Genomic DNA, 56,980 nt, shown 5'->3' on the forward strand with positions numbered 1-56,980 from the left:
CGTAAGCCAGGCGCAGGGGATCATCGCGAAGAAGGCGACAATCACCACGAACGAGCTGCCCTGGAAGATGCCGAGGAACACCGGCAGCGGCTTGTCGAAGTAGCGGTTATGAATGGCGGTGACGAAGCCGGATATCACAATCGCGCCGATGATGCTGGTATCGAGCGTTTTGATACCGGCAATCATGGCCAGCCCCGTACCGGCTCCCGGCTCGACGCTGAAATCAACGCCGAAGTAGCTGCCCCAGGTCATCCCCATCGCGTTGATGAAGTAGTTCCAGGTCATAAAGCTCACCAGCACGGCAAGGCAGGCGCGGCCCTGGGCCTGCTTCGCCAGGCCAATCGGTAAGCCAACGGCAAAAATCAGCGGCATGTTGCGGAACACCGTCCAGCCGCCTTCTTCAATGATGTGGACGATTTGGGCAAAGAGATTATCAGGGGCGGTAAGCGCTTCGCCGACGAACATCGGGTTGCGCAGCATAATGGCGATGCCTACCACAATCCCGGCGAACGGAAACAGCAGTACCGGGGTAAACATTGCGCCACCAAAACGTTGTATTTGACTGAGCATTTTTAAATCCTCACGTAACAACCTGTAGGGTATGTGACCTTATTTTTTTAACGCTGGTCTGAGACTGAGAGTAGGGAGGCGAAGCGGACATATCTTTGCCCGCTGCGCCGATTCGTGATCGCATTCATGGTTTTTGTTTGGCCTAAGTTGTCTACTTTTTGAGGTAAACGTAGACACGGTGATTTCCCGACGGGCATTCAGTCGATGAATCAGATTTAAATACAATATTTATCAATTGATTAACTTATGAACCACGGGTTCATTAAGCGCAGCGGGAAACCGCTAAGAGGTCTGGCAGTGATCTACAAATCCATAGCCGACAGGCTGCGCATCCGGCTCAATTCTGCCGATTACAACATCGGTAGCCCGCTGCCTGCTGAAGTCCGCCTGGCGGAAGAGTTTGGCGTCTCACGCATGACGATCCGCAAAGCGGTGGATTTACTGGTGGGCTGGGGGCTGGTGCAGCGCCGCCACGGCAGTGGCACGTTTGTGGCGAAGAAAGACGTGCATCATGAAACCACCAACCTGACCGGATTTATCGAGGTGATGCGCAACCAGGGAAAAGAGGTTGTCAGCGAGGTGCTGGAATTCAATATCATGCCCGCACCGCCCGCCATCGCCAGCCAGCTGCGCATTAAAATTGATGAACGGATCTACTACTCGCGCCGGGTGCGCTCGGTGGACGGCAAGCCGCTGATGGTGGAGGACAGCTATATGCCGGTGAAGCTGTTTCGCAATCTTTCGGTGGCGCATCTGGAAGGGTCAAAGTTCAGCTACATCGAAGATGAGTGCCATATCGTGGTCTGCGGCAACTACGAAAGCCTGACGCCCGTGCTGGCGGACAGAAAAATGGCGAAGCTGATGAACATTGCCGAGCTGACGCCCATCCTGCGTATAACCTCCCTTTCCTACAGCGACAGCGGCGATTTTGTGAATTATTCGGTGATGTTCAGAAACGCCAGCGAATACCAGGTGGATTACCATTTACGGCGGGAGCATGTGAAGATGTAGCGGCTACAACGAATCATTCATCCGTTAATGTGATCCCTAAGCGCCGGGCCATTGTCTTTATTTCATGACAGATTTCAGCGCTGGCAAAAAGCCCGGCCGTTGCCGTTAGCACGCTGAGATCCTTTGTTGTTATCCGACTACCAAACAAGATGTATGCGTCGCTGTCATCATGCTGGCGGGATTTCCAGACGTAACCATCAACGTCTTTATTCTGATCGTACATCGCTTTGGCCCACTGCCGGGTCTGCGCATAAATAAGCCTGTCGCCAAGAATAAACGTTTCTTTGCTCAGGCCCATTCGGTAAAGGTCTGCCGTTTTTAACGTGACCAGCGTTAATTCCCGCTCTGTTTTCAGCCGTGTCAGACCCCATTCGCGCCAGGGCGTAATGTTTAAAAATCCGCGGCGTTCATGCTGCGCCATGGGCCAGCCTCCTGACCTCATATTCTGCAGCCTGAATGACGTTAGCCGGATGTGTCAGCAACATAGTCTGCGGCGCGCTTCCTGCCAGCAGGGCATTAGGCGTTGCAAACCATTCTGCCAGCCCCCAGGGTGTCTTATGGCTGGCAAAAATATCCAGAATGACTTTCATCACGCGCAGTGGCCGGTAGCTTTCATCGAATCCGTAGCGAGGGTAGACGTGCCCCGTACCGCGCTTGATGACCGAGAAAATTTTCCCGGCTGACTTCCACTTTGTTGGCTGCGCAGAGACATTTTTTGCCGAATATCCCCCCAGCGTCGCTATCTGCGCTGACGTTAACCACCCCTCATCCGTTAGCTTATCCCTTGCGTCAGCACGCGCTTCTTCATCAACGAGGTATGCCTCAACGTTGTTTGTTTTGGCAAAGCTGCCCGGGCGGGTTACCTCATAATGGGCAACGGGTTCCTCGCATCCCTGTGCCTGAGGCAGTTGAGTGTCGTTCTGGAAATAGGCTTCACGGTAGAGTTTTAAAAAGGCTTCAAAACCGTCTTCCGATGCGATTGAATTCTGCTGCTTTTTTAGCTCTTCTGTGGCCTGAAGCAAATTCAGCAGCTGTGTGTGGAAGTCTTCCAGATCGGTAGCTGCACCCCGCATTTCAAGCTGCATAGTGATGCCTTTCTCTTTCCTGCGTGGGCTTCCGGCCACGCCTTTTTCCAGCGTGAGTTTTACGCTTTCGCCGTCAAAGAAATGGCTATCTTTAACTTTTTCTATTCTACCGGTATGTTTATCCATGCTGGCTCCACACTAACCAATATAACTAAAATAACTCCATTAACCTTATAGCATGGTGTACAAATATTATCCAGCGTCAACTGGTGACTCACATCCAGAAAATCACCGCCAGCAGCTGGGGCGTGATGATGCGCAGGAACATCACCAGCGGGTAGACGGTAGCGTAGGAGAGGGCCGCAGCGCCGCTTGTAGCGTGCAGGCCGTTGGCGAAGGCCAGCGCCGGGGGATCGGTCATGGAGCCCGCCAGCATGCCGCACAGCGTCAGGTAGTTCATCTTCGCCAACAGGCGCGCCAGCAGCCCGGTGGTGATAAGCGGAATCGCGGTGATCAGGATGCCGTAGCCAATCCAGCTCACGCCGTCGCCCTGCACCAGGGTATCGATAAAATCGCCGCCGGACTTCAGGCCGACGACCGCCAGGAACAGCACGATGCCCAGCTCGCGCAGCGCGAGGTTGGCGCTCGGCGGCATAAACCAGTACAGCTTGCCGATGCTGCCGATGCGCCCGAGGATAATTGCCATTATCAGCGGGCCGCCTGCCAGACCCAGCCGCAGCGCCACCGGAAAGCCCGGCACATACAGCGGAATCGACCCGAGCAGCACCCCAAGCCCAATGCCGATGAACACCGGCAGCATCTGCACCTGCTGAAGCTTCTGCTGGGCGTTGCCCACTTCATTGGCCACGGCCTCGATGGAGCCGGGACGGCCCACCAGATTGAGGATGTCACCAAACTGCAGGCTGGCGTTGCTGCTGGCAACCAGCTCGACGCCCGCACGGTTAAGGCGTGAGATCGCCACGTCATACTTTTGCTTAAAGTGCAGGTCGCGAATTTTTTTGCCCAGCACCTTCTCGTTGGTCACCACTACCCGCTCAACGCGCAGGTCCGTGCCGCGCGTGGAAAGTGAGGTATCAACCTCCTGCCCGATGACCAGCAGCGCCTTGTGCAGGTCTTTCTCCGCGCCGACCAGGTGGAGTAAATCTCCGGCCTCAATCACCGTGCCGGGGGACGGCACCATCAGCAGCTCGCCGCGCTTCAGGCGCGAGCAAATTATTTCGTCGCTGTTCAGAATGGGCACGTCCTGAATCGGCAGGCCGTTGAGGTTCGGGTTGGCAACGCAGATGTTCATGGTGTGCAGCTGGCTGTGGCTGTGCCCGTTGCTGGCGTCAAACTGCTGCGCTTCACGGTCGACGTTAACGCGAAACGCCAGGCGAATGAGCCACATGCTGAGCAATATCCCGCAGATACCAAACGGATAGGCCATCGCGTAGCTCATCCCCATCTGGTCAACGAGGGTCGCAGGCGTGCCGAGATCGGTGAGAATTTGCTGTCCGGCCCCCAGCGCCGGAGTGTTGGTGACCGCGCCGGAGAATATTCCCAGCACCACGGGCAACGGCACGTCAAAGAGCTTGTAGATAAGCGCCGTTACCAGCGCGCCGATAACAACAATGAGGATCGCAAAGAGGTTTAACCGCAGGCCGGAGACGCGAAGAGAGGAGAAAAACCCCGGCCCGACCTGAATGCCGATGGTGTAAACAAAGAGGATGAGGCCGAACTCCTGGATGAAGTGCAGCATGTCGCCGTTGAGGTTAATCCCCGCCTGATTCACGAAGTGGCCGACGATGATGCCGCCGAACAGCACGCCCCCGATGCCAAACCCGACGTCGCGAATTTTGATGCCGCCAATCCACAGGCCAACGACGGCAACCAGCGCCAGCATGCTGACGGTTAACGCTATTCCACTCATCTACGGCTCCTTGCGAATAACATTACTGTTCACAAGGATTCTCGCAGAGCGGCTGCCGCCTTAATGGGGCGTGGAGCACAAAAGGCTCCAAATTTTAAGGATTTGGCTCCGCCAGGTTAAAGCGGTTACGGCCCTGCTCTTTAGAAAGATAGAGCGCTTTATCGGCGCGGTTCAGCAGGCTTTCTACCGACTCGTTTTTCTCCCACTGGGCGATGCCCTGGCTTATGGTGACGTGGTCGGCAATATCCGAAGCCGCGTGGGGAATAGCCAGCCGGTTGATTTCATTCTGGATGCGGGCGGCAACATCCTGCGCCACGGCGAGGCTGACGTCCGACAGCACCACCACAAACTCCTCGCCGCCGTAGCGAGCCACCAGGTCCCCGCTGGCGTTGCGCACCGCCCGGGTCAGCGCCGTGGCAACGTTAATCAGGCACTCATCGCCGACCAGGTGCCCGTAGTGGTCGTTATATTTCTTAAAGTAATCAACGTCGATCAGGATAACCGTCGGCGGCGTGTTCGCCAGCGGCGCAAGGGCGATAAGCTTGTTGATGCGCTCATCAAACTGGCGGCGGTTAGGGATATGCGTCAGCGAGTCGCTGTGGGCGATTTCATCCAGCGCGGCGGCATAGGTCTGATTGGTGTACTCCTGGCGGATCGCCTGAATAAACCAGTGCTTGAGCATGCGGCGGCCCGTTTCTACCAGGAAGAGGGTCATCAGCACGCCCATCAGGATCAGCATCTGGAAAGGCTCAAAGAAGAGGTTTTTTACAACCAGCGGCAGCAGGGTGAGCGGAATGACAAAGCTGTAAAGGCACAGCGTAGAGACATACAGGCCCGCCAGAGAAGAGAAAGTCAGCATTAAGAACAGCGACATGCCGAAGAGTATCTGCCCGTTTCCTTCAATCATCGTCAGCATCAGTGCCCAGTAGCAGCCAAGCAGGAAAAAGCCGACCGCAAGGACCTTGATGTGCAGCGTCGCGAGTATTCGATGCGGCCAGTCGAAACGGGAGACGAGCGCACAGACCACTAAAAAAGCGAGGAAGAAGCCAACGGTGTAGTCGATGCTGGTATTGAACAGATTTGTCGGGGTTTCAAAATGCTCAAGCTTAAGCATCTGCCGCTGGGCAAGAATAAAGACCGAACAGCTGACGCCAACAAGCCAAAGCCAGCGGATTGAGGAGCTGAGGGCGCGGCGGGTAGAGTCAGAGAGAAGCTGTTTGTATTCGGCGGTTTCTTTGAACCAGACGCTGGCGAGATTAAGCACATAGTCATCAATAACGGTCGTTAAAAAGCTTCGCAATTTCCCGAAATACATATATTTCAACCCACCCGTCTGTTTTCTCAACCGCGCAACAAAATGTGTACGTATGTGCAAATATAATGCATCACGGGGGGTGAACAAAAGGACAGGTCGAAAATGAAACGGGGCCGAAGCCCCGTTTGTGATTTATTTTTAACTGTTCAGCGCCGGACGCTCGCTGATGGCGATGCGCTGCGGAGCGATTTCTGCCGGGATTTCCCGCACTAAATCAATGTGCAGCAGCCCGTTCGTGAAGGTCGCGCCGGAAACCTTCATGTGTTCAGCAAGCGTAAAGCTCAGGCTGAACGGCTGCATCACTAACCCCTGATGCAGCCACGTCGGCTCTTTTTCGGCCTTTTCTGGCTCGCCCTTCACGGTTAGGCGGGTGCCTTCCAGCTCAATATTTAAATCTTCCTGGCGGAAGCCTGCCAGCGCAAGGGTAATGCGGTAATGGTTATCGTCGCCTTTTTCGATGTTGTAAGGCGGGAACCCCTGGGTTTCCGGTGAGGTTTGCAGGGCGTTGGCCATTTTGTCAAAGCCGATCCATTGACGCAGCAGTGGGGATAAATCGTAGTTACGCATAAGTTTTCTCCTTCTGAGAAGCGAGTGAGTACCTGGCAATATGCGAATTGCCATTAGCTCCCTGACGGCGAGCCGGGTTTAGCGGGCCGCGAAGCGACCCGGCAGAATTAATTGATTTCGATGCGGCGAGGCTTCATTGATTCCGGGATCACGCGCTCGAGATCGATATACAGCAGGCCATTCACGAGATTTGCACCGCGAATGTGGATATTTTCCGCCAGCTGGAATTTACGCTCGAAGTTGCGCTCGGCGATGCCCTGGTACAGATAGGTGCGCTCCGGCTGCGCGTCGGCATGGGCCCCCTTCACCACCAGTAGATTATCCTGGGCGGTGATCTCCAGTTCGCTTTCGGCAAAACCAGCGACGGCAATGGCGATGCGGTAGTTGTTTTCGTCTACCAGCTCAACGTTATACGGAGGGTAGCCGCCGTTGCTTTGGCTCTGGTTGTTTTCCAGCAGGTTGAACAGGCGGTCGAAACCAATGGCGGAACGGTACAGCGGGGACAGGTCGAAATTACGCATAGTTAAAAGCTCCTGAAATCAGCGAGGTTCAATAGTTGCCTTCCGTCATGGACAGGCCAGAGGACCAGAGCACCCTTCCGGCGTACTCTCTTACGGCCACATTCTTAAAATGGATCCGTAATCGCGCTTTTCAAGGTGATTAAAGGAAATTTTTTGCGGCTTTGGTGGTCAGTACATAGACTGATTAGAGAAGTAAACCAGAATTATCTGCGACAGCCGCCACAGAGCGGTGATTTTGAGATATTTATTCTCCGCACGAGTGATATAACCGCCGTGTGGCCTGACCAGAACCGGTCGATGAAATGAAATTAATAGTGATGATGAAAAGCTCTCTTGCAAGAACAATAGTAGTCAGCGGTGTGGTTGCGTTGAGCGGCTGCTCGAGCGTCATGACCCACACCGGCGGCCAGGAGGGTTACTATCCCGGTACCAAAGCCAGCTACGAAATGCTGACGGACGATGGTACCAGCTGGGGATACAAGCCTTTCGTGGCGCTGGATATGCCCTTTACCGCCGTGATGGATACCCTGCTGCTGCCGTGGGATATGTTCCGTGACGACAAGTCGGTGAAAGCGAGGGTAGAGGCCAGCGAGCGCAAGAATCTGGCCACCAACTCCGTTATCCCGCCCGCCTAGTCGTTATCGCCCCGTCCCGGTCGTAAATAGCTGGCGATACCCGTCCACGTCCTGCATCCAGGCGATAGATGCCCCATCAGGCGAGAAAACTATCGCATCGGCCGACGGGCATTCGCCGTCCGCAGCCGTAAGCGGCGTGATTTTTCCGCTTTGCGCATCGCAAAGTACAACGCAATTCTCCACCACAAATCCCAGCGCTTTGCCCGAAGGATGCCAGTTAAACGCCGACTGAATATCTGACGCGCCGTGCGTGAGCTGCCGCGGCTCCCCGCCCTGCGGTGAAATCAGCCACATCTGCACCACGCCACCGTCATCCTTCATCAGAAAGGCCAGCTGGCTGCCGTCCGGGCTGCTGCGCACCCAGTGGCGCGGCTGCTGTGCAAGGCCCGGGAAGCGGCGCTGATGGGTAAAGGTCAGGCGGCGCTGCTTAACGCTGGCCGGAGGCGCCGGGAGGGTGGTTTCGGTGCCTTCCAGCGGCTCCGCGCCCGCCTGCCGCCACTCAGCTTCGCTCTCCGGCAAATCAACGATAAACAGCTCCGGCACTTTCTCGCCGTTATCCGCCCGCGTATCGCCGATAAACGCCAGCGCCCAGCGCTGCTGGCTGCCGTCCGCCCTGCGGTAACCCTGCTCTCCTACCCATCCTTCTTCATACGCGCGGTTTATCTCGTCAGTACCCGGACGCGGCGCGGAGGTCGTGCGGCTGACCAGCACGCAATAATGGCTGCCATCGTATTCACGCGGATGCTGCTTAACGGGCGTAACAGGGCCAAACGGCAGCGCCACGCCGACGTTGCGCAGATCTTCAGCCGGATTAAATTCGTGCATCACATGGTCGTTATAGGTGAAGCTCAGGCGAGAGCCGTCGGGACTCCAGACGTGGACGTGGCTGCCGCCGCGCAGCGCGCCCGGCGTGAAAGGTGCGGTGATGTCCATGGCGTCCAGATTGCCCGCACTGCCGCCTTCCACCACCACGCCACGGCGATGATGAAAATCATACTGCCAGCCTGCGTCAGGGTTTTCCGGGCCGTGAATAAAGACGTATCGCTCGGGGAGCTGCGGGTTTACCGTGACCACGCCAACGTGCGCACCGGCAGGAGCCTGGTAAATCACTTCGACTGCGCCAGTTTCTACATTGACGCGCTCCACAGTCTGGCTGGTAAAAGAAGCGCCGGAGGGGCGGACATCAAAGGCCAGCCACAGGCCGTCCGGCGTCCAGACGTTGGTGTTGGTGAGCTGGTGATTGCGCGGAGAGAAGGTGAGTTGTTTAGTCACGATAATACCCTGAAGCGTTAGACGCCTCAGGGTAAAACAAAGGAGTGTTTTAGCCTACCCTTTCTACTTTTCCAACCAGCAGAATGTACGAGCACGCACCCAGCAGGGCCACTACGGAGATGTAGACCAGCGCCGGGGCAAAACCGTAACCCTGCGCGAGATAACCTACCACCAGCGGTACGGTGATGCCGCCCAGGCCGCCAACGAAGTTAAACACGCCGCCGGTCAGGCCAATCAGGCGCATCGGGGCCAGGGAGGACACCAGCGACCAGGTGATAGACGCGAAGCCGTTGCCGAAGAAGGCGATGGCCATCAGCGTCATGATCCAGACCGGGTCATCGGTATAGTTCGCCCCCATGATGCAGGTGGAGATCAGCAGCCCGCAGATAATTGGCGTTTTACGGGCAATTCCCAGCGAATAACCTTTGCGCACCAGCCGGTCGGCAACCCAGCCCGACAGCAGCACGCCGAAGAAGGCGGCGAGGAACGGTACGGTGGTCATAAAGCCCGCCTTAAGCGCGGCGATCCCCTTCTCCTGGGTCAGATAGTTCGGGAACCATGTCAGGAAGAACCAGAGCGTGGAAGTCACCGCGAACTGCCCCAGATAGACGCCAATCAGCTTACGGTGGAACACCAGCTTCCAGTCGGCGGCGGTCATCGGCACGCGGGATTTTTTCTCCGACGGCGCATCACCATCCACCAGGCCACCGCCTTCGCGGATGTAGTCCAGCTCCGCCTGGTTGATGCCCTTGCTGGCGCGCGGCGCCTGGTAAACCTTGATCCAGATAAACGACCAGATGATGCCGATGCCGCCGGTGATGATAAACACCCAGTGCCAGCTCAGCATCTCCTGGATCCAGATAAGCAGCGGGGTAAGGAACGCCAGCCCCACAAACTGGCCGGATGTATAGAAGCCCACGGCAGAAGCCCGCTCGCGCTCCGGGAACCAGCTGGTCACCATGCGGTTGTTGGTCGGGAACGCCGGGGCTTCAAAGATGCCGGTGATGGCGCGCAGGCCAATCAGCGACATCAGCCCGGTTGCAAAGCCCTGGAACAGGGTCGCCACGGACCAGCCGAAAATCGCAATGAAATAGGTCATCCGCGATCCGACCCGGTCAAGGAACCAGCCGCCCGGGATCTGGCACAGCGTATACAGCCAGGCAAAGGCCGAGAAAATATAGCCCATCTCGGTTTTAGAAATACCAAACTCTTCCTGAATATGGGCGGACGCCACGGCCAGGTTGGCGCGGTCAACATAGCAAATCACCACCGTGATAAAGATCATGACGAGCGTTAAATAGCGGCGGCGCGTAGGTTTTGCAGCAGTTACAGAAATATCCATAACATCTGACTCCTGATTTTTGGCATGGCGATACCTGTCACCATGCCCTGTTTATTACAGAGGGTGTTTTATCTTTACTATTTTTATAAAAGCTTAAGGGTGAATAATTACCACTCGGCGACGGCACCGTCAGGATAACGCCATAACGGATTGCGCCAGTCGGTGACATTTTTACTGCGGGCAATAACCTGCTCTTCGTCTATTTCCACGCCGAGGCCAGGCTTCATTAACGGCATAAAGTGGCCGCCGTCCATCTGGAAATCCTCTTTGTTTTTCACAAAGTCGAGCAGCTCAGCGCCCTTGTTATAGTGAATGCCCATGCTTTGCTCCTGGAATACGGCGTTGCGGGAGACAAAGTCGATGTGCAGGCAGGCGGCCAGCGCGATGGGCCCCAGCGGGCAGTGCGGCGCAAGCGCAACGTCGTAAGCCTCTGCCATACCGGCAATTTTGTAGCACTCGGTTATGCCGCCCGCATGGGACAGATCGGGCTGCAGAATCGCCAGGCCGCCTGCTTCCAGCACGCGTTTAAACTCAAAGCGCGAGAACATACGCTCACCGGCAGCGATGGGGATATGGGTCTGCGCTGCCAGGCGCGGGTAATACTCGGCCTGTTCCGCCAGCACCGGCTCTTCAATAAACAGCGGGCGATATTGCTCAAGCTCTTTGATCAGCACCTTCGCCATCGGCGCGCTGACGCGGCCGTGGAAATCCAGACCAAATTCAATTTCGTTGCCGAAGGCCTCGCGGATTTGCGCGACGGTATTAACGGCGGCATCAACATGACGGGAGTTTTCAATGATGCCCATCTCTTCGCAGCCGTTTAATTTAAACGTATCAAAACCTATTTTGCGCAGGGATGTTATGCCATCTATTACTTCCGCAGGGCGATCGCCGCCGACCCAGCTGTAGGCTTTTATTTTATCGCGAACCAGACCGCCCATTAATTGCCAGACCGGCGCGTTTAATACTTTGCCTTTAATATCCCACAGCGCCTGGTCAATACCGGCAATCGCGCTCATTAATATCGGTCCGCCGCGATAAAATCCGCCGCGGTACATCACCTGCCATAAATCATTAATGCGCGCCGGATCCTGGCCAATTAATAATTCGCCCAGTTCGTGCACCGCCGCTTCGACGCTTTTTGCACGCCCTTCTATCACCGGTTCGCCCCAGCCGACCACGCCTTCATCGGTTTCTATTTTCAGGAACATCCAGCGCGGGGGTAAGCGGTAAGTCGTGAGTCTGGTAATTTTCATGATTGCACTGCCTCTTGATACGCTTTAACAAATGCTTTTGCTTTTTCGATGGTGCGAGCGACGGGCTGTCCGGCGCGATAAAGATCGCTGCCCAGCCCGGCCCCTGCGCAGCCTGCCTTCAGCCACTGGCCGAGATTTTCCGGCGTCACGCCGCCTACTGCAAAGACGGGTACGTCCGCAGGCAGCACCGCTTTCAGCGCTTTGATGTAGTCCGGGCCAAAAGAGGAAGAGGGAAAGATTTTCAGCGCCTGAGCGCCCGCGTCCAGCGCGGTAAACGCTTCCGATGCCGTCGCACAGCCCGCGCAGACGGTCATCCCGCTCGCTACGGCCCGGCGAATCACTTCTGGCTGGGTGTTAGGCGTCACCACCAGCTTCCCGCCCATGGCTGCCAGCTCATCGACCTGTTCAGGTTTAAGCACCGTTCCGGCACCGATCAGCGCCTGCTGGCCAAAAGCCTCGACCATCGCCGGGATGCTTTTTTGCCATTGCGGAGAGTTAAGCGGGATCTCAATTGCGTCGAACCCCGCGTCCAGCAAGGCCGCAACGTGGGCGTGTGCTTCGTCCGGGGTGATGCCGCGCAAAATCGCGATCAGCGGAAGGTTAGTTTGCCACTGCATTTGCAATACTCCTTATTCCTGCCTGGAATGCCTCGTCGCCGTCAAGTACCGAAGCCTGGAAGCCCAGCAGCGCAAGCGCGCTAACGTAGCGCTGGCTCAGGGACGGGTTAGCCACGAGGGTGACGGGATGCTGCTGGCTCAATGCGTAATGGCGGGTCATCGCCGCCGCTTCGTTGCCAATCAGCAGCCCGGAAAGAAACTCGCTTACCTCATCGCGGGGTAAATTACCCAGCACGTGGGCGGCGCGGACTTCAAACAGCCGGGGGAGTAAATCGCGGTCGTTTACGCCCCGCTCCAGCCCGGCCCTGAAGGCGCTGAGGCTTGCCTGTTGCTCCGGCAGGCCAGCGCCGACCAGAGAGTGATTCAGCAGGAGATGGTGCAGCTCGCCGGTCATCACGGTGCGGAAGTCCTGCACCGTGCGCTCATCGGCCTGCACCCATTTGCAGTGGGTTCCCGGCATGACGTAAAGCGGGGACTGGCTGAGGGTTCTGGCCCCCAGCAGCTGGGTCTCTTCGCCGCGCATGACGTTGCGGTTGTCTTCACGCTGCACGCTCATGCCGGGGATAATCCAGACGTTGTCCAGTACCGGCATAAGCTGCTGGCTGAGGTCAGAAAACTGCGCCGGGCAGGGAAGATAAGGGGCTGTTTTCCAGCCCGCATTGCTGCCAACCATCCCCGCCATCAGCACCGGCGTTTTGTCTTCACGCCAGCCGTGGGTAACTTCATCGAACACCGCCTGCGGGGATTTGCCGTTCAGCCGGGTGATCCCGGCCGCGGTTTGCCGACTGTCAACGCAGGTGCCGTCCTGATAGTACCAGGCGCGCAGGTTGGTCGAACCCCAGTCAATAGCGATGTAGCGAGATGTCATGTGATGTCCTTTAGTCGTTTCGTGGAGCTGGCGATCATGGTCATCGCCGCCTGCTCCGCAGCCTGGCTGTCCTGATGGCGTATCGCATCAAACAGCGCTTTGTGTTCCGCCAGCGTTTTCGGCATGTTGGCCTCATCGCCCATCCAGGTGCGTTCAAAGACCGCACGCTGCAGTGAGCTGATAGCAATGCTGAGCTGCTGTAAAACCGGGTTGTGCACCGATTCCAGCACCGCTTCGTGATAGCGGATATCCGCCTCGTTAAAGGCATCGCGATCCTGGTTGTGGGCCACCATGTCGTTAAGCGCGGCTTCGATTCTTGCCAGGTCGTTCGAGGTAGCCCGTTCCGCAGCCCAGCGGGCGATAGCCGGTTCCACAAGATTACGCACTTCGCTCATCGCGCCGATCAGCCGTGGGTCATAGTCGTTTTCCAGCACCCACTGCAGCACTTCGGTATCCAGGTAGTTCCACTGATTGCGCGGCAGTACAAACGCCCCGCGATAACGCTTCATCTCCACCAGCCGCTTCGCCATCAGCGAGCGGTACACTTCACGAATAATGTTGCGCGAGGTTTCAAACTCTTCACACAGCTCCGCTTCTGCCGGTAACGCCGCGCCCGGCGTGTATTTGCCGCTAACGATCTGTTTGCCCAGCGTCACGATAATGCGGTCGGTCTTGGTCATGGCTAATCCTGTTAATCAAAGTGGGAATAGCCACTACTTTACCGTGAGCGCTGAAAAACACCGCTACTTTGAAGTACAAACTTGAAGCGTGCTGCGTTTGCTGTGGGTGTAATGTAGTACAAACAATATATGTTGTACTACAATTTGGATCACATAATAGACAATTGATAATCAAAATTCCGAGAGACGCACAGTTGCACACTACATATGTGCAGTGTTATATTCTGGCTTCGGACAGAAAAGAGAAAGGCCGCATGAAATGGAGAAAATGCGAGGAATTGAAAGCTTCAGGGAAGAATGGCTTCAAGACTTTTTCCTGTACGGCAAACAGAATCGAAGAATCCCGCCGGATATCACAACGGTACTGGCCAGGAAACTCGACCTGATGAATGCGGCAAGCAGTTATAAAGATTTACGCTCACCACCCGCCAACCGCTACGAGGAGCTCAATCCTCCTCTCGAAGGTTACTCTTCCATAAGAGTGAACGATCGCTACAGATTGATATTTATCTGGCAGGATGGAAAAGCGAAGAACCTCTATCTAGATGATCACGGTTACAGGCAGCACAAATAATTCACTAGCGTATGAAAGAGAGGAAGTTCTATGGTCCAGGCACAACGTAAACCCACGTCTGTAGGGGATGTCGTGTTATACGAATACCTTGAGCCGACCGGCATTAAAATTAATGACCTGGCTGAGATGCTGCAGGTTCACAGAAACACCGTCAGCAAGCTGATTAATAACAATTGTAAGCTGACAACCGACATGGCCTTCAGGCTGGCGAAAGCCTTCGATACCAGCGTGGAATTCTGGCTCAATCTGCAAACGAACGTGGATATCTGGGAGGTGCAGAATAACACCCGAGCACAGGAAGAAATCAACAGGATCGTAACGCTTGAAGAAATGCTGGCGCGCAAGGCCGCCAGCCATGCAACCGAAGCAGCGTAGCCCGCAAGAAAAGAGGGGTGGCCAGTACCACCCCGCATACAGCATTAGTTCAGCACAAACTTCTCAATCGCGTAGGCAACACCGTCTTCCAGGTTGGATTTAGTCACGAAGTTGCTGACTTCTTTGACCTTATCGATGGCGTTTTCCATCGCCACGCCCATGCCCGCGTATTCCAGCATCGCAATGTCATTTTCCTGATCGCCCAGCGTCATGACTTCTTCGCGTTTGATGCCCAGCGATTCCGCCAGCGCCTTCACGCCGGTGCCTTTGTTTACGCGCTTATCGAGGATTTCCAGGAAGTAAGGGGCGCTTTTCAGCAGCGTATAGCGCTCTTTGACCTCGTCCGGGATTTTTGCAATCGCTTTGTCCAGCACGACCGGATCGTCGATCATCATCACCTTCAGGAACTCGCCGTTTTTCGCCATGTTTTCCGCTTCGCAGAACACCAGTGGGATATTGGCGATGAAGGATTCATGCACCGTGTAGTAGCTGATATCGCGGTTGGCGGTATAGAGCGTATGGCGATCTAATGCGTGGAAGTGCGAACCCACCTCGCGGGAGAGCTGTTCCAGGTAGCGATAGTCATCGTAGTTCAGCGCGGTTTGCGCCACGGTACTGCCGTCGTTCGCCTTCTGGACCAGCGCACCGTTATAGGTGATGCAGTAGTCGTTTGGCTGATCCATATGCAGCTCACGCAGGTAGTTCTCAACGCCCGCATAAGGACGACCGGTGCAGAGCACAACGTTTACGCCGCGTTCGCGGGCTTTGGCAATGGCGTTTTTTACTGCCGGGGAGATGGTGTGGTCGGGCAACAGCAGCGTGCCGTCCATATCAATCGCGATCAGTTTTATTGGCATGGTCTTTCCTGAGGTAAGGAGTTCATTTCATGCTAACGCGATTCGGCACACAAAAATAGAGCTACGTTTTGCGCAGATCGGGCCCCTTTTGCCAGGAAAAACGCCACCCTCGGGTGGCGCTGTCATTCAGCGAAAGAACTTATCGCGCAGAAGGTGAAAACCTTTGGTGAGGAGGTCTTCATCGTCATGCTTGACCTCGCCGCCGGGCGAAAGCGCATCGACGATTTTTGGGAACTGCTCGGAAAGCAGCTGCGACGCGCTGGTCACGTCAATCCCCAGTTTTTCAGCCAGTCCGCTGATAGCGGGCGTACCCAGCACCTCCTGAACCTGCTCCGGGCTGACGCTCTGATTGTGCGCGCCGCTCAGCCACGAGCTGACGACCTCGCCAAAGCCTTTTTGCCGGAACTGCTCCAGTATCGCCTGAATCCCACCCTGCTGATTTATCCACTCGAGGACGACTTTGAATTTTCCTGCCTCGCCGCCCCCCATCATGCCGGTAACCTGATCGAACAGACCCATGATTGTGTCCTCTTACGATTACGACGTTTGCTATAAAAGTGTACGTTACGGAGGGAATTTAGCGCGGAAATTTGGGGATAAAACGAAGAATTACCGGTGGGCAGGCGCCCACCGGCAGAGTACCGCTTAGATATCGATGTTCGCCGCTTTCAGGGCGTTTTCTTCGATGAACGCACGACGTGGTTCAACCGCATCACCCATCAGGGTGGTGAACAGCTGATCCGCAGCAATCGCGTCTTTTACAGTCACGCGCAGCATGCGGCGGCTTTCCGGGTCCATGGTGGTTTCCCACAGCTGGTCCGGGTTCATTTCGCCCAAGCCTTTGTAGCGCTGAATAGACAGGCCACGACGGGACTCTTTCACCAGCCATTCCAGAGCCTGTTCGAAGCTGGCAATCGGCTGACGACGCTCGCCACGCTCGATGAACGCGTCTTCTTCGATAAGGCCACGCAGCTTCTCGCCCAGCGCGCACAGACGACGGTATTCACCGCCGACCACGAATTCGTGCTCCAGCGGGTAGTCGGTATCGACGCCGTGGGTACGAACGCGAATAACCGGTTCGAAAATGCTCAGCTCGCGGTTTTCACGCACAATCGCGTTCCAGGTGCTGCCGTGCTGCTCTTTTTCGTTCAGCGTTTCCACCAGCACGTTAACCCAGTCGACCACTTTGTCTTCGTCAGTCAGATCGGCTTCGGCAAGCGTTGGGTGATAAACCAGATTGTTCAGCAGGTTGCGCGGATAGCGGCGCTCCATGCGGCCAATCATTTTCTGGGTGGCGTTAAACTCGGAAACCAGTTTCTCCAGCGCTTCACCTGCCAGAGCCGGTGCGCTGGCGTTGGCGTGCAGCGTTGCGCCGTCCAGAGCGATGGAAATCTGGTACTGATCCATCGCCTCATCGTCTTTGATGTACTGCTCCTGCTTGCCTTTCTTCACTTTGTAAAGCGGCGGCTGGGCGATGTACACGTGGCCGCGCTCAACGATTTCAGGCATCTGACGGTAGAAGAAGGTCAGCAGCAGGGTACGGATGTGTGAACCATCGACGTCCGCATCCGTCATGATGATGATGCTGTGGTAGCGCAGCTTGTCCGGGTTGTATTCGTCACGGCCAATGCCGCAGCCCAGCGCGGTAATCAGCGTTGCCACTTCCTGAGAGGCCAGCATCTTGTCGAAGCGCGCTTTCTCAACGTTGAGGATTTTACCCTTCAGCGGCAGGATCGCCTGGTTCTTACGGTTACGCCCCTGTTTTGCAGAGCCGCCCGCAGAGTCCCCTTCCACCAGGTACAGTTCGGAGTGGGCCGGGTCGCGTTCCTGACAGTCCGCCAGTTTGCCCGGCAGGCCTGCCAGGTCCAGCGCGCCTTTACGGCGGGTCATCTCACGTGCGCGACGGGCTGCTTCACGGGCGCGAGCCGCATCGATAATTTTGCCGACGACGATTTTCGCGTCCGACGGGTTTTCCAGCAGGTATTCAGCCAGCAGTTCGTTCATTTGCTGCTCAACCGCGGATTTCACCTCGGAGGAAACCAGTTTGTCTTTGGTCTGCGAGGAGAATTTAGGGTCCGGCACTTTTACGGAAACGACGGCAATCAGGCCTTCACGGGCATCGTCACCGGTGGCGCTGACCTTCGCTTTCTTGCTGTAGCCTTCTTTATCCATGTACGCGTTCAGAGTACGCGTCATCGCCGCACGGAAACCTGCAAGGTGGGTACCACCGTCGCGCTGCGGGATGTTGTTGGTGAAGCAGTAGATGTTTTCCTGGAAACCGTCGTTCCACTGCAGCGCCACTTCCACGCCGATGCCGTCTTTTTCAGTGCTGAAATAGAACACGGTCGGGTGAATTGGCGTTTTGTTCTTGTTGAGGTACTCAACGAACGCGCGGATACCGCCTTCGTAATGGAAGTGATCTTCACGGCCATCGCGCTTGTCGATTAAGCGGATAGACACGCCGGAGTTGAGGAACGACAGTTCGCGCAGGCGCTTGGCCAGGATATCGTATTCAAACTCAATGACGTTGGTGAAGGTTTCGTGGCTCGGCCAGAAACGTACCTGAGTACCGGTTACGTCTGTGTCGCCGGTTACGGCTAACGGTGCCTGAGGCACGCCGTGCACGTAGGTTTGCTGGTGAGTTTTGCCTTCGCGGCGAATCAGCAGTTCCAGCTTCTGGGACAGGGCGTTAACAACCGACACGCCCACACCGTGCAGACCACCGGAGACTTTATAGGAGTTGTCATCGAATTTACCGCCAGCGTGCAGGACGGTCATGATAACTTCCGCTGCGGACACGCCTTCTTCCGGGTGAATGCCCGTTGGAATGCCACGGCCATCATCCGTTACGGAGACGGAGTTATCGGCGTGGATGGTGACAACGATGTCTTTACAGTGACCGGCGAGTGCTTCGTCGATTGCGTTATCCACGACCTCAAATACCATGTGGTGCAGACCGGTGCCGTCATCCGTATCGCCGATATACATGCCCGGGCGTTTACGTACCGCATCCAGCCCCTTAAGGACTTTGATACTGGAGGAGTCATAAGAATTCGACATCAACGTTTCTCGCTCAATTATTCTTGGGTTAATCCGCTATTTTACCCTGATCCACGGCGAACATCTTTGAATTTTTGTCCGTCATATCCATCACGTGTTCTGCGCTTATCGCGCTGACAAAAACCTGTGATTCCGTGGCCTTCAGCCGGCTGGCTAATAGACCACGACGTGCATCATCTAGTTCAGAGGCAAAATCATCAATCAGATACAGGCATCGTTGCCCGTTCTGTCGGGTGAGAAACTCACCCTGCGCCAGTCTCAGGGCGCACATCAGTAGCTTAAGCTGACCGCGAGACAGAGTGTCCTCGACGGGCGCGCCATCGGCGCGAATTCGAAAATCAGCTTTGTGAGGGCCATGAGCGGTATAGGTCAGCTGGCGGTCGCGTTCGAAGCTGCGTTCCAGTACCTCACCGTAATCACTCTCTTTTTCCCAGCCGCGCTGGAAGGAGAAGCTCAGTGAAAACTCCGGCAAAAATTGCGCGCAGGTGTCTGCCATATCTTCTGCGATGGCGGCGCTGTATTCGGCGCGCCAGCGGCTGATCTGCTCGGCCAGCGGGATAAGTTCCATATCCCACGGGCGCAGCTGCGCATAGCGTGTCACCTGGCGAAGCGCGGCGTTGCGCTGCTTGAGCAGACGTTTAAGGTTGCTCCAGGCGACAAAAAAACCGGGTTCGTTATGGAAACATCCCCAGTCGAGGAAGGCTCTACGGTATTTGGGGCCGCCGTTGAGTAAAGTAAACCCTTCGGGGGTGATGAGCTGCATCGGCATTAACAGCGCCAGCTCCGCCACTTTGTGACCGTCGCTGCCGTCAATGCGCACTTTGCTGTCGCCCGCCCGGTCCTTCGTCAGGCCGACGGAGGTTTCCCTTTCGCCATCCTGCAACCTTCCGTGTAATACAAAAGCATCCTGTTCGTGGCGAATCACCCGCCCGGTTTGCAGACTGCGAAATGCGCGGCCGTGCCCAAGGGTATAAATCGCCTCAAGCACGCTGGTTTTACCGCTGCCGTTGGCGCCAACCAGAAAGTTGAAGCCGGGGCCTAAAGCCAGATCCGCGTTTTCTATGTTGCGAAAATCTTTAATTAACAGCCTGGTGAGGGACATCTACAGTCTCATCGGCATCACAACATAGGCTGCCGCTTGTGAAGCAGCATCTTCAATCTGCACGCTGGAAACAGAGTCCGTCAGCAGGATGCGCACGTTCTCGCACTTCAGCGCGTTGAGCACATCCAGCACGTAGCTGACATTAAAGCCAATTTCCAGATCGGTACCGTCGTAGGAGACATCCAGAATTTCTTCTGCTTCTTCCTGCTCTGGGTTGTTAGCGGTGATTTTGATCTGGTTCTGGCTGACATACAGGCGCACGCCGCGGAATTTCTCGTTAGAGAGAATCGCCGCGCGGGCAAAGGCCTGCTTCAGCAGGTCGCAACCTGCGTCCAGATGTTTATCCGGGTTCTTCGGCAATACGCGGCGATAATCCGGGAAACGGCCATCAACCAGCTTCGAAGTGAAGATAAAATCGCCGACGTGCGCGCGGATGTTATTGCTGCCAATCTGCACGCGCAGAGGCGTATCACCGCCGTCGAGCATACGCATCAGCTCAATCACGCCTTTACGAGGCACGATCACCGAATGATTAGGCAAAGACTGGCCAACCGGCATGGAGCACACCGCCAGACGGTGTCCGTCCGTGGCAACCGTACGCAGCTCTTCCCCTTCGGTTTCAAACAGCATGCCGTTGAGGTAGTAGCGAACGTCCTGATGGGCCATAGAGAACTGCGTGGCTTCAATCAGGCGCTTCATGGTCGCCTGCGGCAGCGTGAATTCTACTTCGCTCTGCCAGTCGTCCAGGTTAGGGAAATCTGCTGCTGGCAGAGTAGACAGCGAGAAGCGGCTGCGCCCGGAGCGAACCAGCATACGGTCCCCCTCGAGCTGCACGGCTATCTCCGCGCCTTCCGGCAGGCCGCGGCAAATATCAAAGAATTTGCGGGCCGGAACGGTGGTGGCTCCCGGCTCATGCGGCTGAACCAGCGCCACGCGCGCGACCATCTCCATTTCCAGATCGGTTCCGGTTAAGGAGAGCGCACCTTCCGCGACTTGCAACAGCAGGTTGCCGAGAATCGGTAACGTAGGACGGCCACCAAGCGGGCCACTCACCTGTTGCAGCGGTTTTAATAAAGTTTCACGTTCAACGGTAAATTTCATAGCGTCACGAAGATAATGTTCTGATTAGGTTAGAGAAATCTTCTTTGATATCGTGGCTTTCTTCACGCAGCTGCTCAATCTTACGGCAGGCGTGCAGCACGGTAGTATGGTCGCGACCGCCAAAAGCATCGCCGATTTCCGGCAGGCTGTGGTTCGTCAGCTCTTTCGCCAGCGCCATCGCCATCTGACGCGGGCGGGCAACGGAGCGGGAACGACGTTTGGACAACAGGTCGGCAATCTTAATTTTATAGTACTCGGCCACCGTTTTCTGGATATTGTCGATGGTGACGAGCTTTTCCTGCAGCGCCAGCAGATCGCGCAGCGCTTCACGCACGAAGTCGATGGTGATCGCCCGGCCGGTAAAGTTGGCGTTGGCAATGACGCGGTTCAGCGCCCCTTCCAGCTCACGCACGTTAGAGCGCAGGCGCTTGGCAATAAAGAAGGCCACTTCACCCGGCAGGCGAATGTCGTTCTCGTCCGCCTTTTTCATCAGGATCGCCACGCGAGTTTCTAACTCCGGCGGTTCGATCGCAACGGTCAGGCCCCAGCCGAAGCGGGATTTCAGACGATCCTCAACGCCGTTGATCTCTTTTGGATAACGATCCGACGTCAGGATGATCTGCTGGTTGCCTTCGAGCAGCGCGTTGAACGTATGGAAGAACTCTTCCTGCGAGCGCTCTTTATTGGCAAAGAATTGAATGTCATCGATAAGCAGCGCGTCAACGGAGCGGTAGTAGCGTTTAAACTCTTCAATCGCATTGTTTTGCAGGGCTTTTACCATGTCCTGAACAAAGCGCTCGGAGTGCATATACACTACTTTGGCGTTTGGCTTACGGGCAATAATGCCGTTACCCACCGCGTGCAGCAGGTGCGTTTTACCTAAGCCCGTTCCGCCATAAAGGAAGAGAGGGTTATAGGCGCCGCCTGGGTTATCCGCCACCTGGCGTGCCGCAGCACGGGCCAGCTGGTTCGATTTACCTTCCACGAAGTTATCGAAGGTGTGCTTAACGTTGACGTTCGAGCGGTAGGACTGCTCTGCGGGCGCCGGGAGGTTGTCCCAGCTTGGGCGCATGGGCGCTGCCGCGCGAGCGGTCTGAGCCGGGGCGGCCGTCGCCACGGCCTGTTGGTTCAGGGTCTGACTGACGGGTTTGCTGCCCACTTCGAAGCGCAGCAGTGGCGCGTCGTTGCCGCAGAAATCATTCAACAGTCCATTGATATTATTGAGGTATTTATCCCTTACCCAATCAAGCACGAAACGGTTTGGCGCATAAAGGGCCAGCGTGTTATCGCTCAGTTCCGCCTGTAGGGGGCGTATCCACATACTGAATTCTGTGGCTGGTAACTCATCCTGCAATCGGGCAAGACACTGCTGCCAAAGCGAAAGTGACACGGCGGACTCCACTCGAACAAAGTCGATAAAAAGACGAAGACTGAAAGTTTTACATTCATGATTGTTGACACACGCCGACTCTCCCCAATGGGATCCCGGTACGGGAAGCGTGCGAACCGCTATCTGCGGTTTACCCTGATGTGGTCGATCTCTGGATCACGATCGGGACCGCGGATCATAGCCTAAAGTGCGGCAGAGATCTTCTGTTTCTCACAGTTTCTTCCCGATTTATCCACAGGGTAGTTTTGAGCCGCTTAAGTGTAATCGATCCTGGCGCGCCTGCTGCGACTTCCCCTCTCATATTGGAAAATTTAATGACGAATGCACAAAAATGAGTGAAGAGATCTAACGAAGATCCCCGAGGATCCTTGCGCTTTAATGGGGAGGCCGTATAATTCCCCACCCGTCGCATTTCGTCACTGTGCTTGTCTTACAGATCCTGGTCGTTTTCAGGGTCGAAAGAGGAAGTCAGGCGCGGGAATTAAGGAAAGAGAATTGACTCCGGAGTGTACAATTATTACAATCCGGCCTCTTTAATCAGCCACACTGAGGCGTAAGTCACTGCAGTTTCTGCGGGGCGTTATGCTAACCCAGTGAAATTTATCCAAGTTTAGGTAGAAATCGCCATGAAACGCACTTTTCAACCGTCCGTACTGAAGCGCAACCGTTCACACGGCTTCCGTGCTCGTATGGCTACTAAAAATGGTCGTCAGGTTCTGGCACGTCGTCGTGCTAAAGGCCGTTCTCGTCTGACCGTTTCTAAGTAATAAAAGCTAACCCCTGAGTGGTTAAGCTAGCTTTTCCCAGGGAGTTACGCTTGTTAACTCCCAATCATTTCACGTTCGTCTTCCAGCAGCCGCAAAGAGCTGGCACGCCGCAAATCACCATCCTCGGCCGCCTGAATTCGCTGGGGCATCCCCGCATCGGTCTTACAGTCGCTAAAAAAAATGTCAAACGCGCGCATGAACGCAATCGGATTAAACGTCTGACGCGGGAAAGCTTTCGTTTACGTCAGCACGAATTGCCAGCAATGGACTTCGTGGTAGTGGCTAAGAAAGGTGTGGGTGACCTGGATAACCGGGCTTTATCGGAAGCATTGGAAAAGTTATGGCGCCGTCACTGTCGCCTGTCTCAAGGCTCCTGATAACCCTGATTCGGGGTTATCAGCGCTTCATCAGCCCGCTCCTTGGGCCGCATTGCCGTTTCAATCCCACCTGTTCTCACTACGGAATTGAGGCATTGCGCAGGTTTGGGGTGCTAAAAGGCAGTTGGTTGACAGTGAAACGCGTATTAAAATGCCACCCTTTAAACCCCGGTGGAGACGATCCCGTCCCACCTGGACCAATTGATACCAGAGAACACTAACGATGGATTCGCAACGCAATCTCTTTCTCATCGCTTTGTTGTTCGTGTCTTTCATGATCTGGCAAGCCTGGGAGCAGGACCACGCTCCTCAGCCTCAGGCGCAGCAGACCACGCAGACTACGACCACCGCAACGGGTAGTGCCGCCGCAAGCCAGGGTGTGCCGGCCAGTGGCCAGGGAAAAATCATCACCGTTAAGACTGATGTCCTGGAACTCTCCATCAACACCCGCGGTGGTGATGTTGAACAGGCACAGCTGTTAACTTACCCGAAAGAGCTCAAATCTACCGAGCCGTTCCAGCTGCTGGAAACCACGCCAGAGTTTATTTATCAGGCACAAAGTGGTCTGACTGGTCGTGATGGCCCGGATAACCCGGCTAACGGTGCTCGTCCGCTGTATAACACGGATAAAGACACCTTCGTGATGGCTGATGGCCAGAACGAGCTGGTTATCCCGATGACCTATACCGACGCGGCAGGCAACGTCTTCACCAAGTCCTTCACCCTTAAGCGCGGCGAGTTCGCGGTTGGCGTGAACTACAACGTGAAAAACGCCGGTGAGAAGCCGCTTGAGATTGCGACCTTCGGTCAGCTGAAGCAGTCCATCAATCTGCCGTCCCATCGCGATACCGGTAGCAGCAACTTTGCGCTGCACACCTTCCGCGGTGCCGCGTACTCCACGCCTGACGAGAAATACGAAAAGTATAAATTCGATAAAATCTCTGACGGTGAGAACCTGAACGTCAACGCCAGCAACGGCTGGGTGGCGATGCTGCAGCAGTATTTTGCTACCGCATGGGTGCCGGGTAATCAGGGTACCAACAACTTCTATACCACCAAACTGAACAACGACGTGGCGGCGATTGGTTATAAATCCGCACCACAGCTGGTTCAGCCAGGCACAACCGCACAGCTGGGTAGCACGCTGTGGGTCGGCCCGGAAATTCAGGACAAGATGGCCGCGGTTGCGCCTCACCTTGACCTGACGGTGGATTACGGCTGGCTGTGGTTCATCTCTCAGCCGCTGTTCAAACTGCTGAAGTTTATCCACAGCTTTATCGGTAACTGGGGCTTCTCCATTATCGTTATCACCTTTATCGTTCGTGGCATCATGTACCCGCTGACCAAAGCGCAGTACACCTCCATGGCGAAAATGCGCATGCTGCAGCCGAAGCTGGCCGCTATGCGTGAGCGTATTGGTGACGATAAGCAGCGCCAGAGTCAGGAAATGATGGCGCTGTACAAGGCAGAGAAGGTCAACCCGCTGGGTGGCTGTCTGCCGCTGGTTATCCAGATGCCAATCTTCCTGGCGCTGTACTACATGCTGATGGGTTCCGTTGAGCTGCGCCACGCGCCGTTCGCCCTGTGGATCCATGACCTGTCGGCGCAGGACCCGTACTACATCCTGCCGATCCTGATGGGCCTGACGATGTTCTTCATTCAGAAGATGTCGCCAACTACAGTGACCGACCCGATGCAGCAGAAGATCATGACCTTTATGCCGGTCATCTTCACGGTGTTCTTCCTGTGGTTCCCGTCCGGCCTGGTGCTGTACTATATCGTGAGTAACACGGTGACCATCATTCAGCAGCAGCTGATCTATCGCGGTCTGGAAAAACGTGGCTTACACAGCCGCGACAAGAAAAAGACCTGATAGCATTTAAGCTCAAGCACACGGAAGGCGGTCAATTGACCGCCTTTTTTATTTGCTACCTAAAGACAGAGAAACTATGAGCCATAACGAGACAATCGTTGCCCAGGCGACCCCGCCGGGACGTGGCGGAGTCGGGATCCTGCGCGTCTCAGGCCAGCTTGCTCGCGACGTTGCGCAGGCGCTGCTGGGCAAGCTGCCAAAGCCACGCTACGCCGATTACCTGCCGTTCCGCGATGCCGACAACAGCACGCTGGATCAGGGCATTGCCCTGTGGTTCCCGGGGCCAAATTCCTTTACCGGCGAAGACGTGCTGGAACTTCAGGGTCACGGCGGCCCGGTTATCCTCGATCTGCTGTTAAAGCGCATTCTGGCTATTCCAGGCGTGCGTATCGCCAGGCCCGGTGAATTCTCAGAACGCGCTTTTCTTAACGATAAGCTCGATCTGGCGCAGGCGGAGGCTATCGCCGACCTGATCGATGCCAGCTCAGAGCAGGCCGCCCGCTCGGCGCTTAACTCTTTGCAGGGAGCGTTTTCTGCCCGCGTAAACCATCTGGTTGAGGCGCTGACCCACCTGCGTATTTACGTTGAGGCGGCCATTGATTTCCCGGACGAGGAGATCGATTTTCTGTCCGACGGCAAAATCGAAGCGCAGCTTAATCAGGTGATAAACGATCTGGACGCCGTGCGTGCCGAAGCGCGACAGGGCAGCCTGCTGCGCGAAGGGATGAAGGTGGTTATCGCCGGTCGACCCAACGCCGGTAAATCCAGCCTGCTTAATGCGCTTGCGGGTCGTGAGGCGGCCATCGTTACGGACATCGCGGGCACCACGCGGGACGTGCTGCGTGAACATATCCACATCGACGGTATGCCCCTGCATATTATTGATACTGCCGGGCTGCGCGAGGCAAGCGACGAAGTAGAGCGAATCGGTATCGAACGTGCATGGAATGAGATCGAACAGGCCGACCGGGTGCTGTTTATGGTTGACGGCACAACGACAGACGCAACGGACCCGGCGGCAATCTGGCCAGACTTTATCGCCCGACTACCCGAACGCCTGCCGATCACCGTGGTGCGTAACAAAGCGGACGTCACTGGCGAGACGCTGGGCCTGAGCGATGTGAACGGTCACTCACTTGTTCGCCTCTCCGCGCGTACCGGTGAAGGCATCGAGGTACTGCGCGATCATCTCAAACAGAGCATGGGCTTCGACACCAATATGGAAGGTGGCTTCCTGGCGCGCCGCCGCCATCTCCAGGCGCTGGAAGAGGCCGCTACGCACCTGCAGCAGGGTAAAGCCCAGCTGCTGGGCGCATGGGCCGGAGAGCTGCTGGCTGAAGAGCTGCGCCTGTCGCAGCAGTGCCTGAGCGAAATCACCGGCGAGTTCACCTCTGACGATCTGCTGGGCCGCATTTTCTCGAGCTTCTGTATCGGCAAGTAAGTATAAAGTAAGTAGGTGCTCACTTTTCAACCTCCCGCCCGGTTTTTGCCGCGCGGGATTTTTTTCGTTCTAATTTAATGATTTAGCCGTACTACACTCTAAGTATTCAGCAAAACAATTAATTGATCACGTATTAACCGTTTTTTAGCGGTCCGGGGCCGTGCGTTTGCGGCCGAAAAACCCTACAATCGATAAAGATGTCCCAATGACCATTATCACGGAGCGACAAATGGCAACGCATTTTGCAAGATGGACAATTGATCCCCGACTCCCTTATTCATCCCATCTCGATGAGGACAGCCTCAGCTTTGCGGGCACCCTTCCTGAACGCCGCAGAACCCGTTTTCTGGCTTCACGCACGCTGCTGGCCGAGCTGCTGTTCATGCTTTACGGCATCCAGAAGCTGCCGAAAATTGTCACTACCGTGACCGGTCGTCCCCACTTTGCTGACCGCACGCTGTCTGACTTCAGCATTGCCTATGCGGGTAACAGCGTGGGCGTGGCGGTGACGACGGAAGGCCGCTGCGGGCTGGACATGGAACTGCGCCCGTTTGGCCGGATGACGGGGCAAAACTCCGCCCCCAGGTTCAGCAATAATGAAACCACCTGGATAAACAACCAGAACGATCCCTACGAAGCCCGCGCCCAGCTGCGCACCCTGCGCCAGAGCGTGTTCAAGCTCACCGGCAGCGACGATGAGCTTCAGCTGATACCGGGCGCTGGGCGTTTACGCGTGAAGCACCAGACGCAGATTGAGGCCATCAGCGACGTAGAAGATATTCTGGTGTGGGGCTGCGCGGTATCACCCGTCGTCGAGCGACTATCATTGTGGGAGTTCGATCATCTCGAAGGCTGGCGCAGCCTGAAGGACGTTCAGGCCCGCCGCAGCGATCCTGACGGACACATCATGCGTTTTTCCAGCCAGCCCTACGAAAAACATCATTACCAGACCGATCTTTCCTGAACGTCCTGACCAAAGGAGTGTTTATGTCCGACTCGTTAAAAATAGTTACGTTACTGGGGAGCCTGCGCACGGGCTCATTCAACGCCATGGTCGCCCGCACGCTGCCGAAAATTGCCCCGGCGGGGATGAGCGTTGACGCGCTGCCGTCCATCAAAGATATTCCCCTTTACGATGCGGATATGCAGCAGGAAGAAGGCTTCCCGCAGACAGTTGAAGCCATCGCAGAGCAGATCCGCAGCGCAGACGGCGTGGTTATCGTCACCCCGGAATACAACTATTCGGTTCCCGGCGGCCTGAAGAACGCCATCGACTGGCTGTCACGCCTGCCCGAGCAGCCGCTGGCGGGCAAACCTGTTCTTATCCAGACCAGCTCCATGGGGGCGATTGGCGGCGCGCGCTGCCAGTATCACCTGCGCCAGATCCTGGTGTTCCTGGATGCGATGGTGATGAACAAGCCTGAGTTTATGGGCGGAGTGATTCAGAACAAGGTAGATACGCAGACTGGTGAAGTGGTGGATCAGAGCACGTTAGATCATCTTACCGGGCAGTTAACGGCATTTGGCGACTATATCAGGCGCGTAAAAAACTAACTGACATAAAAAAACCGGTCGCCATGACCGGTTTTTTTTGGCTGAAACTGCGTCAGTCGATAAACGCAATCTTCAGGATGAACAGCAGCGCCACCACGATCACGCACGGGCTGAGTTCACGCCAGCGCCCCGTCCCCAGCTTCATCACCAGGTAAGAGATAAAGCCCAGCGCGATGCCTTCGGTAATCGAGAAGCTGAACGGCATCATTACCGCCGTGATAAACGCCGGAACGGCTTCGGTCAGGTCGTCCCACTTCACGCGCGACAGGCTGGACGTCATCAGTACGCCAACGTAAATCAGCGCGCCCGCGGCGGCATAGGCCGGAACCATTCCCGCCAGCGGCGACAGGAAGATAACCAGCAGGAACAGCAGACCTACGATCACCGCGGTAAGACCGGTGCGGCCACCGACGGAGACGCCGGAGGAGCTTTCGATATAGGCGGTTACGGATGAGGTGCCGATGAAAGCACCGGCAACGGAAGAGATGCTGTCGACATACAGCGCCTGCTTCATGCGCGGGAACTTGCCTTTGTCGTCCGTCAGCCCGGCTTTATCCGTTACGCCAATTAGCGTGCCGGAGGAGTCAAACAGGTTAACCAGCATAAAGGAGAAGATCACACCCGCCAGGCCAATGTTCAGCGAACCGGCTAAATCCACCTGGCCGACCACGGACAGCACGTCCGGCGGCGCAGAAACGATGCCGCCGTAATGCACATCGCCCAGCATCCAGCCCAGCAGCGTAGTGACCACGATGGAGACCAGCACGGCGGCGTGAATATTACGTGAAGCCAGAATCGCGATGATAAAGAAGCCCAGCGCGCCCAGCAGCACGCTGTGCGAAGTCAGGTTACCGATGCTCACCAGCGTATCTTTGTTTGCCACGATGATGCCGGCATTTTTCAGCCCCATCATGCCGATAAACAGGCCAATCCCGCTGGTAATGCCCACGCGCAGGCTGAGCGGGATATTCGCGATCATCCAGTAGCGAACGCGGAAGATGGTCAGCAGCAGCAGGCCAACGGCGCCCCAGAAGATGGCCCCCATGCCGACCTGCCAGGACAGCCCCATCGCGCCAACAACCACGAAAGCAAAGAAGGCGTTAAGACCCATCGCGGGCGCGAGCGCCACCGGCAGGTTAGCGAAAATCCCCATCAGGATGCTACCCAATGCGGCGATTAAACAGGTGGTGACGAATACGGCCTGGGTATCCATACCGGCGGCGCCAAGGATCTGCGGGTTGACGAAAACGATATACACCATCGTCAGGAAGGTCGTAAGACCGGCGATCGCTTCGGTACGTACCGTGGTGCCGTGTTCGCGCAGTTTAAACACGCGCTCGAGCAGCCCCGGATTTGCAGCCGGAGTAGATTGTGGTTGGCTCATGAGTCTTGATTCCGAACTTGAGAGGGAAAAATCCGTCGTTATCCTATACCAAAAAGGCAAAATGTTGATGGTGGAAATGGACTTTTTTTCATTCAATTTGTTTATACGGCAACGATTGCGTACCGCATTAATTGCGCAAATTGGGTAAGATGGTCCTTCACTTTTTGAGAAGGAAGCGGCATGTCCCGGATAGATGCGGTGTTCTTTGACTGCGACGGCACCCTGGTCGACAGTGAAGTAATTTGCTCCAGAGCCTACGTACATATGTTTGCGCAATACGGCATCGAACTTGCGCTCGAAGAGGTCTTCAAGACGTTCAAGGGCGTGAAGCTCTATGAAATTATCGACGATATAAGTCAACGCTATGACGTGCGCCTCGATAAAACCGAGCTTGAGCCGATTTACCGCGCGGAAGTGGCAAGGCTGTTCGACAGCGAACTGCAGGAGATTTCTGGGGCGAAAGCGCTCATCGAGCGGGTAAAAGTGCCGATGTGTATCGTTTCCAACGGACCGGTCAGCAAAATGCAGCACTCGCTGGGCAGAACCGGCATGCTCGACGCTTTCCCGGACAGGCTCTACAGCGGCTACGATATTCAGCGCTGGAAGCCAGACCCGGCGCTAATGTTCCACGCGGCTGATGCAATGGGCGTGGAGGTCAAAAACTGCGTGCTGGTGGACGATTCTATGGCGGGTGCGCAATCGGGCGTTGCGGCAGGCATGGAGGTCTTCTATTTCTGCGCCGATCCGCACAACAAGCCGATCGATCATCCAAAAGTCACGACGTTTACGGATTTGGCACAGCTGCCGGAACTCTGGCGTGCCCGGAGCTGGGATATCATTCGATAAAAAAAAGCCGGATGGCGCTGACGCTCATCCGGCCTTATATTTTTCAGCTTCCGATAAAAATCACTCTTTCGGATCTTTGCCCGCCAGCAGCTTGTCCAGCTCATCGCCGCCCACGTGGCGGAAGTCCTGTCCTTTCACGAAGTAGAAGATGAACTCGCAGATGTTCTGGCAGCGGTCGCCGATACGCTCGATGGAGCGGGCGCAGAACAGCGCGGTGAGCACGCTTGGGATAGTACGCGTATCTTCCATCATATAGGTCATCAGCTGGCGCACGATGCCTTCATATTCCTGGTCAACTTTCTTGTCTTCGCGGTAGATGCGCACCGCTTCGTCCAGATCCATACGCGCAAACGCGTCCAGCACGTCGTGCAGCATCTGCACCGTGTGGCGACCCAGCGATTCTAGGCTCACCAGCAGCGGCTGATGCTGCTGGGAAAACTTCTCCAGCGCCGTGCGGCAGATTTTGTCCGCCACGTCACCGATGCGTTCCAGCTCGGAGATAGTCTTGATGATCGCCATCACCAGGCGCAGGTCGCTGGCGGTAGGCTGACGCTTGGCGATGATGCGCACGCAGGCTTCATCGATCGCCACTTCCATCATGTTGACCTTCTGGTCACCTTCGATGACCTGCTTCGCCAGCTCGCTGTCCTGATTGTGCATCGCGGTGATCGCATCGGAGAGCTGCTGTTCCACCAGCCCGCCCATGGTCATCACCTGGGTGCGGATGTATTCCAGCTCAGCGTTAAACTGACCGGAAATATGTTTGTTGAGATTCAGATTGTCCATTGCGTGCTCCAAATCAACCGTAGCGGCCAGTGATGTAGTCTTCAGTCTGCTTTTTCGCAGGCGTGGTGAACAGCGTGTCGGTTTCGCTGAACTCAATCAGCTCGCCCAGGTACATAAACGCCGTGTGGTCGGAGCAACGCGCCGCCTGCTGCATGTTGTGGGTAACGATAACCACGGTGTAATCCTGTTTCAGCTCGGTGATCAGCTCTTCGATACGCCCGGTTGAGATCGGGTCCAGCGCTGAACACGGCTCATCAAGCAGCAGAACATCAGGGCGAATCGCGATACCGCGGGCGATGCACAGACGCTGCTGCTGGCCGCCGGAGAGGCTGTAGCCGCTCTGGTGCAGCTTATCTTTGGTTTCGTTCCACAGCGCGGCCTTGGTCAGCGCCCACTGTACGCGCTCGTCCATATCGCTGCGCGACAGCTTCTCGAACAGGCGCACGCCAAAGGCGATGTTGTCATAAATCGACATCGGGAACGGCGTTGGCTTCTGGAAGACCATGCCCACTTTGGCGCGCAGCAGGGCTATATCCTGGCTGTGGGTCAGAATGTTTTCCCCGTCCAGCAGGATTTCGCCTTCGGCACGCTGATCCGGATAGAGGGAGTACATTTTGTTAAACGTACGCAGCAGGGTGGATTTACCACAGCCTGACGGCCCAATGAACGCGGTAACCTGGTTCTTTGCGATATCCAGATTGATGTTTTTCAGAGCGTGGAACTTTCCGTAGAAGAAGTTCAAATCGCGAACCTGAATTTTGCCCGAGGCGGAATCAACCATACTCATCTGTTTCTTTATCTCCGTCCGGCGCCGCCTTTGCCGCGCCGTAAAATTTAACCGTGTTTACTCTTCGAGAAAATCACGCGTGCAAGAATGTTCAGCAACAGCACGCAGAGGGTAATAATCAGAACCCCGGCCCAGGCCAGCTGCTGCCATTCGGCAAACGGGCTCATGGCGAATTTGAATATTGTTACCGGCAGGTTAGCTATCGGCTGCATCATGTCGGTGCTCCAGAACTGGTTGGAGAGCGACGTGAACAGCAGCGGCGCGGTTTCACCTGCGATACGCGCAATGGCCAGCAGCACCCCGGTGATAATCCCGGAAACGGAGGCTTTGAGCGTGATAGCAGAAATCATTTTCCACTTTGGCGTGCCCAGCGCGTAGGCCGCTTCACGCAGGCTGTCCGGCACCAGCTTCATCATGTTTTCGGTGGTTCGAATCACAATCGGAATTTGCAGCAGCGCCAGCGCTATCACCCCGGCCCAGCCGGAGAAGTGCTGCATCTTCGCCACCACCACGGTGTAAACGAACAGGCCGACTACGATGGACGGTGCGGAAAGCAGAATATCGTTAATAAAACGGATAACTTCTGCCAGCCAGGATTTGCGGCCGTACTCCGCCAGATAAATCCCGGCCAGAATGCCGAGCGGCGTACCGAATACCGTCGCCCACAGAATTAACAGGCCGCTGCCCGCCAGGGCGTTTGCCAGACCGCCACCGGCCGTATTTGGCGGAGGCGTCATTTCGGTAAACAGGGCAATCGACATGCCGTCGATGCCGCGGGTCACCGTTGAGAACAGGATCCACACCAGCCAGAACAGACCGAACGCCATGGTGCCCATAGAGAGGGTCAGGGCGATGCGGTTTTTTACGCGGCGGCGCGCCTGCATCTTGCGGCGGGATTCAGCAAGCTTTGCGTCAGATTGCATTTCCATGGTGGTCATGAACGCGTCCCCTCGTTCTTCGCCAGGCGCATGATCATGAACTTAGAGATCGCCAGCACGATAAAGGTAATAACAAACAGGATCAGGCCAAGCTCCATCAGGGCTGCGGTATGCAGGCCGGATTCCGCTTCGGCAAACTCGTTGGCCAGGGCAGAGGTAATGCTGTTGCCCGGCATGTACAGCGAGGCGCTGTCGAGCTGGTAGGTGTTACCGATGATAAAGGTCACCGCCATGGTTTCACCCAGCGCGCGGCCAAGGCCGAGCATCACGCCGCCGATCACGCCATTTTTGGTAAACGGCAGAACGATGCGCCAGATAACTTCCCAGGTGGTGCAGCCGATACCGTAGGCCGACTCTTTCATCATCACCGGGGTTTGTTCGAACACATCGCGCATCACGGAGGCGATGTACGGAATAATCATGATGGCCAGGATCACGCCCGCGGCGAGAATCCCGATACCGAACGCCGGGCCGGAGAACAGCGCGCCTACGATCGGCACTGAAGAGAGGATATTGCCCACCGGTTCCTGGAAGTAGGTCGCAAACAGCGGAGCAAAGATAAACAGGCCCCACATGCCGTACACGATACTCGGGATGGCGGCTAACAGCTCAATGGCGATGCCTAACGGGCGACGCAGCCAGCCCGGGGCCAGCTCGGTCAGGAACAGGGCGATCCCGAAGCTCACCGGCACGGCAATCAGCAGCGCAATGAAGGAGGTGACCAGCGTGCCGTAGATCGGCACCAGCGCACCATAGATATCGTTAGGAGCATCCCACTCTTTGGTCCACAGGAACGAGAAGCCAAACTTCTGGATGCTCGGCCATGAGGAGATAATCAGGGAGATGATAATGCCGCCCAGCAGCAATAGCACAATCAGCGCAGCCATTCTTACCAGCGCGCTGAATATCATATCGCCTTGCTTGCCCGGCGCTTTGAACGTCGGCTTACTTACCGCCATAAATTACTCTTTTAGTTAACATGTTTACGAAATCGGCGGGTAAGCCTGAGCGTCCCCCGCCATTTTCGTCAGAAGGCTAAATTAATACAATGCCTTACCTGAACTGTCTTTTACGTTGGTCTTCCATGCAGCGCGAACCTGTTCAACCACGGCATCCGGCAGGGATGCGTAATCCAGGTCGTTAGCCTGTTTTGCACCGTCTTTGTATGCCCAGTCGAAGAACTTCAGCACTTCGGCACCCTGCTCAGGATTCTTCTGCTCTTTGTGGATCAGGATGAAGGTGGTGGAGGTGATTGGCCACGCCTCAGCACCTTTCTGGTTAGTCAGATCCTGAGCGAAAGATTTGCTCCAGTCCGCGCCTTTCGCCGCGTTAGCAAAGTTTTCTTCAGAAGGCGCTACCGGCTTGCCGTCCGCAGAAACCAGTTTGGTGTATGCAAGGTTGTTCTGCTTAGCATAAGCATACTCAACGTAGCCAATTGAGCCAGGCAGACGCTGCACAAACGCCGCGATGCCGTCGTTGCCTTTACCGCCCAGACCGGTCGGCCAGTTTACGGTAGAGCCAGCACCAACCTTAGATTTCCACTCTTCGTTTACTTTTGCCAGGTAGCTGGTGAAAACGAAGGAGGTACCTGAACCGTCAGCACGGCGCACAACGGCGATGTTCTGCTGCGGCAGTTTCATGCCAGGGTTGAGCTTAGCAATTGCCGCGTCATCCCATTTTTTAATTTTGCCGAGGTAGATATCACCCAGCGTTTTACCGTCGAGCACCAGCTCGCCGGATTTCACGCCCGGCAGGTTAACCGCCAGAACAACACCGCCGATCACGGTCGGGAACTGGAACAGGCCTTCCTGCGCCAGCTTGTCATCAGCCAGTGGGGCATCAGACGCGCCGAAATCCACGGTATTAGCAATAATTTGTTTAACGCCACCGGAGGAGCCAATACCCTGGTAATTCACTTTATTACCCGTTGCTTTATTGTAGGTATCTGCCCATTTGGCATACACCGGCGCAGGGAAGGTTGCACCGGCACCGGTCAGGCTTGCGGCAGCGTTAACGCCGAAAGCGCTCAGGGATAAGGTCGCGGCGACAACAGTTGCGACGGTGGTACGCATAACTTTCATAATGTCTCCTGCAGAGGTGATAAACGTAATTCGTTGTTAAGTCGTTGCAGGGTAGAAAATAGGACAGTTTGGTGACAGATAAATGTACGAATTATGACAGTTTTATGACAGGCCGTTCCAGGCATGACGCTTAAGCGAAATTGTAATTAAAAAGCATTAAAACTAAGTTGGTTAGGTAGAAATAAAAAAGCTGCCCGCAGGCAGCTTCTGAAACATCTTTATGACAGTAGATTACTCAACGGTAACCGATTTTGCCAGGTTACGCGGCTGATCCACGTCGGTGCCCTTAATCAGCGCAACGTGGTAAGAGAGCAGCTGCAGCGGCACGGTATAGAAGATTGGGGCAATAACTTCTTCCACGTGCGGCATCTCGATGATGTGCATATTGTCGCTGCTGGTGAAACCTGCGTCCCGATCGGCGAAGACATACAGCTGGCCGCCGCGGGCGCGTACTTCTTCGATGTTGGACTTCAGTTTCTCCAGCAGTTCGTTGTTAGGTGCCACAACGATGACCGGCATATCCGCATCGATTAACGCCAGCGGGCCGTGTTTCAGCTCGCCCGCCGCGTACGCTTCAGCGTGAATATAAGAGATCTCTTTGAGCTTCAGCGCACCTTCCATGGCGATCGGGTACTGGTCGCCACGGCCGAGGAACAGCGCGTGATGCTTGTCGGAGAAATCTTCCGCCAGCGCCTCGATGCGTTTGTCCTGGGAGAGCATCTGCTCGATGCGGCTTGGCAGCGCCTGTAAGCCGTGCACGATATCGTGCTCAACCTGCGCGTCAGCGCCCTTCAGGCGGCTCAGCTTAGCCACCAGCATCAGCAGAACGGTCAGCTGCGTGGTGAACGCCTTGGTGGACGCTACGCCAATTTCTGTACCCGCATTGGTCATCAGGGACAGATCGGATTCCCGCACCAGCGATGAGCCAGGTACGTTACAGACCGCCAGCGATCCCAGATAGCCCAGCTCTTTGGACAGGCGAAGCGCCGCCAGGGTATCCGCCGTTTCACCTGACTGAGAAAGAGTGATCATCAGGCTGTTGCGGCGCACCGCGGATTTGCGATAGCGGAATTCGGAAGCGATCTCCACGTCGCAAGGCACACCGGCCAGGGCTTCAAACCAGTAGCGGGAAACCATGCCGGAGTTATAAGAGGTGCCGCAGGCTACGATCTGGATGTGTTCCACCTGTGCCAGCATCTCGTTCGCTTGCGGACCAAGCTCGGTCAAATCCACTTCGCCGTGGCTGATACGACCGGCCAGGGTATTTTTGATGGCGTTCGGCTGCTCGTAGATCTCTTTTTGCATGTAGTGACGGTAGATGCCTTTGTCACCCGCGTCATACTGCAAATTAGATTCGATGTCCGGGCGATTAACCGCCTCGCCTTTGGTATTGAAAATATTAACGGAACGACGGGTCACTTCCGCAATATCGCCTTCTTCCAGGAAGATGAAGCGGCGGGTCACCGGCAGCAGCGCCAGCTGATCGGAGGCGATAAAGTTCTCGCCCATGCCGAGACCGATAACCATCGGGCTGCCGGAACGGGCAGCCAGCAGTACGCCCGGGTTGCGGGTGTCCATGATAACCGTGCCGTAGGCACCGCGCAGCTGAGGGATCGCGCGTAATACGGCTTCACGCAGCGTGCCGCCCTGCTCCAGCTCCCAGTGTACTAAGTGAGCAATCACTTCGGTATCGGTCTGGGAAACGAAGGTATACCCGCGCTCCTGCAAAGAGACGCGCAGCGGCTCGTAGTTTTCGATGATGCCGTTGTGAACCACCGCAATATGTTCGGACACATGCGGGTGAGCGTTTACTTCGGAAGGTTCACCATGAGTCGCCCAGCGGGTGTGTGCGATCCCGGTCCCGCCATGTAGCGCGGTTTCTTCTGCGGCTTCCGCCAGCTTTTGTACTTTACCCAGACGACGCAGACGGGTCATATGACCCTGCTCGTCGACAACTGCCAGACCCGCGGAGTCATAACCACGGTATTCCAGACGGCGTAGTCCTTCGAGAAGGATTTCAGCGATATCACGTTGCGCGACCGCGCCAACAATTCCACACATAGTCGTTATTTCCTGATAATGGCGATTTCGCCATGTGTTGTCGCTGACCTGTATTTCCCGATTTACGGGGCCCCGAGCCTTGTAGAGAGTGGGGTTATAGTTTTGGTACTGCTGCGGGGCGGGCTGTTTTCGAGAACAACCTTCACCCCAGTTTTACTCGGTCCTGCATGCAGAGTGGATAAGCGAAGCGCCATCCACCGCAGACTGGAAACTACTTTTTCTTCACCGGACGCTGCCAGCCCTGAATATGGGTCTGCTTGACGCGGCTGATGACCAGCTCGTTTTCGGCAACGTTGCGGGTAACCGTGGTGCCAGCACCGATAGTTACGCCGTTCCCCACGGTCACCGGGGCCACCAGCTGTGTGTCGGAACCGACAAACACGTCGTCACCAATAATGGTTTTATGCTTGTTCGCGCCGTCATAGTTACAGGTGATAGTGCCCGCGCCGATATTCACGTTGTCGCCAATATCTGCATCGCCTAAATAGCTCAGATGCCCTGCTTTGGAGCCTTTACCCAGACGCGCTTTTTTCATTTCGACGAAGTTGCCAACGTGGGCGCCTTCAGCCAGTTCGGCCCCTGGGCGCAGGCGTGTAAACGGACCAATCGTGCAGGCAGCGGCCAGGGTGGCATCTTCAACTACGGTATAAGCGCTGATTTCGCAGTCGTCGCCGATAACGCAGTTCTTCAGCACGCAGCCGGTGGCGATTTTTACTCGATGGCCCAGCGTGACGCTGCCTTCAATAATCACATTAGTATCGATTTCGACATCACGCCCGTGGCTCAGCGTGCCGCGCAGGTCGAAACGCTGCGGGTCACGCAGCATCACGCCCGCCAGCAGCAGCCTGTCAGCCTGCTCGGTCTGATAGACGCGCTCCAGACGAGAGAGCTGCAGGCGGTTGTTCACGCCTTCCACTTCGCTAAGGCGATCGGGATGCACCGCGGTGATTTCACGGCCTTCCTGGTGCGCCAGAGCGATGATATCGGTGATATAGAACTCGCCCTGGGCATTGTTGTTATCAAGCTTGCCCAGCCAGCGTTTCAGATCCGCACCGTTGGCAATCAAAATGCCGGTGTTGATCTCATTGATTTTGCGCTGCTCATCGGTTGCGTCTTTATGTTCCACAATCCCGACAACGGTGCCGTTTTCACGGGCGATACGGCCATAGCCGGTAGGATCTTCCAGCTTCACGGTAAGCAGGCCAATGCCGCCCTGCGGTTTTGCTTCACGCAGGCGCTGTAGCGTCTCAACGGAGATCAGCGGCACGTCGCCGTACAGCATCAGGATGTCTTCGTCGTCCGCGAAGAATGGCGCGGCCTGCTGCATGGCGTGACCGGTACCCAGCTGCTCCGCCTGCAAAACCCAGTTCAGGGAACCATCGTTAAGGGTCTGCTTCAGCAGATCGCCGCCATGTCCGTAGACCAGATGCACCTGCTGCGCGCCTAAATTTTTAGCCGCATCAATAACATGCTGAACCATTGGTTTGCCAGCGAGGGTGTGCAGCACCTTCGGAAGGTCGGAATACATGCGGGTCCCTTTGCCAGCGGCAAGGATAACCACGCTCATCGCACTGTTTGACATACGCGTCCTGACTTAAAATTGTGAGAGAAGTAAAACGATTTCACGTTGAAATTTCTACATATTTTGCAGCAAAAAACTCAACGGTGGAAATTCAGCCGTAAACGAGGTCTTTACCGGCGTGCTGGGCTCAAGTGTAGGCAGTTTCAGGGCAAAAATGTATACCCGATCAACCGAAAGCGGGGCATCCCTTTGGATTCAGGCTTCTTTTCACCTGAGAATAAAGACGGGTCACATCGTGTGAAGAGGAGATAGCGGAGGCAAAAAAATACCAGTGAGGAGCACTCACTGGCATTTGTCTTTTCAAGCAGGTAGTTACATCGCTTTTCTGGTCAATTCGATAACGCGTAGTTTCGCGATCGCCTTCGCCAGTTCAGCAGAAGCCTGAGCGTAGTCCACATCACCGTGGGAGCTATGGATGTGCTCTTCCGCTTTACGTTTCGCTTCCAGGGCTCGCGCTTCGTCGAGATCCTGACCGCGAATTGCGGTATCAGCCAGCACGGTCACCGTACCTGGCTGCACTTCCAACACACCACCGGACAGGTAGATGAACTCTTCTTGTCCGTGCTGTTTAACGATGCGGATCATACCAGGCTTAATGGCGGTGAGCAGCGGCGCGTGACCCGGGAAAATACCCAGCTCGCCTTCGCTACCCGTTACCTGGATCTTCTCGACCAGACCGGAGAACATTTGGCTCTCCGCGCTGACGACGTCCAGGTGATATGTCATTGCCATGTCACCCTCCGATTAAGGCGTTAAAGTTTTTTAGCTTTCTCAACGGCTTCGTCGATAGTACCAACCATGTAGAACGCCTGCTCTGGCAGATGGTCATATTCGCCGTCCATGATGCCTTTAAAGCCACGGATAGTATCTTTCAGCGATACGAACTTGCCCGGAGAACCGGTAAAGACTTCTGCTACGAAGAACGGCTGAGACAGGAAGCGCTGGATCTTACGCGCACGTGCTACAACCAGTTTATCTTCTTCAGAAAGCTCATCCATACCAAGAATGGCGATGATGTCTTTCAGTTCCTGGTAACGTTGCAGAATAGACTGCACGCCACGCGCGGTGTCGTAGTGTTCCTGACCAACAACCAGCGGATCTAACTGACGGCTGGTGGAATCCAGTGGATCTACCGCAGGGTAGATACCCAGAGACGCGATGTTACGGCTCAGTACCACGGTTGCATCTAAGTGAGCAAAGGTGGTTGCTGGAGACGGGTCAGTCAAGTCATCCGCAGGTACGTATACCGCCTGAACAGAAGTGATGGAGCCAGTTTTGGTGGAGGTAATACGCTCCTGCAAAACACCCATCTCTTCAGCCAGAGTTGGCTGATAACCTACCGCAGATGGCATACGACCCAGCAGTGCAGATACTTCTGTACCGGCCAGGGTATAACGGTAAATGTTATCCACGAACAGCAGAACGTCACGACCTTCGTCACGGAACTTCTCAGCCATGGTCAGGCCGGTCAGTGCTACGCGCAGACGGTTACCTGGTGGCTCGTTCATCTGGCCATAAACCAGTGATACTTTGTCCAGAACGTTGGAGTCGGTCATTTCGTGGTAGAAGTCGTTACCCTCACGAGTACGCTCACCCACGCCTGCAAACACGGAGTAACCGGAGTGCTCGATCGCGATGTTACGGATCAGCTCCATCATGTTTACAGTTTTACCTACGCCCGCACCACCGAACAGACCAACTTTACCGCCCTTAGCGAACGGGCAAATCAGGTCCATTACTTTGATGCCGGTTTCCAGCAGATCCTGGGAGCTGGACAGCTCTTCGTAGCTTGGCGCAGGACGGTGAATCGCCCAACGCTCTTCTTCGCCGATATCGCCTTTCATGTCGATAGGCTGGCCCAGGACGTTCATGATACGGCCCAGGGTTGCTTTACCTACCGGCACTTCAATTGGGTGATCGAGGTTAGAAACTTCCAGACCACGACGCAAACCATCAGACGTACCCATGGCGATAGTACGCACTACGCCACCACCTAACTGCTGCTGAACTTCCAGCACCAGACGGTCATTACCATTTGTAACCTCAAGAGCGTCGTACACTTTTGGTACGGCATCCTGAGGGAACTCGACGTCCACCACGGCGCCGATTACCTGGATAATCTTTCCAGTAGCCATCTCGAATCCTCTAAATACGTAAACCTGGTTATACCGCGGACGCGCCACCGACGATTTCGGTGAGCTCCTGAGTAATGCTGGCCTGACGAGCTTTGTTGTATACCAACTGCAGCTCTTTAATCAGGCTGCCGCCATTGTCGGTAGCGGCTTTCATCGCCACCATTCGTGCGGCCTGCTCGCTGGCCAGGTTTTCTACGACGCCCTGATAAACCTGAGATTCCACATAACGACGCAGCAGGGTGTCCAGCAGTGCCTTTGGATCAGGTTCATACAGATAGTCCCAGGATTTCTTTTTCAATTCGCCGTCGTCTGCTGGCGGTAACGGCAGCAGCTGGGTGATTGTCGGAACCTGAGACATTGTGTTAATAAATTTGTTGCTGACAACGTACAGCTTGTCCAGACGGCCTTCATCGTAGGCCTGCAACATCACTTTCACCGGGCCAATCAACTCGGACAGGGAAGGGTTATCGCCCATACCGGTCACCTGAGCAACAACATTGCCGCCCACAGAGTTGAAGAAAGAGACGCCCTTAGAGCCGATCATCGCGATTTCGCTCTGAACGCCTTTATCGGACCATCCTTTCATGTCAGCCAGCAGCTTTTTGAACAGGTTAATGTTCAAGCCACCGCACAGACCACGGTCAGTGGACACCACCAGGTAGCCCACGCGTTTAACTTCGCGTTCATCCAGGTAGGGGTGTTTGTATTCAAGATTACCCAGAGCAAGGTGGCCAATCACTTTACGCATGGTGTCTGCATAAGGACGGCTGGCTGCCATACGTTCCTGCGATTTACGCATTTTGGACGCGGCGACCATTTCCATTGCTTTGGTGATCTTCTGCGTGTTCTGGACGCTTGCGATCTTACTACGTATCTCTTTTGCGCCGGCCATGAGCTTCTCCTCAATGCCTTGCGGCTTGCCCTAAGACAAGCCGCCAGACTTTACCAGGACTGAGTTGCTTTGAAGGAATCGAGGATGCCTTTCAGCTTGCCTTCGATTTCGTCGTTATAGCCACCAGATTGGTTGATTTCTTGCATCAGCGGAGCATGGTCACGGTCAACGTAAGCCATCAGAGCGGCTTCGAAGCTACCGATTTTGGCCAGTTCCACATCTTCGAGGTAACCGCGTTCAGCAGCGAACAGAACCAGAGACTGATGCGCAACGGACATTGGCGCATACTGTTTCTGCTTCAGAAGCTCGGTCACTTTCTGACCGTGGTTCAGCTGCTTACGGGTCGCATCGTCAAGGTCGGATGCAAACTGAGAGAACGCTGCAAGTTCACGATACTGTGCCAGCGCGGTACGGATACCACCGGACAGTTTTTTCATGATCTTGGTCTGCGCTGCACCACCAACACGGGATACGGAGATACCCGGGTTAACCGCTGGACGAATACCGGCGTTAAACAGGTTGGATTCCAGGAAGATCTGACCATCGGTAATGGAAATTACGTTGGTCGGAACGAACGCGGAAACGTCACCAGCTTGCGTTTCGATAATTGGCAGCGCGGTCAGTGAACCGGTTTTCCCTTTCACTTCACCTTTAGTGAATGCTTCAACGTAATCGGCGTTAACACGCGCAGCACGTTCCAGCAGACGGGAGTGAAGATAGAAAACGTCGCCCGGATAAGCTTCACGACCTGGTGGACGACGAAGCAGCAGGGAAATCTGACGGTAAGCAACGGCCTGTTTGGACAGATCGTCATAAACGATCAGTGCGTCTTCACCGCGGTCACGGAAGTATTCACCCATTGCGCAGCCGGAGTACGGTGCCAGGTATTGCAGCGCAGCAGATTCTGATGCGGTTGCAACAACAACGATGGTGTTTGCCAGCGCGCCGTGCTCTTCCAGTTTACGAACCACGTTAGAGATAGTGGACGCTTTCTGGCCGATAGCAACATAGATACATTTGATGCCGGAATCGCGCTGGTTGATGATGGCATCAATGGCCAGTGCGGTTTTACCGGTCTGACGGTCACCGATGACCAGCTCACGCTGACCACGGCCGATTGGAATCATGGCATCAACAGATTTATAGCCAGTCTGTACAGGCTGGTCTACGGACTGACGCTCGATTACGCCCGGAGCGATGGCTTCAACGGCTGAGAAGCCGTCGTGGTCCAGTGGACCTTTACCGTCGATGGGTGCACCCAGGGTGTTCACCACGCGGCCCAGCAGGCCACGACCGACAGGAACTTCAAGAATACGGCCAGTACACTTAACTTTCATGCCTTCGGCAAGGTCAGCGTACGGACCCATTACTACTGCACCTACAGAGTCGCGCTCGAGGTTCAGTGCAATGGCGTAACGGTTACCCGGCAGGGAGATCATCTCACCCTGCATAACATCGGCCAGGCCGTGTACACGGATGATACCGTCACTGACGGATACGATAGTACCTTCGTTGTGAGCTTCGCTCACCACATTGAACTGAGCAATGCGCTGCTTGATCAGTTCGCTGATTTCGGTGGAATTCAGTTGCATGCTCCAGTCCCCTTAAGACTGCAAGACGTCTGCCAGGCGATCAAGACGGGCGCGTACGCTACCATCAATGACCATATCACCCGCTCGGATGATGACACCTGCCATTACAGACTTGTCAATTTTGCAATTCAGCTTCACTTTGCGTGACAGACGTTTTTCCATCGCGGCGCTGATTTTCGAAAGCTGGGTTTCATTCAGTGCGTTTGCGGAAGTCACTTCGACTTCAACGGTAGCCTCCTGGGCTGCGCGCAACTGAACAAACTGCTCAAGAACATCAGGAAGAACCTTCAGACGCCCGTTCTCAGCCATCACCTTAATCAGGTTCTGGCCATTAGCGTCGAGTTGGTCACCACAGATGGCGATAAACGACTCAGAGAGAGTTTCCGGCGCCAGTGCACCAGAAAGAAGCTCTGCGATTTGTTCGTTTTCAGACACTTCGGCGGCAAAAGCCAGCATCTGCTGCCAGCTCTCTACGCTTTGGTGTTCAACGGCAAAGTCAAAAGCTGCTTTGGCGTAGGGGCGAGCTACAGTTACAAATTCAGACATCAGCCCCTCCCTCCTTACAGTTCAGCGACCAGTTTATCAACGATGTCGCTGTTAGCAGCTTCATCCACGGAACGTTCAATGATCTTCTCAGCGCCGGCAATTGCCAGCAGAGCGACTTGCTTACGCAGCTCTTCGCGAGCGCGCTTACGCTCTGCGTCGATTTCTGCCTGGGCCTGTGCCACGATTTTGTTACGTTCCTGCTCTGCCTCGGTTTTCGCTTCTTCGACGATCTGAGCGCGGCGTTTGTTCGCCTGCTCGATGATCACCTGAGCTTCCGCTTTGGCTTTTTTCAGCTGGTCGGTCGCGTTGGCCTGTGCAAGGTCAAGGTCCTTTTTGGCACGTTCTGCAGAAGAGAGACCGTCAGCAATTTCTTTTTGACGCTTCTCGATGGCAGCCATTAACGGCGGCCATACATACTTCATGCAGAACAGAACAAACAGGACAAACGCGATGGCCTGGCCGAGGATTGTTGCGTTAAGATTCACAGCACAATGCCTCTTTGTTAGTTAACGTTCTGATATTGCTTGGTATCTTAAGCAACGCTCACTACGCGACGGCGAACATCACGTACAGACCCAGACCAACAGCGATCATTGGGATTGCATCCACCAGACCCATTACGATAAAGAACTGAGTACGCAGCAGAGGGATCAGATCCGGTTGACGCGCTGCGCCTTCCAGGAATTTACCTCCGAGGATGCCGATACCGATCGCAGCACCGATTGCCGCAAGACCCATCATAATAGCGGCAGCCATGTACAGCAGATCCATATTCAGGTTTTCCATGACAGTCTCCAGTTTGTTTCAGTTAAAACGCAGTAGTGGTAAGTAAAATCAATGCTCTTCAGACGCCATCGACAGATAGACGATCGTCAGAACCATGAAGATGAAGGCTTGCAGCGTAATGATCAGGATGTGGAAAATGGCCCATGGCACATTCAGAATCCACTGTGACCACCACGGCAACAGTCCAGCAATCAGAATGAAAATCAGCTCACCGGCATACATGTTGCCGAACAGTCGCAGACCCAGTGACACAGGCTTAGACAGCAGGCTTACCCCTTCAAGGATTAAGTTGACAGGAATAAATGCCCAGTGATTGAACGGCTGCAGCGTCAGCTCTTTCGTGAAGCCGCCAATGCCTTTCATTTTGATGCTGTAGAAGAGAATCAGGATAAACACGCCAAGCGCCATGGAGAGGGTGATGTTCACGTCCGCAGACGGTACCACGCGCAGGGCTGGCAGGCCGAAGATGTGCTCGCCGATGTACGGCAGCAGATCGATTGGCAGCAGGTCCATCAGGTTCATCAGGAATACCCAGACGAAAATCGTCAGGGCCAGTGGCGCGATGACTTTGCTTTTGCCATGGTACATGTCTTTCACGCTGCCATGCACAAAGCCAATAATCAGCTCAACTGCTGTCTGGAATTTACCCGGTACGCCGCTGGTTGCGGTTTTCGCAACTCGACGGAAGATAACCAGGAACAAGAGACCCAGGACCACTGAGAAGAACATGGAGTCAATATTGAGCGTCCAGAAGGTGGCCGGGGGGTTATGCGGATCCACCAGCGAGAAAGTACGCAGGTCCAGCTGAAGGTTATTCAGATGGTGGCCTATATACTCCTGCGGTGTAGAGATTTCTCCTGCAGACATGATGCCTCTTACCCTTTGTTGTTAATTACAGCTGGTGCGAGTATCTGCACAACCAGCACCGATAACCAGGTCACTATCAGCGGCAAGACTACCGCCTTAAAGCCTACCAGCGCCATCACCAGAATGCTAAAACTCGCAGCCACCTTTAACACTTCGCCGATGGCAAATGTCCAGGCCATACGGCCTTTAGCGGGTGTATGCGCCTGATGACGCCAGGCAAAAATCATAAATACTACGTTTGGCAACCAGGCTGCCAGACCTCCGCTAATCGCAGAAGCGCCCCAGAAGGGGTCTTTCAGGCAGAACAACAATCCAATTGTTATCACTGCTAAAAACTGGAGGAGCAGTAGCTTGCGGGCTACGTTTCGACTCAAGAGCGACACCGACATAACGTATTCTTCTCCTGCTCCTTAAGAGGTATGCCGCGTGTCGTATAAAACTGCCTTTGCGACTTTGAGTCAAGCCTCAAAAAGCGAGCAAATTATACGGTGCTACCCCGTGATTTCAAACATTAAGTAGCAAAAAGGTGAACAAATGTTTAAATAATTTTCTGTACACTTATTTTTCAACTTTTGATGAAAGCCGATGCTTTTTTTGAAAACTGCAAATCAGCTGAAATAGCACTCAACAAAGCGTGTTCACGATCACAGTTCAAACATCTCACATCCTTGCTCACTTTGTCTGGTTCATAATGTGCTAACCCCATGTGACTGATTAGCAAGCTGATTAATGGACACTTTTTTGAAAACAGCGCGTAACGGCAAAAAAACAGTTCATTGACATTCCCGAGAAACAATTAACAACTTCAGATTCCGTTCTGATGCATTATTTTTAGCAGGATTATATTTTCAATGTTGACTATTTCCCTGAAAACCATTTGAACAGTGGTTAAGAAACATAGCTGCTGTTGTTGCCATTTGGTTAAATGTAACTATTCATTTCAGTATCAAAGCCCGCTGCTTTTAACCTTCGTGAAACACCGCTTTTTTCACTTTTTTTGATAAATATTAATTTTTGTTTGCCTTAATAACCACCAAATGGCGCTCGCCATCCAGCTTCGGCACCTGCAAACGAATAATCTCTTCCACGCGGAATGCTTCGGGCAGCGAAGCGATTTCATCATCAGGACGTAAGCCTTTGAGCGCGTAGAACTTGCCATCCTGGCCCGGCAGGTGATGACACCAGCTCACCATGTCGGTCAGCGATGCAAACGCCCGGCTGATTACGCCGTCAAACGGCGGCTCTGCGGGGAACTCTTCCACGCGGCTCTGAACCGGCGTGACGTTCTCCAGCTGCAGTTCATGCTGAACCTGGCGCAGAAAGCGCACGCGCTTGCCTAAGCTGTCGAGCAGGGTGAAATGCGAATCAGGACGCACTATGGCCAACGGAATGCCCGGCAGGCCTGGTCCTGTACCGACATCGATAAAACGGGTTCCCTGCAGATGCGGCTCAACGACAATGCTGTCGAGGATATGGCGCACCAGCATTTCGTCAGGATCGCGAACCGACGTCAGATTATAGGCCTTATTCCACTTATGCAGCAGTTCAACATAGCCCACCAGCTGTTGCTTCTGGTTTTCAGGAAGCGTGATGCCTGCGCTATCCAGCAGGCGATTCAGTTTGTTTAGCACGGTTATCGGTACCCATTAAAAAAAGAGGCCAGGATAACCTGGCCCGGATCAATACGTTATCAGGCGCTGCGGCGCAGTAGCCCCTGTTTTTTTAGCCAGATGAGCAAAATGGAGATCGCCGCCGGGGTGATCCCCGAAATACGCGATGCCTGCCCAATAGATACTGGCTTGTGATCGTTCAGCTTGGCGATCACTTCGTTAGACAGCCCGTTGACCTGGCTGTAATCCAGCGTAGCCGGCAGCACGGTATTTTCGTTACGCTGCTGCTTGTCGATCTCTTCCTGCTGGCGGGCGATATACCCTTCGTACTTAACCTGAATCTCGACCTGTTCGGCAGACTGCGGATCGGCAAGACCCGGTGCGAATGCGGACAGCTCCATCATGCTGGCGTAGGTCATTTCCGGGCGACGCAGTAAATCTTCGCCGTTTGCCTCGCGGGAGAGCGGCGCGCTGAGCTTCGCGTTAACTTCTTCGACCTGCGCTGAGTGCGGGTGCAGCCAGATGTCTTTCAGGCGCTGGCGCTCGAGCTCAATGCTCTCAAGCTTCTCGTTGAAGCGCGCCCAGCGTTCGTCGTCCACCAGCCCCATCTCACGACCCGCAGCGGTTAAGCGCAGATCGGCATTGTCTTCACGCAGCATCAGGCGGTATTCGGCACGGGAGGTGAACATGCGGTACGGTTCTTTGGTCCCCAGAGTACAGAGATCGTCAACCAGAACGCCAAGGTAGGCCTGATCGCGACGCGGAGCCCAGCCTTCTTTTTCGGCGGAGTAGCGTCCGGCATTAAGGCCAGCCAGCAGACCTTGTGCCGCCGCTTCTTCGTACCCGGTGGTGCCGTTGATTTGTCCGGCAAAGAACAGCCCCTGAATGTATTTGCTTTCCAGAGTAGGTTTCAGATCGCGAGGATCGAAGAAGTCGTACTCGATGGCATAGCCCGGGCGAACGATCTTCGCGTTTTCCATCCCCTGCATGGAGCGGACGATCTGCATCTGGACGTCAAACGGCAGGCTGGTGGAGATGCCATTCGGGTAAACTTCGTTGCTGGTAAGCCCTTCCGGCTCAAGGAAGATTTGATGCTGATTGCGGTCGGCAAAGCGCATCACTTTGTCTTCGATGGACGGACAGTAGCGTGGGCCAATCCCCTCGATCACGCCTGCATACATCGGGCTGCGGTCGAGGTTATTACGAATAACGTCGTGCGTTTTTTCGTTGGTGTACGTGATGTAGCACGGTACCTGCGCGGGATGCTGGCTCACGTTCCCCATGAACGAGAAGACCGGCATCGGGTTATCCCCGTGCTGCTGGGCAAGTACGCTGAAATCGATAGTCCGGGCATCAATGCGCGGTGGCGTACCTGTCTTCAGGCGGTTTACGCGCAGAGGGAGTTCACGCAGACGGCGTGAAAGGGAAATGGACGGCGGATCGCCTGCACGGCCACCGCTGTAGTTATCCAGTCCGATATGAATTTTTCCGTCCAGGAAAGTCCCGACGGTCAGCACGACGGATTTAGCGCGGAATTTAAGCCCCATCTGGGTTACCGCACCCACCACACGATCGTTCTCGACAATCAGATCTTCAACCGCCTGCTGGAAGATCATCAGGTTTGGCTGGTTCTCCAGTGCGGTTCGTACAGCCTGGCGATACAGCACGCGGTCAGCCTGGGCACGAGTAGCTCGTACCGCCGGGCCTTTGCTGGCGTTTAGTATTCTAAACTGTATGCCTGCATGATCGATCGCCTTCGCCATCAGTCCGCCCAGCGCGTCCACTTCTTTAACCAGATGTCCCTTGCCAATACCGCCGATCGCCGGGTTACAGGACATCTGTCCCAGCGTGTCGATATTGTGTGTCAGAAGTAGGGTCTGTTGACCCATTCGGGCTGCGGCCATAGCGGCCTCGGTGCCTGCATGACCCCCGCCAATGATGATGACGTCAAAAGGATCTGGATAAAACATGGTGACTGCCTCGTGGTTAAACGGGAGGGTGACTGATTCCCGGGATGGCGATTCTACTCAACTTTAGCCGATGGAGAAAGTGCCGGGATCCTCGGTAATTAAAAGAAGATCTTTTTTATTTAAAGATCTCTTTATTATGATCTCTTATTAGGATCGCCATGTTCTGTGGATAAGCCTTTTTTCACTAAAGAGATCAAGTGATTAAGATGGATCGTTTGCTGTGAATGATCGGTGATCCCACACCGTATAAGCTGGGATCAAAAGCGAGGGTTATGCACAACTCAAAAAGTGAACAGCAGTTGTTATTGGGATAACTACCGCTTACTACGAGCTTTTAAGCATAGTTATACACAGAAGAAAGGGCGATCTTTACAAATCCTGGAGTAAATTCTTCCAGGATCCGACCCAAACTTCAGCCGGATCTTCAGGAATATCGTGATCGAGGATGTTCACCTTCAGTAAAGATCCCACTCTTTTTGCTCCGCAGTCGGTCAGCAGGACGTCGATTTTCTCGATAGCACCGCAAAACGTATCGTATTCGCGGCTGCCGATCCCTACCGCACCGTAGCGTACGTTGCTCAGATCCGGATTTTCTTCCTTTATTGCATCATAAAGAGGTTGCAGGTTATCCGGCAGATCGCCTGCGCCATGCGTAGAGGAAACAATCAGCCAGACGCCGCTGGTTTGCAGATCCTCAAGCAGCGGTCCATGCAGGGTTTCCGTAGAGAAACCTGCCTCTTCCAGCTTCTCAGCCAGATGTTCAGCTACGTATTCGGCACTGCCAAGAGTACTGCCACTGATCAGGGTAATGTCTGCCATTGCTATCCGCCTCTTTAAAACGTTTTGCATTGTACGCTGTGTAAGGCCTGCGATCTACCTGTGGATAATATGGGTATTACATTTAGCCATTAAGGCTTGATCGTCCGCATAATCGGGTTCTGCAGGGAGATCAGTGTTTCGGTGGACTGAATTTCATCGATTGTTTGGATCTTGTTGATAAGTACCTGCTGCAGGGCATCGATGGATCGGCACATCACCTTAATAAAGATGCTGTAGTGGCCGGTGGTGTAGTAGGCCTCGGTCACCTCTTCCAGGCTTTCGAGTCTTGCCAGCGCGGAAGGGTAATCTTTAGCGCTCTTCAGGATAATGCCGATAAAGCAGCAGACGTCGTAGCCGAGCTGTTTCGGGCTGATGTCGATACGGGCCCCGGTGATAATCCCGGCCTGTTTCATCTTCTCCACGCGGACGTGAATGGTGCCGGGACTCACCCCGAACTGCTTGGCCAGTTCGGCATAGGCGGTACGCGCATTTGCCATTAACGCCTCGAGGATGCCGCGATCCAGATTGTCGATCTGATAATTATCCATCACTTTTTCCTATGATTAATGTCGATTGTTTATTTTAAACCGCCTTATTTTAATCAATTAAAATGGTTACCGCCTTTTTTATTGTTGATTATTGAATGTTGGGTGCTTTCTGTTGCTTAATCGCTGTTACTGAAACAACACAACAAAGAGAAAAACCATGAAAACGGCCTACATCGCTAAACAACGCCAGATTAGTTTTGTGAAATCCCATTTCTCTCGTCAGCTGGAGGAGAAGCTTGGTCTGATTGAAGTCCAGGCTCCGATTCTTAGCCGCGTGGGTGATGGTACACAGGACAATCTCTCTGGCTGCGAAAAAGCGGTACAGGTGAAGGTGAAGACCTTGCCTGAGGCGCAGTTTGAAGTGGTGCATTCGCTGGCCAAATGGAAAAGAAAAACGCTTGGCCAGCATGACTTCAGCGCGGGCGAAGGGCTTTACACGCACATGAAAGCCCTGCGCCCCGATGAAGACCGCCTCACGCCAATCCACTCGGTCTATGTCGATCAGTGGGACTGGGAGCGCGTGATGGGCGACGGTGAACGTCATCTGGGTACGCTTAAGCAGACCGTAGAAAGCATCTGGGCCGCCATGAAGGCCACGGAAGCCGCGGTTAGCGAGCAGTACGGCCTGACGGCGTTTCTGCCGGAACAAATTCACTTTGTGCACAGCGAAGAGCTCCAGCAGCGCTTCCCGGAGCTGGATGCCAAAGGCCGTGAGCGCGCCATCGCTAAAGAAAAAGGTGCGGTGTTCCTGATCGGTATCGGCGGCAAGCTGGGAGACGGCAAACGTCACGACGTTCGCGCCCCGGATTATGATGACTGGTCAACCCGCAGCGATGCCGGTTTTGCCGGTCTGAACGGTGACATTCTGGTGTGGAACCCGGTGCTGGAAGACGCCTTTGAGCTCTCTTCTATGGGGATCCGTGTGGATGCCGAAGCGCTGAAGCGCCAGCTGGCGGTAACCGGAGATGAAGATCGTTTAGCGCTGGAGTGGCACCAGTCGCTGCTGAAAGGGGAAATGCCGCAGACCATCGGCGGCGGTATCGGACAGTCCCGCCTGACCATGCTTTTATTACAGCAGCCGCATATCGGCCAGGTTCAGTGCGGCGTGTGGCCTGCCGAAGTGCAGAGCAAAGTAGACGCTCTGCTGTAGGCCTTAGCGCTGCCAGCGTCTCAGCAGGCGGCTTCGCATCCCGGTATCAAAGCGCCAGATATGATCGAATATGCGCATGATGCCGGGTTTGCCGTGTCCTGACATCGCCACCGCGTGAAACCTGTGCTGGTGGGCCTGCTGTAGCCCCTTCACCTTAGTGACCAGATCGTCCGGCAGCCGCTGGGCGATAAAGTCAGAGATCACCACCGCGTCGGCGTCGAACCATTCGCTGCCCTGCATTTTCTCAACGATCGAGCGAAAGCAGCTGGCCAGATCCGTGCCGCCGCGGAAGCGCTGGCTGAGAAAGCGGATTGCCTGCTCGATGCCGTCCGGGCCGCAGACTTCGTAGCGCACCACCTCGCTTGAAAACAGCATGATAAAACAGCGGCGGTTGTCGGCCAGCGCCACGCGCATCAGCGCCAGGCAAAACGCTTTCGCACACTGCTCGTTAAAGCCGCCCATCGAGCCGGAAGTATCCACGCAGACGATAAACGGCCCGCGCGGCTGTTCGTCAAAATCCTGATGCACGACGGGACGTTCCACCAGCTTCTCGCGCCAGGAGTCGCCGTGCAGGCGATAGGTGAGAAGCTGCTTCTCTACCAGCCGCCGGTAAAACTCGAACTCCAGTTCGGTAATGCCGAGCGTGGCAAGCTCCGGGGGTAACAGGCGAAGAATGTCGTCACTGCGCTGCAGCCCGTCGACCTGCTCCGGCACCGTTGCGGGTTGCCGGACCATCATGCGCCACATTTCCGTCGGGGCGTCTTTTCTCGGTACCGATTTGGCCTCTTTCGAACGGCCAAGCTGTTCCGCAAGCTTAAGCAGTTCGGGCTGGCCCGCCAGAAACTCCCCGTACTGCACGATGAGCTGATAGTCACCGTGCGTCAGCGTTCCGGCGCTCATATCCCACAGCCGCCCGGCGGCGTTGTCGTTCTCCGATAGCACCGGAGCCAGCTGCCCGCTCATCGCCAGCCGCGCCTGAACCTCCGCCAGCAATGCGTCACGCTCTTCTTCCAGCAGCTGCTGGTTTAACGAAGTCGCCTGCACAACCAGGCTAAGCCGCCAGCGCTGCAGAAAGAGAGTGTGCTGGGCAGGAGTAAAATGAGGATGTTCCGCCACCAGCGCCTGCGCCTGGCCATAAAAAGGCGATTCAAGGCTCTTCAGCTGAGCCAGAAACTCCGTAAGCCTGGCATTGAGCTGGCTGGTGGTCAGCACCTGCGCTTGCTGGAAGCTGGCTACCTCATCGGCAAGCTCTGGCGGGACGTTAGCGTCATGGATCCTTGCCCTGAGCAGCTCCCGCCAGCGGGGGATATCCTTCGTCATGGCGTTTTTCAGCCGGGGGAATTTCTCAAAGAAGACGGCAAGCTGCGGCGCAGCCAGCAGGCCCAGGATGATCTCCTCAATAAGTTCGGCTTCGCTTATCGCCAGAATAATATCGAGGGTTTCAAGGCTGAGCATTACTGGCGAGCCTGTTTAATCTGCGCGGCAACGTCCTGCAGGCTTGCTTCGATCTTCGCCAGCCAGTCGCTGTGGATAAACAGGCATTTTTGCTGATCGTTAAAGCGTTCATGCTGCTGGTGGAGGGTGGCTTCCAGATCGTCAAACTGCTTTTTGATCTCATCCGGCACGCCCTGCTGCTGTTTGCCCGGCATCACCAGGCGCGTGCCCTGAAGGCTGACATCCCGGATAATCAGATGCTGCGTGCCGTCCACTTCCATATTCAGCGACTGAGCGAAACCGATGCCGTTAAGTTTGCCGCGGATCTCACCGCCTTTATCCAGCCAGTGCTCAAGCGCCTCGCGGGTAATGGCAACGTGGATAACTTCGATATCGTGCAGTTTCAAAGGCTGCTGAAGGAGCAAAGTCAGCGTGTCGCCGGTGAGCGACTCGGGAATTTCGTAATGTGGACGACGGCTGAACATCCCGCCCTGCTTGTTGACGGTTATCGCTTCGCGGTCGCTATGCTGCTGCTGTAGCTGGATGCGGCGCTGCACAATGGCACCCAGCCTGGCGATCATTGAGTGCTGCTGCCAGGCCTGCCCGGTCATCAATATTTCCAGCTGCTGCTGCATCAGGTTCATGGCGGCGGTATCGTGCCACAGACAGTCTTTCAGCAGGATCAGGTCGATAGGGGCGACGGCGGAACGCCCGCTGAAAAAGGCGCTGGCCTGCAACAAACGGATAGCTTTTTTCCAGCGGCGGTCAGAGACGTAAGGCGCGCCTGAAATCTCATCCAGCTGCTGGCGCAGGCTGAAGATCAGTTCGAAGACATGCTCGGGCAGCTGAACGCCGCCAATCTCTTTCTGCCAGCTGAAGTACTCTTCATCGGTAACCTGCAGGCTCTCGGCCACCGGATTATCGTTTTCATCGTGCTGGCTGGTGAGCATCGAGCGGAAATTGCCTTTGTCCTGCACTTTATCGAGCCACAGGCGGATCAGCATACGGTCGTACAGGGCTTCCAGGCTGCTGTCCGCTTCCGGAAGCTCGTTGGACGCCGCTACCAGCAGACGCATGGGGATTTTCTCTTCGCTGGCGCCGTTGCGGAACCGTCGTTCGTTTATCGCGGTCAGCAGGGTATTCAGAATCGCCGGGCCAGCCTTCCAGATTTCATCCAGAAAGACGATTTCAGCTTCCGGCAGGTAACCAGCGGTGAGACGTTCGTATCGTCCTTCATCTTTCAGCGCCTGAATGGACAGCGGCCCGAACACTTCCTCCGGCGTGGAGAAGCGGGTCATCAGGTACTCAAACGCACGTGCATGCTTAAAAGCAAACTTCAGGCGGCGGGCAATCAGGCTTTTAGCGATACCCGGCGGCCCCAGCAGAAAAACGCTTTCGCCGCTCAGCGCCGCGAGCAGGCAAAGCCGGATGGCATGCTGGCGCTCAAACAACCCTTTCTCCAGCGCCTGGCTAAGCCTGGAAATTCTTTCAGCCAATAAATGTGATTGAGCCATAATTACGTTTGCATCCTTACGCGGTCATCGCTGTGCGGGTAGGCGAGTATATCGTTTCTGAATAATCTCGTTAATGGATTGATGAGCGGCTCTTTTTTTCGCTGACCTGAGATAAGCCAATTGCATTTAGGGGTACGATTTCCTTGATTATCGTGCATACTGTGCGCCTTTTTGTGGGCCAAGGGACTAAGCACACGTTTTCGGGATTCCAACAAAAGATTAGTCTATGAGCGCTGATAATAAACAATCATTGCCCGCGATTACGCTGGCGGCAATTGGGGTAGTGTACGGCGATATCGGTACCAGCCCGCTTTATACCCTTCGTGAATGTCTCTCCGGACAGTTTGGTTTTGGCGTAGAACGTGACGCCGTGTTCGGCTTTTTATCCTTAATTTTTTGGCTGTTAGTTTTAGTCGTCTCCGTGAAATATCTGACCTTCGTCATGCGTGCGGACAACGCGGGCGAGGGCGGTATCCTGACGTTGATGTCGCTGGCGGGGCGAAACACCTCGGCAAAAATGACCTCGGTACTGGTGATCATGGGATTGATCGGCGGTAGCTTCTTCTATGGCGAGGTGGTGATAACCCCGGCGATATCCGTGATGTCAGCGATAGAGGGGTTAGAGATAGCCGCGCCGTCGCTTGATGCCTATATCGTCCCGCTGTCGATAGTCGTCCTGACGCTGCTGTTTATGATCCAGAAGCACGGCACCGGCATGGTAGGCAAACTCTTTGCCCCGGTCATGCTGCTGTGGTTCCTGGTGCTGGCGGTGCTTGGCGCGCGCAGTATTATCGCCAACCCGGAAGTGCTGCAGGCGCTGAACCCGGCCTGGGCCGTCCATTTCTTCCTGGAATATAAAACCGTTTCCTTCTTCGCGCTCGGTGCCGTCGTGCTCTCTATTACCGGCGTGGAAGCGCTGTACGCGGATATGGGCCACTTCGGTAAATTACCGATTCGTATCGCCTGGTTCATCGTCGTGCTGCCGTCGCTGGTGCTAAATTACTTCGGCCAGGGAGCGCTGCTGCTGACAACCCCGGAGGCGATCAAAAACCCGTTCTTCCTGCTGGCCCCGGACTGGGCGCTGATCCCGCTGATGATTCTGGCGACGCTCGCCACGGTCATCGCCTCCCAGGCGGTTATCTCCGGCGTCTTCTCGCTGACTCGCCAGGCCGTGCGTCTGGGCTACCTGTCGCCGATGCGCATTATCCATACCTCTGAAATGGAATCAGGGCAGATTTACGTTCCGGCGATTAACTGGATCCTCTATATCTCCGTGGTCATCGTGATTGTCAGCTTTGAGCACTCCAGCAACCTGGCCGCGGCTTACGGGATTGCGGTCACCGGCACGATGGTGCTGACCTCGATTCTTTTGTGTACCGTGGCGCGCAAAAACTGGAGCTGGAGCCGGATTGGCGTACTGCTGATGGGCGTTGGCTTCCTGTGCATCGACATCCCGCTCTTCTCTGCCAACGCGGTGAAAATATTCTCCGGCGGCTGGCTGCCGCTAACCCTGGCGCTGGTGATGTTTGTCATCATGACGACCTGGAAAAGCGAACGCTTCCGCCTGCTGCGTCGCATGCATGAACACGGTAATTCTCTGGAAGCGATGATTGCCTCGCTGGAAAAATCTCCGCCGGTACGCGTGCCGGGGACGGCGGTCTATATGTCCCGCGCGCTGAACGTGATTCCGTTTGCGATGCTGCATAACCTCAAGCACAACAAAGTGCTGCACGAGCGGGTTGTGCTGCTGACGCTACGGACGGAGGATGCGCCTTACGTGCATAACGTGAAGCGAGTCTCCATCGAACAGCTGTCGCCAACGTTCTGGCGAGTGGTGGCGAGCTACGGCTGGCGTGAAACGCCAAACGTGGAAGAGGTGTTCCGCCGCTGCGGTCTGGAAGGTCTGAGCTGCCGGATGATGGAAACCTCGTTCTTCATGTCCCACGAGTCGCTGATCATTGGTAAACGCCCATGGTATCTGCGTCTGCGCGGCAAGCTGTTCCTGGCCCTGCAACGAAATGCGCTGCGGGCGCCGGACCAGTTTGAAATCCCGCCGAACAGGGTTATCGAACTGGGTACTCAGGTAGAGATTTAACGATATGCCTCTTCAATCGAAGGGGCATTTTTTTGGATTGAGAGACCCGGGGCGACCTCCGGGTTTGGCGTCCCTCCGGGAACCAAATCCCGGAATTTCGCCTAATAACAGGCACCCATGACTGAAAGCGCGCTCATTTAACTTCTCTTTTGACTGATGCGCGAAACGTTTCGATAGCGATCACATTTTCATAACCTCGCGGTTGTTTTCTCACCAGCTTCTTTCTTACACTCCCGATCAGCGAAACGTTTCGCTAGTGGAGTATAAAAATGAAGAAAGGCACTGTTCTTAACGCTGATATCTCGTCCGTGATTTCCCGCCTTGGCCACACCGACACGCTGGTGGTTGCCGATGCCGGGTTGCCGATTCCGCGCAGCACAACGCGTATCGATTTGGCACTGACGCACGGCGTACCGGGCTTTATGCAGGTGGTCGACGTCGTCACGCAGGAGATGCAGGTTGAAGCAGCGATCCTTG

56 protein-coding genes, 1 pseudogene and 1 other annotated feature (2 of these 58 cut by a window edge) are annotated in these 56,980 nt (G+C 55.2%); of the genes and pseudogenes, 15 read left to right on the forward strand and 42 right to left on the reverse strand.

Going from position 1 to position 56,980, the window contains the following annotated elements:
- On the reverse strand, window positions 1-570 hold the start of the coding sequence (locus AAE045_RS17830) for an alpha-glucoside-specific PTS transporter subunit IIBC (protein WP_271127469.1). Its footprint begins 1,053 nt before the window's first position; only the first 570 of its 1,623 coding nucleotides appear in the window; it begins with the start codon at window positions 568-570; the stop codon falls past the left edge of the window.
- Window positions 571-867: 297 nt separating this feature from the next.
- Here AAE045_RS17830 and AAE045_RS17835 point away from each other — a divergent pair, with 297 nt between their 5' ends.
- Window positions 868-1,581: a GntR family transcriptional regulator gene (locus AAE045_RS17835; RefSeq protein ID WP_455548862.1), complete on the forward strand. Its 714-nt coding sequence runs from the start codon at window positions 868-870 to the stop codon at window positions 1,579-1,581.
- Between the two features lie 13 nt (window positions 1,582-1,594).
- On the opposite strand, the gene AAE045_RS17840 is transcribed toward AAE045_RS17835, so the two are convergent.
- The 6 genes from AAE045_RS17840 to ibpA form a co-directional block, all read right to left on the reverse strand.
- Window positions 1,595-2,002, reverse strand: coding sequence for an RES domain-containing protein (locus AAE045_RS17840; protein ID WP_455548863.1), 408 nt, complete (start codon window positions 2,000-2,002; stop codon window positions 1,595-1,597).
- The gene (locus tag AAE045_RS17845; protein ID WP_455548864.1) at window positions 1,989-2,792 is read right to left on the reverse strand and encodes a hypothetical protein; all 804 of its coding nucleotides are present in this window, start codon (window positions 2,790-2,792) and stop codon (window positions 1,989-1,991) included. The genes AAE045_RS17840 and AAE045_RS17845 overlap by 14 nt, the downstream gene beginning before the upstream one ends.
- A gap of 88 nt (window positions 2,793-2,880) precedes the next feature.
- Window positions 2,881-4,536, reverse strand: a complete 1,656-nt coding sequence (locus tag AAE045_RS17850; protein WP_455548865.1) for a putative transporter — start codon at window positions 4,534-4,536, stop codon at window positions 2,881-2,883.
- Between the two features lie 94 nt (window positions 4,537-4,630).
- Entirely contained in the window at window positions 4,631-5,851 is a 1,221-nt protein-coding gene (locus AAE045_RS17855) for a membrane-associated sensor domain-containing protein (protein ID WP_455548866.1), read from the reverse strand.
- Window positions 5,852-5,989: 138 nt separating this feature from the next.
- Window positions 5,990-6,418, reverse strand: coding sequence for a small heat shock chaperone IbpB (ibpB, locus tag AAE045_RS17860; RefSeq protein ID WP_455548867.1), 429 nt, complete (start codon window positions 6,416-6,418; stop codon window positions 5,990-5,992).
- 107 nt (window positions 6,419-6,525) lie between these two features.
- Window positions 6,526-6,939: a small heat shock chaperone IbpA gene (gene ibpA, locus AAE045_RS17865; RefSeq protein ID WP_271127466.1), complete on the reverse strand. Its 414-nt coding sequence runs from the start codon at window positions 6,937-6,939 to the stop codon at window positions 6,526-6,528.
- Window positions 6,933-7,008 (reverse strand) — a sequence feature (ROSE (Repression Of Heat Shock gene Expression) occurs in the 5'-region of heat shock genes and acts as an RNA thermometer to modulate expression.). (Overlaps the previous gene by 7 nt.)
- Before the next feature lie 248 nt (window positions 7,009-7,256).
- On the opposite strand from ibpA, the gene AAE045_RS17870 reads away from it, so the two are divergent.
- Window positions 7,257-7,574, forward strand: a complete 318-nt coding sequence (locus AAE045_RS17870) for a YceK/YidQ family lipoprotein (protein ID WP_455548901.1) — start codon at window positions 7,257-7,259, stop codon at window positions 7,572-7,574.
- A gap of 3 nt (window positions 7,575-7,577) precedes the next feature.
- On the opposite strand, the gene AAE045_RS17875 is transcribed toward AAE045_RS17870, so the two are convergent.
- From AAE045_RS17875 to dgoR, 6 genes and pseudogenes are all read right to left on the reverse strand, one after another.
- Entirely contained in the window at window positions 7,578-8,849 is a 1,272-nt protein-coding gene (locus tag AAE045_RS17875) for a DUF3748 domain-containing protein (RefSeq protein WP_455548902.1), read from the reverse strand.
- A gap of 46 nt (window positions 8,850-8,895) precedes the next feature.
- Window positions 8,896-10,232: pseudogene (locus tag AAE045_RS17880) on the reverse strand (MFS transporter).
- A 63-nt stretch (window positions 10,233-10,295) separates the two neighbouring features.
- Window positions 10,296-11,444 carry a galactonate dehydratase gene (gene dgoD / locus AAE045_RS17885; protein ID WP_455548868.1) on the reverse strand — a complete coding sequence of 383 codons (1,149 nt, stop codon included), beginning with the start codon at window positions 11,442-11,444 and terminating at the stop codon, window positions 10,296-10,298.
- Window positions 11,441-12,061, reverse strand: coding sequence for a 2-dehydro-3-deoxy-6-phosphogalactonate aldolase (locus AAE045_RS17890; protein ID WP_455548869.1), 621 nt, complete (start codon window positions 12,059-12,061; stop codon window positions 11,441-11,443). Before AAE045_RS17890 ends, dgoD begins: the two co-directional genes overlap by 4 nt.
- The gene (locus tag AAE045_RS17895) at window positions 12,045-12,929 is read right to left on the reverse strand and encodes a 2-dehydro-3-deoxygalactonokinase (protein WP_455548870.1); all 885 of its coding nucleotides are present in this window, start codon (window positions 12,927-12,929) and stop codon (window positions 12,045-12,047) included. Before AAE045_RS17895 ends, AAE045_RS17890 begins: the two co-directional genes overlap by 17 nt.
- Window positions 12,926-13,609: a D-galactonate utilization transcriptional regulator DgoR gene (gene dgoR / locus AAE045_RS17900; protein WP_455548871.1), complete on the reverse strand. Its 684-nt coding sequence runs from the start codon at window positions 13,607-13,609 to the stop codon at window positions 12,926-12,928. The genes AAE045_RS17895 and dgoR overlap by 4 nt, the downstream gene beginning before the upstream one ends.
- Before the next feature lie 259 nt (window positions 13,610-13,868).
- Here dgoR and AAE045_RS17905 point away from each other — a divergent pair, with 259 nt between their 5' ends.
- Window positions 13,869-14,183, forward strand: coding sequence for a type II toxin-antitoxin system RelE/ParE family toxin (locus tag AAE045_RS17905; protein ID WP_455548872.1), 315 nt, complete (start codon window positions 13,869-13,871; stop codon window positions 14,181-14,183).
- A gap of 30 nt (window positions 14,184-14,213) precedes the next feature.
- A complete protein-coding gene (locus AAE045_RS17910; protein WP_455548873.1) occupies window positions 14,214-14,558 on the forward strand; it encodes a HigA family addiction module antitoxin in 345 nt (114 codons plus the stop codon).
- A 44-nt stretch (window positions 14,559-14,602) separates the two neighbouring features.
- Here the strand turns inward: AAE045_RS17910 and yidA are convergent, their stop codons facing one another.
- The 6 genes from yidA to dnaA form a co-directional block, all read right to left on the reverse strand.
- Window positions 14,603-15,415 (reverse strand): sugar-phosphatase, encoded by an 813-nt coding sequence (yidA, locus tag AAE045_RS17915; RefSeq protein WP_455548874.1) that lies wholly within the window; start codon window positions 15,413-15,415, stop codon window positions 14,603-14,605.
- 126 nt (window positions 15,416-15,541) lie between these two features.
- Window positions 15,542-15,934, reverse strand: coding sequence for a YidB family protein (locus AAE045_RS17920; protein ID WP_455548875.1), 393 nt, complete (start codon window positions 15,932-15,934; stop codon window positions 15,542-15,544).
- Between the two features lie 126 nt (window positions 15,935-16,060).
- Window positions 16,061-18,475 (reverse strand): DNA topoisomerase (ATP-hydrolyzing) subunit B, encoded by a 2,415-nt coding sequence (gene gyrB, locus AAE045_RS17925; RefSeq protein ID WP_455548876.1) that lies wholly within the window; start codon window positions 18,473-18,475, stop codon window positions 16,061-16,063.
- Between the two features lie 28 nt (window positions 18,476-18,503).
- Window positions 18,504-19,577: a DNA replication/repair protein RecF gene (gene recF / locus AAE045_RS17930; RefSeq protein ID WP_455548877.1), complete on the reverse strand. Its 1,074-nt coding sequence runs from the start codon at window positions 19,575-19,577 to the stop codon at window positions 18,504-18,506.
- A complete protein-coding gene (gene dnaN / locus AAE045_RS17935; RefSeq protein WP_455426341.1) occupies window positions 19,578-20,678 on the reverse strand; it encodes a DNA polymerase III subunit beta in 1,101 nt (366 codons plus the stop codon). It lies immediately after the preceding gene.
- 4 nt (window positions 20,679-20,682) lie between these two features.
- Window positions 20,683-22,068, reverse strand: coding sequence for a chromosomal replication initiator protein DnaA (dnaA, locus tag AAE045_RS17940; protein WP_455548878.1), 1,386 nt, complete (start codon window positions 22,066-22,068; stop codon window positions 20,683-20,685).
- A 626-nt stretch (window positions 22,069-22,694) separates the two neighbouring features.
- Here dnaA and rpmH point away from each other — a divergent pair.
- The 7 genes from rpmH to AAE045_RS17975 all read left to right on the forward strand — a co-directional run bounded on the left by rpmH (window position 22,695) and on the right by AAE045_RS17975 (window position 28,080).
- Window positions 22,695-22,835, forward strand: a complete 141-nt coding sequence (gene rpmH, locus AAE045_RS17945) for a 50S ribosomal protein L34 (RefSeq protein WP_003849659.1) — start codon at window positions 22,695-22,697, stop codon at window positions 22,833-22,835.
- Window positions 22,836-22,852: 17 nt separating this feature from the next.
- Complete coding sequence (gene rnpA, locus AAE045_RS17950; protein WP_271127453.1) at window positions 22,853-23,212, forward strand: ribonuclease P protein component; 360 nt, start codon at window positions 22,853-22,855, stop codon at window positions 23,210-23,212.
- Window positions 23,176-23,433 carry a membrane protein insertion efficiency factor YidD gene (gene yidD / locus AAE045_RS17955; RefSeq protein WP_202306309.1) on the forward strand — a complete coding sequence of 86 codons (258 nt, stop codon included), beginning with the start codon at window positions 23,176-23,178 and terminating at the stop codon, window positions 23,431-23,433. Before rnpA ends, yidD begins: the two co-directional genes overlap by 37 nt.
- Before the next feature lie 2 nt (window positions 23,434-23,435).
- Window positions 23,436-25,085: a membrane protein insertase YidC gene (yidC, locus tag AAE045_RS17960; RefSeq protein WP_455548879.1), complete on the forward strand. Its 1,650-nt coding sequence runs from the start codon at window positions 23,436-23,438 to the stop codon at window positions 25,083-25,085.
- 76 nt (window positions 25,086-25,161) lie between these two features.
- On the forward strand, window positions 25,162-26,526 hold the full coding sequence (gene mnmE, locus AAE045_RS17965; RefSeq protein ID WP_455548880.1) for a tRNA uridine-5-carboxymethylaminomethyl(34) synthesis GTPase MnmE: 1,365 nt from the start codon (window positions 25,162-25,164) through the stop codon (window positions 26,524-26,526).
- Between the two features lie 229 nt (window positions 26,527-26,755).
- Window positions 26,756-27,490: a 4'-phosphopantetheinyl transferase family protein gene (locus AAE045_RS17970; protein ID WP_455548881.1), complete on the forward strand. Its 735-nt coding sequence runs from the start codon at window positions 26,756-26,758 to the stop codon at window positions 27,488-27,490.
- 5 nt (window positions 27,491-27,495) lie between these two features.
- A complete protein-coding gene (locus AAE045_RS17975; RefSeq protein ID WP_455548903.1) occupies window positions 27,496-28,080 on the forward strand; it encodes an NADPH-dependent FMN reductase in 585 nt (194 codons plus the stop codon).
- A gap of 52 nt (window positions 28,081-28,132) precedes the next feature.
- On the opposite strand, the gene AAE045_RS17980 is transcribed toward AAE045_RS17975, so the two are convergent.
- On the reverse strand, window positions 28,133-29,464 hold the full coding sequence (locus AAE045_RS17980; protein ID WP_455548882.1) for an NCS2 family permease: 1,332 nt from the start codon (window positions 29,462-29,464) through the stop codon (window positions 28,133-28,135).
- A gap of 180 nt (window positions 29,465-29,644) precedes the next feature.
- Here AAE045_RS17980 and yieH point away from each other — a divergent pair, with 180 nt between their 5' ends.
- On the forward strand, window positions 29,645-30,310 hold the full coding sequence (yieH, locus tag AAE045_RS17985; protein ID WP_455548883.1) for a 6-phosphogluconate phosphatase: 666 nt from the start codon (window positions 29,645-29,647) through the stop codon (window positions 30,308-30,310).
- Window positions 30,311-30,370: 60 nt separating this feature from the next.
- On the opposite strand, the gene phoU is transcribed toward yieH, so the two are convergent.
- The 20 genes from phoU to asnC form a co-directional block, all read right to left on the reverse strand.
- On the reverse strand, window positions 30,371-31,096 hold the full coding sequence (gene phoU, locus AAE045_RS17990; protein ID WP_455426334.1) for a phosphate uptake regulator PhoU: 726 nt from the start codon (window positions 31,094-31,096) through the stop codon (window positions 30,371-30,373).
- A gap of 13 nt (window positions 31,097-31,109) precedes the next feature.
- The gene (gene pstB, locus AAE045_RS17995) at window positions 31,110-31,883 is read right to left on the reverse strand and encodes a phosphate ABC transporter ATP-binding protein PstB (protein ID WP_202306338.1); all 774 of its coding nucleotides are present in this window, start codon (window positions 31,881-31,883) and stop codon (window positions 31,110-31,112) included.
- A 47-nt stretch (window positions 31,884-31,930) separates the two neighbouring features.
- On the reverse strand, window positions 31,931-32,821 hold the full coding sequence (gene pstA / locus AAE045_RS18000) for a phosphate ABC transporter permease PstA (protein ID WP_202306340.1): 891 nt from the start codon (window positions 32,819-32,821) through the stop codon (window positions 31,931-31,933).
- Complete coding sequence (pstC, locus tag AAE045_RS18005) at window positions 32,818-33,780, reverse strand: phosphate ABC transporter permease PstC (RefSeq protein WP_455548884.1); 963 nt, start codon at window positions 33,778-33,780, stop codon at window positions 32,818-32,820. Before pstC ends, pstA begins: the two co-directional genes overlap by 4 nt.
- A gap of 81 nt (window positions 33,781-33,861) precedes the next feature.
- A complete protein-coding gene (pstS, locus tag AAE045_RS18010) occupies window positions 33,862-34,902 on the reverse strand; it encodes a phosphate ABC transporter substrate-binding protein PstS (RefSeq protein WP_202306346.1) in 1,041 nt (346 codons plus the stop codon).
- A 231-nt stretch (window positions 34,903-35,133) separates the two neighbouring features.
- Window positions 35,134-36,963: a glutamine--fructose-6-phosphate transaminase (isomerizing) gene (glmS, locus tag AAE045_RS18015; RefSeq protein ID WP_455548885.1), complete on the reverse strand. Its 1,830-nt coding sequence runs from the start codon at window positions 36,961-36,963 to the stop codon at window positions 35,134-35,136.
- A 211-nt stretch (window positions 36,964-37,174) separates the two neighbouring features.
- On the reverse strand, window positions 37,175-38,545 hold the full coding sequence (gene glmU, locus AAE045_RS18020; RefSeq protein WP_455548886.1) for a bifunctional UDP-N-acetylglucosamine diphosphorylase/glucosamine-1-phosphate N-acetyltransferase GlmU: 1,371 nt from the start codon (window positions 38,543-38,545) through the stop codon (window positions 37,175-37,177).
- A gap of 312 nt (window positions 38,546-38,857) precedes the next feature.
- Window positions 38,858-39,277 carry a F0F1 ATP synthase subunit epsilon gene (locus tag AAE045_RS18025; RefSeq protein ID WP_202306372.1) on the reverse strand — a complete coding sequence of 140 codons (420 nt, stop codon included), beginning with the start codon at window positions 39,275-39,277 and terminating at the stop codon, window positions 38,858-38,860.
- A gap of 20 nt (window positions 39,278-39,297) precedes the next feature.
- Entirely contained in the window at window positions 39,298-40,680 is a 1,383-nt protein-coding gene (gene atpD, locus AAE045_RS18030) for a F0F1 ATP synthase subunit beta (RefSeq protein WP_202306375.1), read from the reverse strand.
- 28 nt (window positions 40,681-40,708) lie between these two features.
- Window positions 40,709-41,572, reverse strand: a complete 864-nt coding sequence (gene atpG, locus AAE045_RS18035; protein WP_167612918.1) for a F0F1 ATP synthase subunit gamma — start codon at window positions 41,570-41,572, stop codon at window positions 40,709-40,711.
- Window positions 41,573-41,622: 50 nt separating this feature from the next.
- Complete coding sequence (atpA, locus tag AAE045_RS18040) at window positions 41,623-43,164, reverse strand: F0F1 ATP synthase subunit alpha (protein ID WP_202306378.1); 1,542 nt, start codon at window positions 43,162-43,164, stop codon at window positions 41,623-41,625.
- Window positions 43,165-43,176: 12 nt separating this feature from the next.
- Complete coding sequence (gene atpH, locus AAE045_RS18045) at window positions 43,177-43,710, reverse strand: F0F1 ATP synthase subunit delta (RefSeq protein ID WP_202306381.1); 534 nt, start codon at window positions 43,708-43,710, stop codon at window positions 43,177-43,179.
- A gap of 14 nt (window positions 43,711-43,724) precedes the next feature.
- Window positions 43,725-44,195 (reverse strand): F0F1 ATP synthase subunit B, encoded by a 471-nt coding sequence (atpF, locus tag AAE045_RS18050; protein ID WP_202306384.1) that lies wholly within the window; start codon window positions 44,193-44,195, stop codon window positions 43,725-43,727.
- 61 nt (window positions 44,196-44,256) lie between these two features.
- Window positions 44,257-44,496, reverse strand: a complete 240-nt coding sequence (gene atpE, locus AAE045_RS18055; protein ID WP_004393045.1) for a F0F1 ATP synthase subunit C — start codon at window positions 44,494-44,496, stop codon at window positions 44,257-44,259.
- A 48-nt stretch (window positions 44,497-44,544) separates the two neighbouring features.
- Window positions 44,545-45,363, reverse strand: coding sequence for a FoF1 ATP synthase subunit A (gene atpB, locus AAE045_RS18060; protein ID WP_455426329.1), 819 nt, complete (start codon window positions 45,361-45,363; stop codon window positions 44,545-44,547).
- Between the two features lie 8 nt (window positions 45,364-45,371).
- A complete protein-coding gene (atpI, locus tag AAE045_RS18065) occupies window positions 45,372-45,752 on the reverse strand; it encodes a F0F1 ATP synthase subunit I (RefSeq protein ID WP_455548887.1) in 381 nt (126 codons plus the stop codon).
- A gap of 618 nt (window positions 45,753-46,370) precedes the next feature.
- Window positions 46,371-46,994, reverse strand: a complete 624-nt coding sequence (rsmG, locus tag AAE045_RS18070; protein ID WP_455548888.1) for a 16S rRNA (guanine(527)-N(7))-methyltransferase RsmG — start codon at window positions 46,992-46,994, stop codon at window positions 46,371-46,373.
- 59 nt (window positions 46,995-47,053) lie between these two features.
- Window positions 47,054-48,943, reverse strand: a complete 1,890-nt coding sequence (gene mnmG, locus AAE045_RS18075; protein WP_455548889.1) for a tRNA uridine-5-carboxymethylaminomethyl(34) synthesis enzyme MnmG — start codon at window positions 48,941-48,943, stop codon at window positions 47,054-47,056.
- A 369-nt stretch (window positions 48,944-49,312) separates the two neighbouring features.
- On the reverse strand, window positions 49,313-49,762 hold the full coding sequence (mioC, locus tag AAE045_RS18080; protein WP_455548890.1) for an FMN-binding protein MioC: 450 nt from the start codon (window positions 49,760-49,762) through the stop codon (window positions 49,313-49,315).
- A gap of 89 nt (window positions 49,763-49,851) precedes the next feature.
- Complete coding sequence (asnC, locus tag AAE045_RS18085) at window positions 49,852-50,310, reverse strand: transcriptional regulator AsnC (RefSeq protein ID WP_202306402.1); 459 nt, start codon at window positions 50,308-50,310, stop codon at window positions 49,852-49,854.
- Between the two features lie 157 nt (window positions 50,311-50,467).
- Here asnC and asnA point away from each other — a divergent pair, with 157 nt between their 5' ends.
- Window positions 50,468-51,460, forward strand: coding sequence for an aspartate--ammonia ligase (gene asnA / locus AAE045_RS18090; protein WP_455548891.1), 993 nt, complete (start codon window positions 50,468-50,470; stop codon window positions 51,458-51,460).
- Between the two features lie 3 nt (window positions 51,461-51,463).
- Here the strand turns inward: asnA and viaA are convergent, their stop codons facing one another.
- Both viaA and ravA read right to left on the reverse strand, forming a co-directional pair.
- Window positions 51,464-52,915 (reverse strand): ATPase RavA stimulator ViaA, encoded by a 1,452-nt coding sequence (gene viaA / locus AAE045_RS18095; RefSeq protein ID WP_455548892.1) that lies wholly within the window; start codon window positions 52,913-52,915, stop codon window positions 51,464-51,466.
- A complete protein-coding gene (gene ravA, locus AAE045_RS18100) occupies window positions 52,915-54,408 on the reverse strand; it encodes an ATPase RavA (protein WP_455548893.1) in 1,494 nt (497 codons plus the stop codon). The genes viaA and ravA overlap by 1 nt, the downstream gene beginning before the upstream one ends.
- A gap of 226 nt (window positions 54,409-54,634) precedes the next feature.
- On the opposite strand from ravA, the gene kup reads away from it, so the two are divergent.
- Window positions 54,635-56,503, forward strand: a complete 1,869-nt coding sequence (gene kup, locus AAE045_RS18105) for a low affinity potassium transporter Kup (RefSeq protein WP_455548894.1) — start codon at window positions 54,635-54,637, stop codon at window positions 56,501-56,503.
- Between the two features lie 269 nt (window positions 56,504-56,772).
- Window positions 56,773-56,980, forward strand: partial view of a D-ribose pyranase gene (rbsD, locus tag AAE045_RS18110; RefSeq protein WP_271127433.1) — the 5' end (the start) only. 212 nt of this gene lie beyond the right edge of the window; only the first 208 of its 420 coding nucleotides appear in the window; its start codon is at window positions 56,773-56,775; its stop codon lies off the right edge, out of view.

The sequence above is a fragment of the Dryocola clanedunensis genome (assembly GCF_038405435.1).
Lineage (GTDB): Bacteria > Pseudomonadota > Gammaproteobacteria > Enterobacterales > Enterobacteriaceae > Dryocola > Dryocola clanedunensis_A.

Excerpts from the sequence above, each read along its gene's own strand:
- ibpB (WP_455548867.1), bottom strand. The coding sequence starts at position 6,418 with ATGCGTAACTACGATTTATCCCCACTGCTGCGTCAATGGATCGGCTTT.
- AAE045_RS17980 (WP_455548882.1), bottom strand. The coding sequence starts at position 29,464 with ATGAGCCAACCACAATCTACTCCGGCTGCAAATCCGGGGCTGCTCGAG.
- AAE045_RS17895 (WP_455548870.1), bottom strand. The coding sequence starts at position 12,929 with ATGACATCTCGCTACATCGCTATTGACTGGGGTTCGACCAACCTGCGC.
- AAE045_RS17890 (WP_455548869.1), bottom strand. The coding sequence starts at position 12,061 with ATGCAGTGGCAAACTAACCTTCCGCTGATCGCGATTTTGCGCGGCATC.
- mnmE (WP_455548880.1), top strand. The coding sequence starts at position 25,162 with ATGAGCCATAACGAGACAATCGTTGCCCAGGCGACCCCGCCGGGACGT.
- AAE045_RS17970 (WP_455548881.1), top strand. The coding sequence starts at position 26,756 with ATGGCAACGCATTTTGCAAGATGGACAATTGATCCCCGACTCCCTTAT.
- dgoD (WP_455548868.1), bottom strand. The coding sequence starts at position 11,444 with ATGAAAATTACCAGACTCACGACTTACCGCTTACCCCCGCGCTGGATG.
- pstB (WP_202306338.1), bottom strand. The coding sequence starts at position 31,883 with ATGAGTATGGTTGATTCCGCCTCGGGCAAAATTCAGGTTCGCGATTTG.
- AAE045_RS17905 (WP_455548872.1), top strand. The coding sequence starts at position 13,869 with ATGGAGAAAATGCGAGGAATTGAAAGCTTCAGGGAAGAATGGCTTCAA.
- gyrB (WP_455548876.1), bottom strand. The coding sequence starts at position 18,475 with ATGTCGAATTCTTATGACTCCTCCAGTATCAAAGTCCTTAAGGGGCTG.
- yidA (WP_455548874.1), bottom strand. The coding sequence starts at position 15,415 with ATGCCAATAAAACTGATCGCGATTGATATGGACGGCACGCTGCTGTTG.
- dnaN (WP_455426341.1), bottom strand. The coding sequence starts at position 20,678 with ATGAAATTTACCGTTGAACGTGAAACTTTATTAAAACCGCTGCAACAG.
- asnC (WP_202306402.1), bottom strand. The coding sequence starts at position 50,310 with ATGGATAATTATCAGATCGACAATCTGGATCGCGGCATCCTCGAGGCG.
- phoU (WP_455426334.1), bottom strand. The coding sequence starts at position 31,096 with ATGGACAATCTGAATCTCAACAAACATATTTCCGGTCAGTTTAACGCT.
- asnA (WP_455548891.1), top strand. The coding sequence starts at position 50,468 with ATGAAAACGGCCTACATCGCTAAACAACGCCAGATTAGTTTTGTGAAA.
- rpmH (WP_003849659.1), top strand. The coding sequence starts at position 22,695 with ATGAAACGCACTTTTCAACCGTCCGTACTGAAGCGCAACCGTTCACAC.
- pstA (WP_202306340.1), bottom strand. The coding sequence starts at position 32,821 with ATGACCACCATGGAAATGCAATCTGACGCAAAGCTTGCTGAATCCCGC.
- atpE (WP_004393045.1), bottom strand. The coding sequence starts at position 44,496 with ATGGAAAACCTGAATATGGATCTGCTGTACATGGCTGCCGCTATTATG.
- recF (WP_455548877.1), bottom strand. The coding sequence starts at position 19,577 with ATGTCCCTCACCAGGCTGTTAATTAAAGATTTTCGCAACATAGAAAAC.
- AAE045_RS17845 (WP_455548864.1), bottom strand. The coding sequence starts at position 2,792 with ATGGATAAACATACCGGTAGAATAGAAAAAGTTAAAGATAGCCATTTC.
- glmS (WP_455548885.1), bottom strand. The coding sequence starts at position 36,963 with ATGTGTGGAATTGTTGGCGCGGTCGCGCAACGTGATATCGCTGAAATC.
- AAE045_RS17850 (WP_455548865.1), bottom strand. The coding sequence starts at position 4,536 with ATGAGTGGAATAGCGTTAACCGTCAGCATGCTGGCGCTGGTTGCCGTC.
- AAE045_RS17870 (WP_455548901.1), top strand. The coding sequence starts at position 7,257 with ATGATGAAAAGCTCTCTTGCAAGAACAATAGTAGTCAGCGGTGTGGTT.
- mioC (WP_455548890.1), bottom strand. The coding sequence starts at position 49,762 with ATGGCAGACATTACCCTGATCAGTGGCAGTACTCTTGGCAGTGCCGAA.
- pstC (WP_455548884.1), bottom strand. The coding sequence starts at position 33,780 with ATGGCGGTAAGTAAGCCGACGTTCAAAGCGCCGGGCAAGCAAGGCGAT.
- AAE045_RS17910 (WP_455548873.1), top strand. The coding sequence starts at position 14,214 with ATGGTCCAGGCACAACGTAAACCCACGTCTGTAGGGGATGTCGTGTTA.
- atpG (WP_167612918.1), bottom strand. The coding sequence starts at position 41,572 with ATGGCCGGCGCAAAAGAGATACGTAGTAAGATCGCAAGCGTCCAGAAC.
- ibpA (WP_271127466.1), bottom strand. The coding sequence starts at position 6,939 with ATGCGTAATTTCGACCTGTCCCCGCTGTACCGTTCCGCCATTGGTTTC.
- ravA (WP_455548893.1), bottom strand. The coding sequence starts at position 54,408 with ATGGCTCAATCACATTTATTGGCTGAAAGAATTTCCAGGCTTAGCCAG.
- kup (WP_455548894.1), top strand. The coding sequence starts at position 54,635 with ATGAGCGCTGATAATAAACAATCATTGCCCGCGATTACGCTGGCGGCA.
- AAE045_RS17920 (WP_455548875.1), bottom strand. The coding sequence starts at position 15,934 with ATGGGTCTGTTCGATCAGGTTACCGGCATGATGGGGGGCGGCGAGGCA.
- AAE045_RS17855 (WP_455548866.1), bottom strand. The coding sequence starts at position 5,851 with ATGTATTTCGGGAAATTGCGAAGCTTTTTAACGACCGTTATTGATGAC.
- atpI (WP_455548887.1), bottom strand. The coding sequence starts at position 45,752 with ATGTCGGTGTCGCTCTTGAGTCGAAACGTAGCCCGCAAGCTACTGCTC.
- AAE045_RS17840 (WP_455548863.1), bottom strand. The coding sequence starts at position 2,002 with ATGGCGCAGCATGAACGCCGCGGATTTTTAAACATTACGCCCTGGCGC.
- atpH (WP_202306381.1), bottom strand. The coding sequence starts at position 43,710 with ATGTCTGAATTTGTAACTGTAGCTCGCCCCTACGCCAAAGCAGCTTTT.
- viaA (WP_455548892.1), bottom strand. The coding sequence starts at position 52,915 with ATGCTCAGCCTTGAAACCCTCGATATTATTCTGGCGATAAGCGAAGCC.
- yidC (WP_455548879.1), top strand. The coding sequence starts at position 23,436 with ATGGATTCGCAACGCAATCTCTTTCTCATCGCTTTGTTGTTCGTGTCT.
- mnmG (WP_455548889.1), bottom strand. The coding sequence starts at position 48,943 with ATGTTTTATCCAGATCCTTTTGACGTCATCATCATTGGCGGGGGTCAT.
- AAE045_RS18025 (WP_202306372.1), bottom strand. The coding sequence starts at position 39,277 with ATGGCAATGACATATCACCTGGACGTCGTCAGCGCGGAGAGCCAAATG.
- atpB (WP_455426329.1), bottom strand. The coding sequence starts at position 45,363 with ATGTCTGCAGGAGAAATCTCTACACCGCAGGAGTATATAGGCCACCAT.
- yieH (WP_455548883.1), top strand. The coding sequence starts at position 29,645 with ATGTCCCGGATAGATGCGGTGTTCTTTGACTGCGACGGCACCCTGGTC.
- atpD (WP_202306375.1), bottom strand. The coding sequence starts at position 40,680 with ATGGCTACTGGAAAGATTATCCAGGTAATCGGCGCCGTGGTGGACGTC.
- glmU (WP_455548886.1), bottom strand. The coding sequence starts at position 38,545 with ATGTCAAACAGTGCGATGAGCGTGGTTATCCTTGCCGCTGGCAAAGGG.
- dgoR (WP_455548871.1), bottom strand. The coding sequence starts at position 13,609 with ATGACCAAGACCGACCGCATTATCGTGACGCTGGGCAAACAGATCGTT.
- atpA (WP_202306378.1), bottom strand. The coding sequence starts at position 43,164 with ATGCAACTGAATTCCACCGAAATCAGCGAACTGATCAAGCAGCGCATT.
- pstS (WP_202306346.1), bottom strand. The coding sequence starts at position 34,902 with ATGAAAGTTATGCGTACCACCGTCGCAACTGTTGTCGCCGCGACCTTA.
- yidD (WP_202306309.1), top strand. The coding sequence starts at position 23,176 with ATGGCGCCGTCACTGTCGCCTGTCTCAAGGCTCCTGATAACCCTGATT.